Below are 57,398 nucleotides of genomic sequence, written 5' to 3'. Positions count from 1 at the left end.
TTGGCATAGCAATCGCTTTAGGTGGCTTCGTGGTGAATTGGTACTACAAGCGACTTGAGAACAAACGTGCTGATGAAATTCATGAATTAAAAGTAAAACAATGGCAGGGGAAATGTGATGTCGAACAGAACTAAAGTTATCGTAACAATGCTTACCGCTATCAGTTTGGGTGGCATTGCATACACTCAAAATAAAGAAGGCACCGAGCTTAAACCATATAAAGATTCTGTAGGCGTGGCTACAATTGGCACAGGCACCACAAAATATGAAGATGGCACCAAAGTCAAAATGACTGATCCACCAATCACACAAAAACGTGCAACCGAATTATTGAAAAACCATATGGCCAAGGATGCACGTATTTTCAATAAAACACTTTTAGGCGTTCCGCTTTCACAAACTGAATATGACCTGTATATGGATTTCACATACCAATTTGGTACAGGTGCGTGGTCATCATCTTCAATGCTTCGCAATTTAAAGCAGGGCAAATATAAACAGGCCTGTGATTCATTGCTGAAATGGAAATATGCAGCTAAGCGTGATTGTTCTGTGCGATCTAACAATTGCTATGGGGTTTGGACTAGACAAATTGAGCGACATCAAAAATGCATGGGGGCGCAATAATGGCTGAGTTTAAAAAAGTAAGTAATGTTTTGCTTGAATCAAATGGCATCTATTTCATTGAGTGCCCAGGATGCAAAACTTTACATCCCATCCATGTTGGTGAGCAACATCGCATTCGGTGGGGTTTTAATGGGAATTTAAATGCTCCAACATTCACACCGTCATTGATGGTAAATCAAGGCCATCCAAGCCAATGCCATTCATTTATCACTAATGGGAAGATTCAATTCTTATCTGATTGTAATCACAGCTTAGCTGGTCAAACCGTTGATTTACTGCCAGTGGAGGAATTCTAATGCCAATACTTTTACTGCTTTGGAACAACAAGCGTTGGACTTTGATCATCGTACTTTTGCTGTGCCTGTTTTTTCAAACATGGCAGGTCAATAGTTTAGGTGGTGATTTGCGCGATGCAGAAATTGCATGTAATGGTCGTGTAGAAGAGGCACTTAAACCTTATAAAGATGCTGAAAAAAAATCTCAAGAAAAAGCCAATGAAGTGAGTGAGGAATATGAAGAAACCAGAGAAGCCGAACGAGTCAGGACAGAATATATTACACGTGACGTGCAAAAGATCGTGGAGCGTCCTGTTTATCTCAACCATTGCATTGATGCTTCTGGGTTGCAGCAACTCAACTCACTTATCACCGGTGATTCCAGCGAACCTAATTCAGCCATGCCCTGATTTGCAAAAATTAGAGTCGGGGCAGGGTAAAGCTATAATGTTGTGGTCTATTGATACTGTAGCGAAATATAATGATTGTAAGGCGCGGCATGGTGCGATTGTGAAGGCCCTCAAGTGAGGGCTTTATATTTTTCGATGTTTGCTAAGCTATAATGTACATAGCAGATTTTTCAAAGTGTACAAATGTGTGTACATAAAAATTAAGTAAAAATTTTAAGTTAAATTAATTTTAATTAAAATAGTTACTTATGATTCAATCATTCCATATCAAAAATGATGGTCGGTTTTTCTGAGTAATTCGGCATATATAGGTAATCTATGTTCAAAATAACAACAGCACCACAAGATGCATTAATTTTACAGCTTGTACCTATTGTGACACAGGCATGTGAAATTTTGCGAGTGGAATATCAGGCCTATTGTGCAGGTGGGGATTTTGATGTCGAGAAAAAAAGTGACAATTCGCCTGTAACGCAAGCCGATTATCGGGTCAATGAATTTATCACCTTAGCATTAAAGAAAAAATTTCCTGAGACCCCTTTATTGTCAGAAGAAGGCGACAATACCGAGCATAAGCAATGGCAAAACTTCTGGTTGCTGGACCCACTAGATGGAACCAAAGAATTCCTGCATAAGCGACCTGAGTTTACCATTAACTTAAGTTTAGTGGAGGGAGCGCATACAGTCTTCGCTATATTGGCAATTCCGGCTGAACAGACGCTCTATATCTGTCCGAAGCAAGGTTTACCGTTGAAATTCGAGATTCAAACCGGGCAATGGCTGGAGTATATGAAAGATGAACCTTTAACAGCCATTCAAGTGGGTTTAAGTCAAAGTAGCCAAGGTAGATCTAAATACGCTGAATATCTGGACATCTTAAAACAGCAGGTTGAAGTTGTAGAGTTTAAAGCGGGCAGTGCCTATAAGTTCTGCATGATGCTTGAAGGAAAGGTAGATATTTATCCACGCTTTCATCCGACGAGCGAGTGGGATACCAGTGCAGGTCAATGTCTGATTGAGCGTATTGGTGGTGGGCTGGTCGATTTACAGGGCCGCCCTTTTTTATATAATCAACGAAGTAGTTTATTGAACGGTGGCTTTATTGCCTTTAAGAATATTGAAATGAAAAAATTAGCATTCCAGGCTCTAGGACTTATGGCGAACATCCATTGAGCTGATGTTTTAACATGCTATAGTGTGCCGAACCATGTTTAATTTTTGGCTGCATCATGGCGTTAGATCTACTCCCTACTAGTATGCTCAAGGCAATTGATTTACTGCCTGATGCAAAAACACCTGTGACTTTATTTACTCGTCATTCTATTCGTGAGATGGTGGCTGGGCAGGGTTTGGCTGGCTATGATTTACAGTTAACCTCGCAAGGTCGTGACTTGGCACAGGCGTGGGGCACATATTTAATTGAAAATACAGACCGGAGTATTCAACACTGTATTTCAAGCCCAATTCAACGCTGTGTCGATACAGCAGCTTTAATGATTCAGGGTGCTGATTCAAGTACGCTTGCACAAAATACCCATTATATCGAGATTGTCGAGCAAGGCTTATTGGTTGAACCGGGAAGTTTTGTACTGGATATCAAGCAGGCAGGTCCATATTTTAGAAAACAAGGTGCTTTGGGCTTTATCAATAGTTTTGTCAATAATGCCTTGCCCGGAATGAAACATCCGATTACCGGTGTGGTAGACGTGTTAGAGCTTATTTATAACACCCATCCTCAAGATCATTTTGGTCTAAGTTTGGCAGTGAGTCACGATACGATTTTAGCGGCAATCATTGCGGTGATTTCTGGGCGTAATACCGTTAGTCAGGAAGACTGGCCGAAAATGATGGAAGGGTTGTTTGTCTGGTTTGAAGGCGATGAGTTTTTAGAATCGAAACTTAAATGGATTTGGCGCGGTAAAGTCAGTGAACTTTCGATTCGAGAGTTTCAAAAACTAGAAAAATAAAAGAGTTACTTATAAGAAGAAAAATTTAACTTACATTAAAAATCTATCAATATGGTTTTCTATTCAAAAGTGATAAATCCCTTTGATCTTGCACAATTTTAACGATTTGAGCTGGACGAATAATCATTAAATTGAAGTTGGTGTTATATACACTAATTTTTTTAAAAGAATCATTCATAACTTCAAATATCTTATATATAAATATTCTAACGCGCTCACATTTTGCTGAAAAAACTAAACATAAACCCTGAAAATACAAGTATTTGGTGTGGTCATTTACATATTTTTTTATAGTGGGGTTAATTATTTTAATATATTATTAATCACCTTAAGTTATTGATTTAAATAATTTTAATATGGTCACATAGTTTTTCTTTTTGGAGAAATTATTGTGCGATTGGGGTGAAAATGTGATGCAACTACGATTTAAATATTTAACTGTATGTACCTTATCTATAATGCTTATGGCATGTGGTGGTTCTGAAGGAGATGGTTCGGATAAAGTTCCAAGCGGTGGAACAAATGAACTTCCAGGAGATGGAACAAATGAACTTCCAGGAGATGGAACAAATGAACTTCCAGGAGATGGAACAAATGAACTTCCAGGAGATGGAACAAATGAACTTCCCCCAAATGCAACACCAGAAACACCAGGCAGTATACCTGTAACCCCAATAGAACCTGATACAAGTATACCTTTAATCCCAATAGGATCGAGTACACCAGTAAAGTATCCTGAACCAAAAAAAGATATTATTGATAATTCAATTTTAGGTTTTTTTGATTTTAATAAATTTGGAGATACTCGCCAAATCAGAAATGACTTAATGGGTGGTTTTTCAGCTATGGTGCAATTTGCACAAAGTCATGTCGTCAATCCTAAAAATAATGAATCGCAATTTTTACCGCGATTAACCACCGAAAAAGATGCTTTGCTGCTAGTAACTCCAACTGCTGAAATGGGTAATCCTGAACAGTTAAATGCTGAAATCTATTTTAATAATCAGTTGATTAAGACACTTAGATTGAAAGAGCCCTCTCGTATTGCTTTAACTGATCAGTCTAACGCCGAGGATCGACCACGAGTACGATTTTCAAAACGTGCATGGTCCGCAGCATTAAAATGGAATGAAGTACGCCCGGGTTTATCTATCCGAATCGTTGATCCCATAAGCGGAAAAAATGGTGATTTACGCTCAGAAGACATTGATTTTGCAGCACCAGGAGAGTTGGTTGTTCAAAGTATCCGATTGGGTTTATTAACAGATCAACCTAAGTCAACGGGCCATTACATGTTACTCGAGCCTGAAAAAGCTGGAACGGATTATTTTCAGACTATTCCCGCAGCACGCATGATTGTCAGTAAATATGAAGATATGAAACTTGACAAGGTGATGGTTGCCAGTGGTGTCATTTATGACTCGATGAGTGCAACCAAAGGGGATGTATATAGTGGTGATATGCGTGAGAATACAGCGAAATCGACCTTTAGTGTAGGAATTAACCTTGCCAACTGGGGCATAACCAGTTCCTCTATGATGAGTCAGGAACAGCCACAATTAACCCAAAGCGTTGTTATTCATCATGCTCGCGGTAAATATACGAATGGCGACGTCAATCATGGGTTAAGCGGTGGTAATAGTATTTTGACTTTATATGATTCAGTGGGAAATGAATTTAGTCATGAAATTGGTCATCATTATGGTTTGGGCCATTACCCTGGTGCGGTCGGTGAAAATTTATTTTGGGCAGCTCATCACGCGGATAGTGGTTGGGGCTATATTGCCTTTAGAAATAAAATGCGCGGAAATTTGAATTGGGGCACGACCACTTTATGGGATGGTACAAATGGTATACCAAACTTCCAAGATAAATATGCATATGGTCGAGATGCAATGGCAGGAGGCTCATCAGCCAGTTCTATTTCACGCTATACGCATTACACTGGCTATAGTACGCAACAAAAAATTCAGCCTGCTTTTGATCGCCATATTTGGGCTGAAGACTCTGTTACAGGCTATAAAAAGTGGAATCCAACAACTCGAATAATGGAAGTGTCACAGCCTAAAGTACCTACGAAATCGAGCAATGTTTGGTATAACAGTACAGATGGAAATTATCTAAAGCCGCGTTTATTTAGTGTGCCTGTATATACCATTGTGGGTGGATATGATCCTGTCAATCAGTCGGGTTTAATTTATCCTGCGGCACGTGGTAACTGGGGGAATGTGTTTGATTTGCCGCAAGCCAATACGGGCGGTACAGCTGCGAGTTGCTGGTTAAAGGTGCAGTCTGCCAGTGGTGTGCAAAATATTGCATTGGCACCGCAGCGAATGAATCCTAACCTTGATCCCAACAATTTGGCTGTTGTGAATAAGTTTCATATTAATTTAGCACAAAGTGAGCAACCTCAAGCGGTTGATTTGTATTGTCAAAAATCCAATGAGCAAGCGGTTAAACTTTCCAGTATCAATATTCCTTTGGCTACTGACGTTATGTCACCGTATGTGAGTATTGGTCAGGAAGAAGGTTATTCCGCTTTAAAACGTATTGAAATGCCAGAACTGGAACAGGCATTTTTGCAAAATAAAGGTAAAGAAATAGTTAATTTGTCGCCTACATTTAGACTGTTTTATGATTCTTATCGTCGCTTTAAAGATGAGTTTTCTCCAGATGCTCAAACTGAAATGGTACGTTATACACAGCAGCAAATTAAAACTTATCGTTTGAATCGTTGGGTGAATGTTTATTATAACGACCTTAGTAATGGTAATACCGAAGCATTAGAAGCATTTCATAAATTTGTTGATAGCCTTGGCTTGAAGAATGATATTCCATTTGCTAATGCGCGCATGTTGGTCATGCCAAAAATGGGCAATAGCTGTCTTAAGGTAGAAAAACTTGATACTGGAATCTTGAATGTTTATATGAGTGGGAAAAATGGTTGTACAGGTGAAGCATCGACGTTATGGGTTCATGATGCAATTGGCAAAATTCACAGTCAACAATATCCAAACTTATGTTTAACCAACTCTAGAACACTTTCTGCATGTAGTAATGAGGTACAGGGGCAAGTGTGGGAAGTGACTGTCAATGTTGATACACAACAACTGCGCCAAGGCAATAGCTGTTTGGACTTAAAAGGTGGTTATACACCAAGTGCTGCTGGACGTGGTGAAATCACTATGTATGGTTGTGGAAATGGTAATAACCAAAAATGGAGTATTGTTCCGCAAAGTCACAGTCTAATTTTGGCACTATCGAATGGTAAAAATTTACCGTTGCTGTCGAAAATTTTAGCAAAATAGTAATATTGTGAGTTGTCGACTGAATGAAGCAAGCTCTCTAAAGAGCTTGTTTTATAAAGTTATGATATGAATATACGTAAAATGAGCCCTCAAGTGAGGACTCATTTATATCTATTTAAGACTCTTAAACTTGACCACAACTTTATCATTGCTATCGAGTAACTTTAATTCAGTACTAGATGCATCATAGCTCACAACTTGACTTAATGCTTGAGAGAACTTTTGAGGTAAATCAGTCACATCCAAACACGCATTGTTTTCTATGGATTTTAGATTCGCAAATTTAATCTGAGTTCCCATAACGGCATAACCACCCATGAATTGGTTACATCCATCGGTGCCACTTACTTCATGACTATCAAATATCATGGTTGGAACAGCAGATTGTCTTGGATCAGCCTTATAAATAACTTGATTGATTTCTGTTAGAACCCAATTTTTATTTTGTAATTTATCTAAATTTCTAACTGTGGAGGGGTTGGGCATGGATGTACAACCAGCCAAAGTTAAGGTGCTTGCTATACTTGTAACAAGAATAATTTTTCTAAACATGACTTTTCTCCAATTAATTTAATATTTAAAGCTAATTGTGAGGCAGTTAAGGCAAATTGTATTTTATAAATTTTTTTTTAAATTCAATTAATTATTAACTAATTATCTACAAGAGTTGTTCGCAAAATAAACATATATTGTTTTGAGTAAACAGGATATGTTAAATGATGTAAGTATTCATAAAATTAAATAGAGAAACTGAGTTTTAATTATTTGATAAATATATTTATATTAAAAAAATTCTAAAACTTTGTTTAATCATTAAAGTTTCACTTTATTACATTAAATTTGTTTCATAAATCCTTTTTATTTCTTCCTCTAAGAGAAAGATAGGAGGGGTATTAACAATTATGAAAGAAGTCTATTGTAATATAATAAGTTAAGGCATTTTAAGCACGGAATTTTTATCTTGTATGAATAAACTCAAGATGTAAAAAAAGCCCTTAACGGGCTTTTTTCAATGCAACAACTTAGTTAGCCAAAGCTTTAACTTGTGCATTCAAACGGCTCTTATGACGAGCAGCTTTGTTTTTATGGATGATGCCTTTATCAGCCATACGGTCAATTACAGGAACCGCAGTTTTATATGCTTCTGAAGCAGCAGCATAATCACCAGCAGCGATTGCAGCTACTGTACGTTTAAGATAAGTACGAACCATAGAACGTAAGCTAGCGTTGTGTTTGCGTGCTTTAACGTTTTGACGAGCACGTTTTTTAGCTTGAGCAGAGTTTGCCACTCGTGCACTCCTTGAATTAGATTGGTCTGGGCGGGCTGAAATTGCAACTGAAAACCTTCATCAGAAGAATTATCACCAGCCCGTAAACAAGTGCCATATTGTGATTAAACTATGCTGTTAAGTCAAGTCTTGACTTGCTTTGACAACATTTTAGATGCATAAAAATTCTAAAGAAACCGTTAGATTAGTAATAACTTATAGAGATTGCTTAAAAAATGACTAAATCAATTAAAAGTGCGATTGTAATTGGAGCAACAGGTTTAGTAGGACGAGAGCTACTGAAACAGCTCAATTGTATAGCCAGTTGCGAGAAAATTACCGCGGTAGTCCGCCGTGAAGATTCAGAACTCAAAAGCTTGGAAAAAGTACAACAATTCATTCTAGACGATTTTCTTTTGCTGAATGATGAAGACATTAATGGCTATAGCCACGCGTTTAGTTGTTTAGGCACTACGCTCAAAAAAGCAGGTTCAAAAGAAAATTTTTATAATATCGACTATGAAATAAATGCACATTTTGCCGATTTATTTGAATCGACTAATACGCACTACTTGCTAATCAGTGCGATGGGAGCGAATGCCCAGTCAAATTTTTTCTATAATAGAGTCAAAGGTGAATTAGAAAAGCATATCCAGGGTTTAAATCTTGAATATGTATCAATATTACGGCCCTCATTATTGTTAGGTGATCGTCCAGAACAACGCAGCCTGGAAGATCTGAGTCAAAAGCTCTATCAGAAATTCTCGCATTTAGTTCCTGATTCATTCAAATATAAGCCAGTGACAGTAGGGCAAGTGGCTCATACTATGGTTGAGGCAGCGCAAACGCAAACTGAAAAATTTGAAATTTATGATAATTTACGTATACAAAATTCCAAATGAAGGGGAAATAAAAAGTGTCTAATACAGCATTCGTAACGTGCGATTTACTTGATGATCATCCAGAGAAAGAGATTCAAGTGGTGACACCTTGCATGGATGGAAAATTCTTTAAAAGCTATGGTGCGCGTAAAAGTTTTGCTGGTCAGGTCGTGACAGTTAAATGCTTTGAAGATAATTCTCGGGTAAAAGAACTGCTCGCGACTGATGGTACCGGTAAAGTGCTGGTGGTAGATGGCGGTGCATCCATGCGATGTGCCTTGATGGGCGATATGATTGCAGAGTCAGCGGTTAAGAACCATTGGAGTGGTGTAGTGGTTTATGGCTGTATACGCGATGTGGATGCGATTGCTGAATTGGATCTGGGCGTACATGCATTGGCTGCAATTCCACAAAAAAGTAATCGCAAAGGCATTGGCGAGGTCGATTTAACTTTGTATTTTGGTGGTGTAAGCATCAGTTCTGGCGATTATATCTATGTCGATAACAATGGAATTGTGATTGCAAAAGAAAAATTAGTCGATTTATAACGATAATTGTATAAGGATAAAAATGGTGAATCATCAAATTAAAGTTGTACAGGCTTTAGCTTCTGCATTGACTGAAGGTGGACGCGGAGTCAGTGGTACTGCCTTTCCTCAACAGCCTGAAAAATCACTCAAACTTTATGAGTTTGAAGGTTCGCCATTTTGTCGCCGTGTACGTGAGGTTTTAACCTTATTAAATCTGGATTATGAGGTTTATCCTTGTCCTAAGGGTGGCCAGAAATACCGAAAAATTGTCAAAGAAAAAGGTGGAAAAAAACAATTTCCCTTTTTTATTGATGAAAACTCGGGTACTCAGATGTATGAATCCCAAGATATCATCCATTATTTATTTAAGCATTATGGTCGAACGGGGAAAACGCCGAAAAAATTTGCACAATATCCCAAAATTCCTGTGGCTGCCTTTCTAGGAACAATTATTAATGGCGCACGTGGGGTTTGGATTAATAAAAAAATTACTGATCGTGAAGCGCCCGCCCAACTTCTAGAATTGTGGGGTTTTGAGGCTAGTCCATTTACACGCGTTGTACGTGGTGTATTAACTGAACTGGAACTTCCTTTCATATTCCATAATGTGCCTAAAGAACGCTGGCAAGATATGGGGCCGGCTGTGTTGCGTTTAAAACCTGGGAAATACCAACCCTTAACCGGCGGCAAACGTGAGAAGATTGTTGAAATTATAGGGCGTGATATTCAGGTTCCTTATTTAGTCGACCCGAATACTGGTGTGAAAATGTTTGAGTCCGCTGATATTGTCAAATACTTAAACAAGCAATATGGTTAAATGATTCACTGCTCTACAGAAACAGCTTTATAAGCTGTTTTTTCTATTTAAAAGTAGGTATTTAAAACTTTAACTCAGAAGCGAGTGGAAACTGGATTTCAGATAAATAATTTAATTCATTGATCGGGAATCAATCATTGATTGAATCGTCAGCGTTTTTATTTTATCGTGTTAAATTGAGAAGATAACACTCAAACCACTGAACTAGAATTTTAATTATTAATATAAAATTCAATAAGTTGCTTGGTTTTTTTAGAGGTGTTTCTTTAACTTTTTCCGTTAAATTGAGCCAATGAAAAAGGGGTATTATAGGTCGGGATTAGAAACGATTTTACCTATACCCGTTATAATTGTTAAAGATGAAGATCTCATTCAAGAATGATTAAGAAAATTTTGGCTGATTTGGACTATGCCAATGATGTGCTCATTTTTGCCGCGAATCTAAAAAAAGCCTTCCTGCACATAGAACAACAACCTATTTCCTTAACTTTGGTCGATCTTGGACTTCCTGATAGAAATGGGGTGGAGCTGATAGAAAAGCTGCATAGTCTTGAGAGTAGTAACCTTAACTCTGGTAATTGCAGCATGGAGTACGCAAGCAAGCCTATGTTCTGCCATCAAAGTCGCTGCGACGTGCGACAGTTTATGTTTTAAAAGGATGCGATGATGTGGAGGTACGATTGACTATTCGCAGTATTTTGCGTGGTGGAGCAATTAGCGATTTTTTTATTGCACAGGAAATTTTAAGGCAGATTTAAGCTTCAGTGATTACAGCTTCGAAGGATGATAAATCGTTAAAGGCGGATAGGGCACCTTTGACCAATCGCGAAACAGAAATTTTAGACTTGGTTGCTCAAGAAAAGAGTAATAAAGAATTTACCTCCAGGAGAATTGACCGGTTTTAATCGACCGAGGTTTAGGAGACTGGAAACCCAAAGATATCAATTCAATGCTCATATCCGAAAATCACTTTTTAGTGATTAAGATGTTTTGATTATTAATCATAATTTATCGTCTAATCCAAATTGGATAAGACGCTATCATGATGAAATGGTACGAATAAATACAGATCTTTAGTTAGCGACTTCACATGATCGAATTGCTAAAAAATTAAAATTTGTGAGTTATTTTGATTTCTCTAAAAAATAAACTTTCATGCTTCTAAAATATAAAAAAGGGGAAAACTAATTTCCCCTTATTGTTTAATTTATTCTTGCTCTGCAGCAGGTAATAACATCAGAATCGATTCATTTAACAAGTTGACGATATCTTCCAGCATATCTGGATCATAAAGTTTTTCATCGAGCAATATTGGATGGCCATCAGCTAATTGTTTTAAAATCGGTGCAAATACATCTGAAATACAAATGCCTTCACCATTGGCCCAGAACAGCAACTCACCTTCGTCTTCGGTATAAAGTAGACGTGATGCAGGCTCGAGAATGAGGGAATAGCCTTGATCTAACGCTTCTTCCAAATCGCCTGTGCCAATGGCTTCTGCCTCTGGAATGTTTTCAGGATATTTCGGTTCCGACATCAGGCTCATGAGCGCATCTTCAAGCACAGTTGGATTTTGCAATTTCGCTAAAAGTTCTGTTTTTAAATACTCAAGTTCAGCCTGACTGATTTGACCAATCGGGCTGATTTTGTCGCGAATAATGTCGGTCAGCGGGTTTTTAAGTAATTGATCGCTAGCAAATTTATCACTGACGCGATCCATCATTTCTGCCACATTTGGCATGCGAAAACCAAATGAGTAAGTCAGACAGTCATCTTCCGCTACGCCGTAATGAGACAAGCCTGGTGGCACATAAAGCAAGTCACCCGGTGCTAAAACTTCATCAAAATGAAATTCCATCTCTGGCAGTAATTTTAACGGTTGACCTGCAACAAATTCGCTTTCGGCATCGCACATTTGCCCCAGCTGCCAACGGCGGTGGCCATGCCCCTGAACTAAAAAGACATCATAAAAATCGAAATGTTTACCGACTGAGCCGCCTTTTTGAGCATACGACACCATAATGTCATCACGACGCCACTGCGGAATAAAGGGAAATTTTTTCCAAAGTTCAGCAAGGTCAAAAGAGTAATGATCCACAGCTTGAACAAGCAGTGTCCAAAGTTTTGGCATCTTCTGAAAATCAGCTTTGGTTAAAGGTGATGATTTTACAGACCATTGATTTGGATCTTTATCTTTTTGTTTAATTAAACGGGCACTGACATTTTCATCTAGCGCAAGTTCCATAACATCGTTAGGTTCTAAAAGATTCGCAACTTCTGGAAGTGCATTACGTACCAGTAATGGTTTCTTTTGCCAATATTCGGCAAGGAATTGTTCAGCGGTAATTCCGCCTAATACATCTAAAGCTTGAGACATAAATACAGCCTAAAATTAAGGAACTAAAATATTCAATTGACGCAGGATATGACACAGCTGAATCATCGGCATGCCCATTAGCGTAGTTTGGTCTTGCCCAATCATTTGTTCAAACAGACTAATACCCAAACTTTCACATTTGAAACTACCTGCGCACATTAGAGGTTGTTCTACTTCAATATAGCGTTCAATTTCAGCAAAACCGAGTTTGCGGAATTTGACCTTGTAATGTTCAACCAGTGTATGTTCAAAGCCGGTAGAAAGCTGTTGTACGCTGAGTGCAGTACTGAAATAGACAATTTTGTCGGAATTGGCTTGCAGTTGTCTCACTGCTTTTTCAACAGTTAGCGGTTTGCCAATGAAAATATCCGGTGCACCTTCACGCCAAGCCACTTGGTCTGATCCAATCACAATCGCGTCTGGATATTGTTCTGAAATAAGTTTGGCTTTTTCAAATGCCAGTCTTTTGGCTAAATCATCCGCATGATTTTCACCACGTGGAGATTCATCAATATCAGGCACGATGCTTTGATAAGCGATGCGAAGGCGGTTCATTAAGTCTTTGCGGGTTTGGCTGCTTGAAGCCAAAATAATTTGGGGAGTACTCATTACACTGCATATTCCATAAGCACATCAAGCGGAACATACGAGAGCACAGCTTGATGGCAAGCTTGAATTTTAATGGGAGGGGCAATACCGGCTTGGTATGCTTCAACCCAACGGGTCACACAAATACACCAAAAATCACCTGGCTCTAAACCCGGGAAATCGACTTCTGGCAACGGTGTAATCAAGTCATTACCTACTTTTTGCGAAAAATTAAGAAACTCAGCGGTCATTTGTACACACATTGTATGCTGACCTAGATCTGTTGTAGCAGTATGACAAAAGCCGTTACGAAAATATCCGGTAATAGGGGCATAACAACAGCTAGCCATGGATTCGCCTAAAACGTTTAAACGATTGATATTTGGATCTGGGTGAATAGACATAAGCTCTGAATCATGATGTGGCTTTTGACTATCATAATCAAAACTTTGTCTTTCGACAGCTTTTATGCAAAAGAAGCTAACCTTTTTCTGCATAATCATTTAAAATCGGGCGGTTTTTATATCTATAAAGAGAGCTATACATGAATTTTCAGCGTATGACTGACCTCGATTTAACAGGTAAACGTGTTCTTATTCGTGAAGATTTAAACGTACCTGTAAAAAATGGTGAAATTACAAGTGATGCGCGTTTACGCGCTGCGCTTCCTACAATTAAAGCAGCGGTAGAAAAAGGCGCTGCGGTAATGGTTTGTTCTCACCTTGGTCGTCCCGTTGAAGGTGAACCTAAACCAGAACAGTCGTTAGCGCCTGTTGCTGCTTATTTGACTCAAGCTTTGGGTCAGAAGGTTAAATTGTTTAGCGACTACTTAGATGGTGTTGAGGTTGCAGCAGGTCAAGTGGTATTGCTTGAAAACGTGCGTTTCAACCTGGGTGAAAAGAAAAATAATCCTGAACTTGCACAAAAATATGCAGCACTGTGCGACGTATTTGTAATGGATGCATTTGGTACTGCGCACCGAGCAGAAGCCTCAACTGAAGGCGTAGCTCGTTTTGCCGCTGTTGCAGCGGCAGGTCCGTTACTTGCAGCTGAACTGGATGCTCTAGGCCGCGCACTTAAAACACCTGAAAAGCCAATGGTTGCCATTGTTGCAGGTTCTAAAGTGTCAACTAAGCTTGACGTGTTAACTTCACTTTCAGATATTTGCGATCAAATCATCGTCGGTGGTGGTATTGCCAATACATTCCTGGCTGCTGCTGGCTACAATGTGGGTAAATCATTGTGTGAAAATGATTTGATCGACACAGCCAAAGCCATTGCTGCAAAAGTTTCTGTTCCATTACCAACAGACGTTGTGGTTGCAGATGCGGCTGAAATCGATTTTGCTGATTTCTTGGGTTCATTGGCTAAAGCGAAAGCTGTTGTGAAAAATGTTGCTGATGTAACCGACAACGACATGATTTTAGATGTTGGCCCAGAAACGGCAAAAGCATTCGCTGAAATTATCAAAACTTCAAAAACGATTCTTTGGAATGGTCCAGTGGGTGTATTTGAAGTCGATCAATTCGGTGAAGGGACTAAAGCATTGTCTTTAGCGATTGCTGAATCAGCAGGTTTCTCTATCGCGGGTGGGGGGGATACTTTAGCTGCAATCGACAAATATGAAGTGGCTGAAAAAATTGGCTATATCTCTACGGGTGGCGGTGCATTCCTTGAGTTTGTAGAAGGTAAAACCCTTCCTGCAGTCGCTGTATTGCTTGAACGTGCTTAATCTTTAGATCAGAATCATCAGATTAAGTCTAAAGTAAATATGGCAGAAGGTTGGCTACAGTCGGCCTTTTGTCATTTTGGGATACATATTTTAGTCATTAAAATGAAATATATCTGTAATAAAATTAAGTCCATTAAATCTCCTGTCCTAGGAAACTCTGATGAACTTGAAATTAACACTTGCAGCACTTCTTATTGCACCTTTAGCTTTAACTGCTTGTTCCAAGAAAGATGAAGCTCCAAAAAATGACACAGCTGCAACAACAGCAGTAGAAGAGAAAATCACCCCAGAGCAACAAGCGGTAATTGATTCAATTGACAAACCGGTTCTGGATGAAAAAAATACAGATGTACCTGCGGAAATAGCCAATGCAAATGCAGATGAAGCAACTCCTGCAGCCGAAGCCGCAGCTTCTGAAGCCACTGCACCTTAAGTTTGTCATGTTTTATATAAAAGTCCCTGCATAAGCAGGGATTTTTTTTGAAATAGTGTTTTTTATTACTGAATTGAAAGCAATCAGCATGTAGAATATGGGGCATCAACTGGGAGGACATTATGGCACTTATCTCATTGCGCCAGCTCTTGGATCACGCCGGCGAACACAACTACGGCGTACCAGCGTTTAACGTAAACAACTTAGAACAAATGCGCGCAATTATGTTAGCCGCAGACGAAACGAATTCACCTGTTATTGTTCAAGCATCTGCGGGTGCTCGTAAATATGCAGGCGCTCCGTTCTTACGTCATTTAATTTTGGCAGCAATTGAAGAGTGGCCACATATTCCAGTGGTTATGCATCAAGATCATGGTACTGACCCTGATGTATGCCAACGCTCAATCCAGTTGGGCTTTTCATCGGTAATGATGGATGGTTCACTAGGTGCAGACGGCAAAACACCAACATCTTACGAATACAACGTTGATGTAACTCGTCGTACTGTTGCGATGGCGCATGCTTGTGGTGTGTCAGTTGAAGGTGAAATTGGTTGCCTGGGTAGCCTTGAAACCGGTATGGCTGGTGAAGAAGATGGCGTAGGCGCTGAAGGCGTTCTTGACCATTCTCAACTTTTAACTTCTGTTGAAGAAGCAACTCAGTTTGTAGCAGATACCAATGTCGATGCTTTGGCAATTGCAGTCGGTACTTCACACGGTGCATACAAATTTACCCGTCCACCTACAGGTGATATTTTAGCGATTGACCGCATTAAAGAAATTCATGCGGCATTGCCAAATACCCATCTTGTGATGCACGGTTCAAGCTCTGTGCCACAGGAATGGTTGGCTGTGATCAATGAATTCGGCGGCGACATCAAAGAGACTTATGGCGTGCCTGTTGAGCAATTGGTTGAAGCAATCAAACACGGTGTTCGTAAAATCAATATCGACACTGACTTACGTTTGGCTTCTACGGGTGCGATGCGTCGTATGATGGCTGAAAAACCAAGCGAATTCGATCCACGTAAATTCTTCTCTGCGACTGTAGATGCAATGAAACAAATCTGTGTAGATCGTTACACATCATTTGGTACTGCGGGTCATGCAGACAAGATTCGTCCAATTTCTTTAGAGAAAATGGTGAATCGTTATAAATAATCCTTAAAGATTATCTATAATCAAAAGCCCACATTTGTTGTGGGCTTTTCTATATTTTATAACTAAAAAATAAGGCAAAAGATGGAACTTATATTTGCAGCGGCATGTTGTAGTGTCATCATCTCAATTCTTTTAAAGTTATGTAAGAGCAAAGGTTTTGATGCATTACAAATGATTGTCTGGAACTACGCTTCTGCCAGTCTATTGTGTTTTCTATGGTTTAAGCCAGATCTGCAGCATATTTCAATGGTCAATACGCCGTGGTGGTTAATTATTGTCTTAGGTGTTTTGCTGCCGAGTATTTTTTTATGCTTGGCAAAATCATTGCAATATGCCGGCATTATTAAAACTGAAATTGCCCAGCGTTTATCTGTGGTTTTATCACTACTGGCAGCATTTTTCATTTTTCAGGAACAGTTTAATACCGTAAAAATCATCGGTATTGCTTTGGGAATTGCAGCGGTAATCAGTCTTTTATTTTCACATCAAAAAGCCGAAACAGGGCAAACATCTTCAAAGCAGGCAATAGTGTATCTTGCCCTAGTCTGGTTTGGTTATGCCTTAATTGATGTATTGCTCAAGTACACCACAGGATTAGGCGTACAGTTTGCTGTAGCCCTAAATTTAATGTTTATCTGTGCCTTTGTTTTGTCATTGGCTTATATTGCGATTACAACGAAAACTGTGGGTAGCAAAAAGAACATTCTGGCGGGTCTAGGTCTGGGAATTTTAAATTTTGCCAATATTGCACTGTATGTCAAAGCGCATATCTTATTGAAAGACACACCTGCAATTGTATTTGCAGGTATGAATATTCTTGTGGTTGTATTTGGTGCATTAAGTGGCTTAATTATCTTTAAAGAAAAATTAAAGCCCGCTACCGCGGTGGGTTTGGTTTTAGGTTTGGCTAGTGTGATTAGCTTAGCTTATGCGATATCTGTTTGAATAGGGTCTTTGCAAAAGTCTTAGGATGTTTAACGATGTCAATGGTGTCGGCAGTCCCTAGCAGTAAGCCAGCTTGATTGCAGTGCGGACATGTGGGGTAAAAAGAAGTCGCATTTGTGGAATATTGATGCATATAAATTTTATTGCAGTGTGTGCATTCAAATTTCATCGGCATTTTAGTTGTAGCAGGGATCATGATATGAACCACCTTTTATTTTTAGCGCAAATATACCTCAATATTGTTGCAAGAATAAGACCTGAAATGACATGAAAGGGGGTTATAACCCCCTTTTATTGTAATGAAACGTTAATTAAAGCTGAGTGAAAATCTGTTCTTTGTCTAGACGTGATTTTGGCAGTTGGGCATTGAAATCATTTTCACTACGATAACCAAGTGTCAGTAATACCGAAGGGACCAAGCCTTTTTCTGTTAACTGTAATTCATCATTGATGATTTGTTCATCAAACCCGCCAATTGGCGTTGCATCAATTCCTTCAATTCCGGCAGCTAACAAAATTTGACCTAAAGCAATAAAGGTTTGATTTTCGGCCCAGCGCTGAATATCACCTTTTTCATTGCGATAATAATTGACATAACCGCTACGGCTATCTTTTTGGCCTTGTTTGGCGGTTGAGTCTTTAAAACGACCACTGATGTCATCTTGAGCGAGCAAGTTATCTAAATGCTGTTCACTGATATCTGCTTTAGTACAGAACAAAATAGTATGTGAAGAATCTAGGACTTTGGGTGCGTTATAGGCATATTTCCCAACCAGTGCTTTGGCGATCCGTTCTTTAGCCGCTTGATTGTCAGCAATAAAAAAATGCCAAGGTTGAATATTGATAGAAGATGGAGTCAAACGTAAGATCTCTAATAAACGTGCAACCTGTTCCTTAGGGATTTTTCGAATAGGATCATAGGCTTTGGTGGTATAACGGGTTTTTGAGACGTTTAAAAGATCCATGAATGATTACTCCACTTATAAATTATGTCTGTCATTTTACCTGAAGCGTTATCCAAATGGTTTATAACACATGGATCTCGTTTTAGACTTTGGCATGGATAAGAAAGTATTCATAGCAAATACTATCCTTCACTCAATTTATTACACTTTATATAAGACAGTATTTGTATCTTGTTTAGCTTAAGTTTCAAGTGTGATCCATGATTTTATAAAATGAAGGATGAGTATTTTTCAATAAATTAAAAGTTTTAGCAGATCAAGACATACGTTTTCGATATTGGTACTTTTAGAAAAATGGCGTTTAATCAATATTAAATTCAATATATGACCATTCCGAGAGCAGGCGTATGGACTTTAGCAATCACTTTAAAAGAAAACTAAAAACTCAACAGCAAATTGGGTTATGGGTCGGTTTGGCAGATGCCTACGCTACTGAAATTTCAGCCAATGCAGGATACGACTGGTTGCTGATTGATGGGGAACATGCACCCAGTGATTTAAGAACCACGCTTTCGCAGTTACAAAGTATTGCAGCATATCCATCACAGGCAGTGGTACGCCCACCCATTGGCAGTGTGCAACTGATTAAGCAGTTATTAGATATTGGTGCACAAACCTTATTGATTCCGATGGTGGAAACGGTTGAGCAAGCAGAACTGATGGTCAAAGCAGTGCACTATCCACCTGAAGGGATTCGTGGTGTCGGGGCGGCTTTGGCACGTGCAACGCGTTGGAACAGTATTCCAAATTACTACGAAACAGCCCATGAAAATATTTGTTTACTGATTCAGATTGAATCGGTCACAGGCTTAGAAAATCTAGATGATATTTTAAAAGTTGACGGGATTGATGGTGTATTTATAGGTGCTGTCGATTTGTCTGCCACTATGGGCTATCAAGGCAATCCAAACCATCCGGAAGTGCAAAAAGCAGTAGTTAATGCAATTCAACGTATCCGCACAGCAGGTAAGGCCGCAGGGATTTTATCGACACAGCATGAAGCCACGCAGCAATATTTGGAACTGGGTACAGAGTTTGTGGCAGTGGGCGTGGATACCAGTGTATTAATGAATTCACTTCGTGAATTATTGGCCGAGTATAAAGGTGGTGAAGTGATGAAATCTGAGGGTGGGTATTAATTTAAATAGTGCAGAACAATTGATTGGACTGAAAAAAGCCCCTGACTTTTTATCGAGTAGGGGCTTTTGTATTAGTATGCGTATTTTAAATCAGTATATTCATTCAACGACATTGCCACATGCTTGTCAATGAATTCACGGATATCTTCCGTAGTCATAGGCTGGCCTTGCTTGGTAATCACGTGTTCCATAGGCGCTTGATCTACAGCAGTAATTTTATAAACGAAGTTACAAACCACTTTATAATTAGAATCAGCTTTCACCATGCAAGTCACGTAGCTATAAGCATGTTCAAAATTTAAATCGGCATGTGAGAAGATAAACTGGTCAAATAATTTAAGGGCTTTACCATCTTCCAGTGCTTTTAATTCATCGACAATATTACTTTCGAACTGTACAGCGTAGCGCTCGGAAACAGGTTTTCCATCGATCAAAAGTGAAACTTTACCGCCATCATGATGGGTCACGGTGATATTGCTAAAATCAGACATGCAGATCTCTAAAATTGAATGAAATGATAGAGGCTGATTATGTTTGAATTGGTTTACAAATCAAGAAATGATTAGGTAGGTTGATGATATTCAGGATAAATAAACAACAATTGTGAAGTTCTTAATACGCTGTAAATGAATTCGCTTTTATTCAGTCAAAATGGTCTGAGCAGTTAAAATTAATAAGTCCAAGTTTTTAATTTTAATGTTTGATGAACTTGTTCGGGATCAATTTCTAAAATCTGTGCTTCATGTTCACGCCAGTCGCCTAAAACAATCCGTGATTTATCATTTTCATTATGGATAGCAGGGCGGTGGGTATGTCCATGAATCAGTAAATCCACTGCTTGAAGTGATTGTTCAACTGCATGTTGATTCACATCCATTATCTTATAAGACTTCACTTGCTTGGTTGCGGTACTTTTTTTACGGAAACCATTCGCCAGTTTTTGGCGGAAACTTAATGGCATACTTTTAAGAAAACCTAAAAGTAGCGGATTGCGAATAATTTTACGGAATTTTTGGTAGGACACATCATCGGTACAAAGCAGGTCGCCATGTTCAAGACGGATTTGAATGTCATCAATCTTTAAGATATCTACCTCAGGCAATATAGAACCATTGAACTGCTTTAAAAAGCGTTGACCCAATGCAAAGTCACGGTTGCCGACCTGAAAATAAACATGATTACCGGCTTGAGTGAATTGCTGTAGAGCACTGACAATTTCATCTAGCCATGGGGCAGAGTAGTCATCACCAATCCATGCGTTAAACCAGTCGCCTAGAATATAAAGCTGAGTGTCTTTATTTTTATAGTGATCTAATAAATCCAAAAACCCCCGAACGAGTCGAGGGTATTCAGGTGACAAATGTAAATCAGCGATAAACAGATAGGTCACTTATTTTCCTTTTTTAATCCCACCTAACCTCCCTTTTAAAAAGGGAGGAAAAGTCCCTCTTTTATAAAGAGGGATTTAGGGAGATTTACTCAGCAATAATTTTAGCAGATTCGATTACAACGTTTTCTAAAGGAACGTCAGCGTGGTAACCACGGTTACCGGTACGAACACCTTTAATTGCTTCAACAACATCTAAGCCTTCAGTTACTTTACCAAAAACTGCATAACCCCAACCTTGCGCTGTTTTACCAGAATGGTTAAGGAAGCTGTTGTTGCTTACGTTGATGAAGAATTGAGCAGAAGCAGAATGAGGCGCTTGCGTACGAGCCATTGCAACTGTACCAATATCATTGCTTAAACCGTTATCAGCTTCATTTTCAATAGAATCGCGAGTTGCTTTTTCTTTGAAGTTTTCATCCATGCCGCCGCCCTGGATCATGAAGTTTTCAATTACACGGTGAAAAATCACGCCATCATAAAAACCGTCGCGAACATATTCTAAAAAGTTAGCAACAGTCTTAGGTGCTTTTTCAGAGTTTAATTCAAGAACAATACGTCCTTTATTGGTGTTTAATTCGACTTGAGGAAAACTCATTCTATAATCTCCTGATCATGGACAAAAAAAGCCATGGGTTTTTGGTTGAGAGAAGCATAAGCAAACTGTAAACTACAAGGCAAGCAAAAACGTTACTTTCTTTGTTAAAAATTTAGAAAAGCGTTTTAATTATCCTATTTTATCTTATAGAAGTGATTTATCAACTATGAAGCCGAATGATGTTGTTTCATCCCTGCCAAATAACCCGACAACTCAAAATCAATCTGTCGATGCTGCGCAGCAAGAACAACAGCCGGGCTTAGACTTTGTACGCCAAGTGATTACTGATGATCTAGCAGCAGGCCGTACACAACAAGTGGTGACACGTTTCCCGCCAGAACCAAATGGTTATTTACATATTGGTCACGTAAAAGCCATTTGTCTGAATTTTGGTATTGCCCAAGAATTTGATGGCGTATGTAACCTACGTTTTGACGATACCAATCCAGATGCAGAAGAACAAGAATATGTAGATGGTATTGCCAACGATGTAAAATGGTTAGGTTTTAACTGGAATGGTGAACCTCGCTATGCATCGAGTTATTTTGATCAATTGTATATTTGGGCAATTCAATTGATTAAACAGGGTGATGCTTATGTCGATTTGCAAACGCCTGAAGAAATTAAACTCAACCGCGGTAATTTCAAAGAACCCGGTAAAAATTCACCCTATCGTGATGCTTCAGTGGAAGAAAATCTGGCGCGTTTTGAACAAATGCGTAATGGTGAGCTTGGCGAAGGACAAGCGGTACTGCGTGCCAAAATTGATATGGCATCTCCAAACGTACATATGCGTGATCCTATTTTGTACCGTGTACTGCATTCTGAACATCATCAAACCGGTGATAAATGGAAAATGTATCCAATGTACGATTATGCGCATCCATTATCAGATGCGATTGAAGGGATTACCCATTCACTGTGTACTTTGGAATTCCAGGATCACCGTCCGTTCTATGACTGGGTGGTTGAAAAAGTTAAGTCGCCATCTGTTCCGCATCAGTACGAATCAAGCCGTTTAAACGTCGATTACACCATTACCTCTAAACGTAAATTACGTAAATTGGTTGAAGGCAATCATGTTAATGGCTGGGATGACCCACGTATGCCAACCGTAGTCGGTATGCGCCGTCGTGGTTTTACACCTGAAGGTTTACGCGATTTCTGTAAACGTGTAGGTGTTTCTAAAGTTGATGGCAGTATTGTTGATGTTGCAATGCTTGAATACTGTATCCGTCAGTCTTTGGAAAATACCGCTGCGCGTGGTATGGCGGTGTTAAATCCATTGAAAGTGACGTTAACCAACTTGCCTGAAGAAATGGACTTAACGCATGCGCGTCATCCGAACGTAGACATGGGCGATCGTATTATTCCTTTATCTAAAGAAATTTATATTGATCGTAAAGACTTTGAAGAAGTGCCGCCTAAAGGCTTTAAACGTTTAATTCCAGAAGGTGAAGTACGTTTGCGTCATGCCTATGTGATTAAATGCGACGAAGTGATTAAAGATGCCAATGGGGAAGTGGTTGAACTGAAATGTTCAATTGATCCTGAAACTTTAGGTAAAAATCCTGAAGGTCGTAAAGTCAAAGGCGTGGTGCATTGGGTGTCTGCAACCAAAGGTATTCCTGCAGAAGTTCGTATCTACGAGCGTTTATTTACTGAAGCTGCTCCTGATGCAGATGATGACTTCTTAGCGAACTTAAATCCAGAGTCTTTAACTGTGCTTCAAGCGATGATTGAACCTGCGTTAGCTGAAGCTCAAGCTGAAGATCGTTTCCAGTTTGAACGTGAAGGTTACTTCGTGGCAGATCAATATGATCATTCAAGCGATAAACCGGTGTTTAACCGTATTTTGGACTTAAAAGATAGTTTTAAGCCAGGTAAATAATTTACTTGTGGTTTAATTTAACAAAGCTCAACTTCGGTTGGGCTTTTTTGTAGCATCCAAGCAAGAATTAGTTTTAACTGTGTATAGTTTATTATGTAATCTTATAAAAACCATCCTTTTTTCTGCCCTAAAACCTCTCATCAATGCGAAAGTATAGATATTATCACTGCAAAAAGATGAGGCTAAGAAAAATGAATAATGTCGTTATCGAGACACAGATGTTAATTCGCAAACCGGTTGCTGAGGTATTCAATGCCTTTATTGATCCAGAAATCACCCGCAAGTTTTGGTTTACTTCCTCTACGGGACATTTAATGGAAAATAAAAACGTAGATTGGTATTGGGAAAAATATGAGGTAACGACCAGTGTTTTTGTGGAACAGTTGATTAATAATCAATTAATCCAGATCAAGTGGGGCGAGCCAAAGTCTACGGTAGATTTTATTTTTGAGAGAATATCCGAGAACGAAACTTATATTAGAATCCGTAACTACGAGATTCCTTTAGAGGGTTCGGAGTTAATTGCTTTTGTCATTAAACATACCAATGATTTCACCACACTTTTAGCTGGCGCTAAAGCCTACTTGGAATATGGCGCACAACTGAACTTGGTCAATGACCGACTTCCACCATTTGATTAAAGGTTTGGAGAAATCTTTTGAAGATAAGCATTTTATTAAATGACTATAATTAAAATGATCCTGATGCTTATTTTTAGACATTGTACGGTTGAATAACACGAGCTGAGCAGCACATCTCTTCAGTTCTTTTTCAAGCCCCATTCAAATGGGGCTTTTTATTTTTAATAATCATCAATGGGCTGAACTCAAAATTAAGGATTTTTCTGTTCAGGTTCTTTTAATAATAAAGAGGGCGGCAGACGTTTTTTTGCTTTATCGCGTAATTTTTTCTTGATGTACAACACCAAAGCAAAACAGGTGGTGGTGATGGTCAGCAACATGCTGTTCATATAACTCATGATAGAGCTGACATAACCAATCGTGGTCAGGCGGTTCATCATGTGAATGACTTGAGGGCTGCTCTCAACACCGGTAATGGCCCAGGTACATAAATGTTCGCAGTTGTTAATAATAAGATGATAGTTGTTTTCGTTCATGCGTGAACGCATGCGCCGTATGACTTTACGCCCAGTAAATTTGGGATTGCTGTAGTGTTGAACAATAATGGTTTTGCCGAAACTGAATTTTTGCAGCGAGGTGACCTCAATCGGACGTTTTTTGAATAAATGCGCGAAACCAGAATAATGAATCACCCGGCCACGCCCTACATAAATGCCATGATGGGAATAGCCTAAGTGTTTAACAATAAGATGTGTTCCTAAAGGAAATCGTATTTTCTGCGGCTGCATACCAGGCTTAATCAATAAAGTTGCAAATGTATTTTATTGACCTAGTTTACTGCCTCTCTATGAAAGAGTCGACCATTTCACTAAGCTTAAAGATCTTTTTATAAAAGCTTCATCATTGTATAAAATTTTCAGCCTCAACCTAGGTCGTCCGGGAAAGATAAAAGTGAAGAATCAATTTTTCTTAAAAGGCGCCGTAATTTTCGCTTTAAGTTTAGCTTCAATAAGCTATGCAGAAGTCTACTCAGAACACTGGCAAAGGGGGGCTTTTAATGTAGATGTTGTAAAAATTGGTCAGCCCCAAAACTTACGTTTATTTTTAAATGAGGCCAAAACAAGTCAGCCGCTGCATAAATTTGATGCCGTTCAGAAGCAATTAAAGTCTTGTGAAAAGCTATTATTTGCCATGAATGCCGGGATGTATCATTCAGATTATTCTGCAGTTGGTTTATATGTAGAAGCATCACAGCAAAAGCAGAAATTAAACAGATTAAAACAAGGATTTGGTAATTTTCATATTCAACCAAATGGTGTGCTGGCTTGGAATCAGAATAAAACCCTGATTACCACCACAGATGATTACTCAAAGCTAAAGTTTAATCCGGATTATGCGACGCAATCTGGGCCAATGCTGGTGATTAATGGAAAAATCAACCCGCATTTTTTAGAGCAGTCAAACTCATTTAAAATTCGTAATGGCGTGGGGATTAAAGATCAAACCCTGTATTTTGTAATTAGTCGTACGGCGGTAAGTTTTTATCAATTTGCACAATTTTTTAAACAAGAATTAAAAGTAGAGAATGCATTATATTTGGATGGCTCAATTTCAAGCGCATATATCCCTCAATTAAAACGAAAAGATTCATATTTTAATCTTGGACCTATGCTTGCTTATATCGATGAGCAGAACTGTCAAAAAGACTAAGGGCTAAAGTCTTAAAACTATCTGTCTATGTAGCTTATTATTTTAACTATTTTCATCATAATTCATTTTAAGCATGATTTTTATTTTGTAAATTTTTGCCTAAGATAAATTGCAGAAGTCAAAAAATATTTAATATTAGATTTTTTAAAATCAGCACGGCCTCATTTGATTGATTCAATTTTTATACCTTTGCGTAGGCATTACCTCTACTTTTTGAAAGGTCAAAATGAGGATCTCAAAATATATTTTGAGTCCGCAAGAAAAACCTTTTGTTTCCCATCACGACATCCTTGTCCTGATGGGAAACGTGTGGCATCCATGTCACCCACATGACTCCAATACCTGCTGAAATCTATTTTTAATTTTGGCTTTAAGAACGACTTGTAGTAATTGAAAAATGATTTATGAAAGAATTCTCTAGAATTAGGTGTAAACAAATTTTGTACTTTGAATTGAATTATTCGTTAAAAATGATATCCAATTTTTAAACCATAGCCTATGGCATGATTGTCATCGAATTCACCTACTTTTGAGGTTGCTGAAACGCCTGGAAGCGGTAAATAATACGTTCCATCCTCTGCGGTTACATTCCCCAACCAAAAATATTTAACTCCGCCTGAAATAAAATAATTGGGTTCGGGATGGTATTGCATTGCTAAACCAATTCCCCAATAGCCTTTGGTTGGATTAAGGATGGATGCCGGATCGCCTGTACCGGAATCCCAGCCGATATCAAAAGCGCTAGACCATTGGGGAGTCCATTGTTTTGCCACACCCACAGTCGCACTCCACTGATTCTTTTGATAATCATCCAGATTGAATCCAGCGGTATAAGTTCCACTACTGATTGTAGTCGTTGCCAGTTGGGATAGTGCACCGAATTGGGTAGGACGGATCACAAAATCTTTCCAGTTGACCCAACGAATATTGGAATAAAGCAAAGTGCTGACCGTAATACCGGTTTGAAAATCGAGATTGACAGACTGCGGTGTGGAAATTTTAGTTTTAGTTTCATCAACCAAAAGCAGGGGTGTCCCTAACACATTTTCGGAGACATTGATTTTGTGATCAATTTTGGAGTGATAAGTCAATGCGGCTTTTAATGCCATATCAGGCACTTGATAAGCGAAACCAGCCAGCCAGCCGACAGCCGCATCTTCCTTGAAAATAGCGTTATAGCCATTAAATTCTGCATAAACCAATCCGCGTAGAGAAACATGACCTTTAATGGTTTGAAAGGCGGGTCCTGCATATAGATTAAAGTTTTTGAAGGGCTGATAACCTAAAATTAAACTGAGATTTTGGGTATCCACATTGATCTGTGTACCTTGTTGACTCAGTGCTGGATCGGAAAAACTGGCATTGCGCTTTACCGGATATTGTAAATCTGATCCAAAAGGCTGATCGTAAAGGATACCGAAAGAGAGTTCTGGTTTTAATTGGAGTTTAAGCGCCGCACTATAATATTGAAAACTTTGGCTAATGTTATCTGTTGAATAGTCGTTAACACCGGAATCAACAAGGTCGGATCGTGTACTTAAAGTCCGCCCTGATACTTCGGGATCAGCGGCGGTAATGGACGCTTCAAAATAATGCCCTGCTTCGAGAAAAGGCAACAAGGATTGTCCTGATCGGTCCATTGCGGCTGCCATGCCGTGACTTGAGATCAGGCTGCATAATATTGCCAGTCTAGGATAATACCGTTCCATATATTTTCCTTTTTATTAGACTAATTTTTATTTTTAAGACATTCTTATTTTACTTTTTATAATTTTTCACCTATGAGTAAAGCACTTTTAAATACAGGGGAACAGAGATTTCTAGATGAAAAGGGAGAAGTATGTTTCTAAGTATTAAAATCGAAGCATATACGTTTTGCACAGGCAAATAAAAAGGCATTTAGTGAACTAAATGCCTTTGAATTAGACTCTACTATTGGAGGGGTAGGTGCTGTAATTCGTTTAACTCTTTACGGCTATAACCTCGTGAAGCTAGAACCTTTTTAATTCCAATGATGACATCTTCATCTGTTGCCTTTGCTAAAGCTTGGATCAGTTGTTCATTCGATTTACAAGAGTAATCATTTTCGACACAAGAGATTTGATTCTTGTGTTCGTTTTGCTGTTGATTAGCAGAAAACAGCTTTTGCCAAAAACTCATAGAGCCTTCATACACAACTTAACATAGTTCGAAATATATCCAATTTCCTGAATAATACAAGCCTAGGTCAGTGACAAAAACAGCATTTGGACTTGAAATTTTCCGATGATAAGCACTACCTTTAACGATATTATGAGATTTACTATTCAGAATTATTTATAAACGATTAATTTTTAATGAAATAAAAATGAAGCTCATTGGAGCTTCATTAAAATAAAAATACTTACAAACTTAACAATGAAATAAATTGTTTAAATCTTTTCCAGTAATACACCTGATTCCACATGATGGGTATAGGGGAACTGGTCAAACATCGCAAATTTGGTCACTTTATGTGTGGTTGACAGGGTCTTTAAATTGTCCTGTAATGTGTCAGGATTACATGAAATATAAATGATACGCTCAAAACATTGAATCAGTTTTAAAGTTTCATCATCAATACCCGCACGCGGTGGATCTACAAACACGGTATCGAAATCATAGCTTGAGATATCAATCTTAGCTTCCTGTAACCGGCGGAATTCACGTTCACCATTATAGGCTTGGGTGAAATCTTCAGCTGACAAACGTGCAACCTGAATATTGTCAATCTGGTTTTGTTCAATATTCCACTGTGCAGCATAAACAGATGATTTAGCCAGTTCAGTTGCAAGCACACGATTGAACTTGGTTGAAAGCGGCAGAGTGAAGTTACCATTACCACAGTACAATTCAAGTAAGTCTTTATCTGACTGTTCAGCTGCATTGCATGCCCATTCCAGCATCTTTTGGCAGACTTGAGCATTCGGCTGGGTAAAGCTACTTTCGATTTGCTGGTATTGATAAGTACGATCGAATACTTGCAGTTCTTCAACCACAAATTCATCGCTTAATACCACTTTTTGACCGCGGCTACGACCAATCAATTTGATATTCAGTTTTTCAGCCAGTTGTTTGGCCAAGGTTTCCCATTCGGCATCCAGCGGGCAACGATAAATCATTGAAACCAGCATTTCGCCTTTTAAAGTCGCCAGAAAATGAATTTCAAACAAGCGTTTAGACAATACCGGACTGCTTTTCAGTTCCTGCAGCAAAATCGGCATCAATTGATTAATACTTTTATCTGCAATCGGGAATTCGTCAATGCGAATGACTTGTTTCTGGTTGTCTTCACTGCGTTCAAACATCGCATAAAACATATCGTCGTCAGTATGCCAAATACGGAATTCTGCGCGCATACGGAAGTTTTGTTCAGGCGACGGAAATACTTCTAAAGAAGGAGGATTAAATTCGGCAAATTGAGCAGAAATACGTGCAATCTTGGCATCAAGTTGTAACTGATAAGCTGAAGTCATATGCAGTAAAAATCACGAACACATTGAAAACAGGGATGGTAACAAAGTTTGAATCAGATGACTAAACTTATTGCCCATTCAGCGGCAGAAATATCGTTTCAACCAAAATTTGGCTAGATATAAAGAGTACTTATTAAGTATAGAAATTTTAAGCTTGCTTTATAAATTCAATAAAGAATCACTGAATGAGGGGATTAAATATAAAAAGAAACCAAGTCAACCTGACCAGGGAGTAGTTGACTTGGTAAAGAGGAAAAATATTAGAGTTATAGGATTAAGCGCTGAAATTCAGCTTTTAGATTTAGCCTTAAGTTAAGGTCATCAGGCTGGCATTCCCTCCTGCGGCTGCGGTATTGACACTGATCGCGCGCTCAATGACGAATCTTTCTAATGGAATATCGTGGTCAAGCGGCTGCAAATGGGTGATGCCAATAATCGCACCTGAGCGGACAGCAATTTTATTTTGCAACTTTTGCAGTTGGGCTTGGGTGCCGTGATGTAGCACGGCATCAAAATCATCGGTTTCAATGTTTTGAATCACCATAAAACGCTCGGCAATTTCTATTGGCATTTTAGAAAGATACTTGAGTACAAAAGTATTTTCAGACAGAACCACAGGCTGACTGCCGACCGCAAAAATTGCAGCCCATTGCTGAAGCTGATCCTGTTCCTGATCCGCCAAAGACAGCACACGTTTTCTTGGCAACACCACATATTGATTACTTTCACCGGTCGGTCCTTGTAATTCATAATGATGACCTGAGCAGAAAGCTGGGTAGGGTTTTAATTGATATTGAGGGAAGGTCTTTTCTGCCCAAGTGTAAAACAGCTCATATAAAGGCTGATGCGCTGGCTGTGTTTCAAGAGATTGAGTTGCAAAAGGTTGAGCCAGCTTTTTAGCAGAGCAGTGCTGCATTAAACGATACAGATAAATCGGACCGCCCGCTTTAGGACCTGTACCCGACAAACCTTCACCACCAAACGGCTGAACGCCGACCACAGCACCAACAATATTGCGATTAATATATAGGTTGCCGACTTCTGCATGTGCAATCACGGTTTGAATGGTCTCATCAATACGGGTATGCAGCCCCATAGTGAGTCCATAACCTTTGGCATTGATCTGTTCAAGTAGCTGTTCTAATTGCCCGTATTTATAACGAATCACATGCAAGACCGGACCAAAAACTTCACGCTGCAAATCATTCAGATTCGGTAATTCAATTAAAGTTGGCGGAATAAAAGTACCTAGGGTTAAAGATGGATCTTGTACCGCATTCAACATGAGCTGATGGACGGGATGACCTTTACTGCGCATCTGATCAATATGTTCTTGAATATTGCTTTGCGCTTCAGTATCAATCACAGGGCCGATATCGGTCTTTAATAAAAACGGATTGCCGACGCGCAGTTGTTGCATCGCGCCTTTCAACATATGAATGACGCTATCGGCATTGTCTTCTTGCACACAGAGCACACGTAAGGCAGAACAACGTTGGCCAGCACTGTCATAAGCCGAACTCACCACATCAAGAATCACTTGTTCGGTGAGTGCAGATGAATCGACAATCATGGCATTTTGACCGCCCGTTTCCGCAATTAGTGGAATGGGCTGGCCAGATTGACTCAGTCTTTGCGCAAGGGTTTTTTGCAAGATTTTGGCCACATCGGTTGAACCGGTAAACATGATGCCCTGAACACGAGCATCTCCACTTAATTGCGCACCTACAGTTTCACCTTGTCCGGGAAGCAGTTGCAAAACATCTTGAGGAATACCGGCTTGCCATAAAATTTGAATCGCTTGAGCAGCAATCAGCGGTGTTTGCTCAGCCGGTTTTGCAAGTACGGTATTACCGGCAACTAGCGCCGCTGAAATTTGTCCTGTGAAAATAGCCAATGGGAAATTCCATGGGCTGATACATAACACGGGGCCGAGTGGTTGAATCAATGCATCCTGATCCAGATCAATCATTTGCGCAGCGTAATAATGTAAAAAGTCGATTGCTTCACGAACTTCTGCAATGGCATTGGCATAGGTTTTGCCGCTCTCACGACACAGTAGAATCATCAGTTCTGGCAAACGCAATTGCATGATATCTGCAGCGCGTTGCAAACAAGCCGCACGTATATTTTTCGGGGTATTGCTCCATTCAGCTTGGGCATTGACTGCATTATCTAATGCCAGATTCACTTGTATAGCAGTTGCTTCTTGCACATAGCCAACGACATCGGAGTGATTTGCAGGATTTAAAATGGTGATGAGTTCTGAATTATCATCAGTCAGATTATGTTCGTTACTCAGGTTTTTACCCAAAGCCTGCGCTTGCCATTGCTGCTGACTGAAATCTTGTGCAGTTTGATTCAGCAGCATTAAGTCATGGTCATTGGCTAAATCCAAACCGGCCGAGTTTGGACGAGTATCGCCGTATAAATCGGGTGCTAGGGGAATAGCCGGATGCTTTTGACCAATCTGTGATTCTTTGGCTGCATTTTTAAAAATTTCTGAATGTGGGTTTTCAATCAGATCTTCAATTTTTAAGGTTTTATCTGCAATACGGTTGACGAAAGAAGTATTGGCGCCATTTTCCAGTAAACGGCGTACCAGATACGCCAGTAGCGTTTCATGATTGCCGACCGGTGCGTAAATACGGCAAGGCACGCCCAGTTTGTTATCTGTTTTATCGCCAACCACTTGCTCGTAGAGTGGTTCACCCATGCCATGCAGACACTGGAATTCATATTGACCGCTGTAATATTGGTTTGGATCGGCCAGATGGTAAATCGTGGCAAGGGTTTGGGCATTGTGCGTCGCAAACTGCGGATAAATCTGTTGTGGGGCAGCCAGGAGTTTTTTGGCACAGGCAATATAAGATAGATCAGTATGTACTTTACGGGTAAATACCGGATAGTCAGTCATGCCATCAATTTGAGCTTTCTTGATTTCGCTATCCCAGTAAGCACCTTTAACCAGACGAATCATCAAACGTTTTTGACTGCGTTTTGCTAAATCCACCACGTAATCAACTACGTTAAAGCAACGTTTTTGATAGGCCTGAATCACAAATCCAATGCCTTTCCAGTCGGCAAGGCTAGGCTCAAAACACAGACGCTCTAATAATTCTAAAGAAATTTCCAGACGCTCAGATTCTTCGGCATCAATGTTTAAACCAATATTGTAGTGTTTCGCCAGTTCCGCCAATTGCAGCACTTTAGGATACAGCTCGTCATGTACACGGCTGATTTGTGCACGCTGATAGCGCGGATGCAGGGCAGAAAGCTTGATCGAAATACCAGGACCGTCATACACATCTTTGTCTTGTGAAGCTTGACCGATGGCATGAATCGCATTGCTATAATCTTGATAATAACGTTCTGCATCATGTTCTGTGAGTGCCGCTTCACCGAGCATGTCATAGGAATATCGGAAGCCTTTATCTTCTAAAGGTTCTGCATGTTCTAGCGCTTCTTGAATGGTTTCACCAGTAACAAACTGTTCACCCATCATCCGCATTGCCACATCTACCGCTTTACGGATAATGCCGCGACCACTACGTGCCAAAAGCCCGGTCAGTACACTGGATAGACTTTTTTGTTTTGGTGTTTCCATCAGTTTGCCGGTCAGCATGAGACCCCAAGCCGCGGCGTTGACAAACATCAGGCTACTTTGTCCGACATGTTCTTTCCAGTTGCCCTGATTAATTTTGTCGCGAATCAGCAGGTCACGGGTAGCACTGTCCGGAATACGAAGCAAGGCTTCGGCCAGACACATCAAGGCAATGCCTTCCTGAGAGGATAATGAAAATTCTTGCAATAAACCCTGAACGATTCCCGCTTTACCATTAGAGCTTTTGCGCTCCCGTAATGTATGAGCCAGGTTAAAAGCCAGGTCGTAAATACGCTGGTTCAGTTGTTCAGAAATTTGGCTATGTTCAAGCAGGTTTTCAACACACTCAGGTTCCGCACGGCGCCACGCGGTATTAACCTCAACTTCATAATCATTCTTTTCTTTGAATTCAGTAATATATTCAAAGTGAGGTTTTGCCAGATTGAGGCGGGTTTCTGTATCCATCATATTCATGCCAACGTCCTGTGACTGCCAATTTTTTTGTTGAGTCAAATACCTTATATAATTTATGATTACAGAAAGGATGCCGAATAACTCACTATAATTTTTATTCATTTTAGAGAATAATTCAGATGACAAGCCCGATTTTTACATTGGACAGAACAGATATCAAAATTTTAGATATTCTGCAAAATAATGGACGAATTTCAAATATCAAACTCGCTGAAGCGGTGAATTTATCAGCCACTGCAGCGCTGGCACGGGTACAGAAGTTAGCCAAAGATGGTTTTATTTTAGGCTATGAAGCCAAGTTGAATCCTGACATGCTGAATGCCAGTTTTGTGGTGTTTGTGGAAATTTTACTGGATAAAACCACACCTAATGTATTGGAGGAATTTTCCGATGCGATCATGCAATATCCTGAAATTGTGGAATGCCATATGATCAGCGGCGGTTTCGATTTCGTGGTGAAAATTCGCTGTGCCAATATGGAAGAGTTCCGCAGAATTTCGGGACAAGTGCTCTGGCAATTGCCTGGAGTAAAAGAAACACGAAGCTATCCGGTGATGGAAGTGATTAAAGAAAGCTCGAAAATTCATCTTAAAAGTAAAGGGCAAAAATAGAAGCAGCAAAAAGGGGCTTACGCCCCTTATCTTTCAATAAAACTCAAGTGAAAATCATCTGAGTTTTATTAGGGATTTTCAGTTTGAGTCGGTATTCCATTTTTTAACTCAGCCATTTCTTTTTTATACAAATCATCTGCCTGTTCAAAACGTTGCAGTACTTCTCGAGAAGGCATTTTTTCAAGCAAGCTCACCACAACAATGCTCACAAATGACAGAATAAAGCCCGGAATAATCTCATACAGTCCTGTACTGGCCAGGGTGTTCTTCCACAAAATAACTGTTAAAGCACCGATAATAATTCCAGCAATCGCTCCGTTTAAGGTCATACGTTTCCAGAACAAAGACAAAATAATTAATGGACCAAATGCTGCACCAAAACCTGCCCAGGCATAAGCCACCAAACCCAAAACTTTACTGTTCGGGTTGCTTGCAAGTGCAATGGCAAGAACGGCAATAGCTAAAACCATCAGGCGTCCCACCCAGACCAATTCCTTTTGCGAAGCATTCTTGCGTAGAAATGATTTATATAAATCTTCAGTCAAGGTACTTGAACAGACCAAGAGTTGGCAACTTAAAGTACTCATCACTGCTGCTAAAATCGCGGCTAAAATAACGCCTGCAATCCAGGGATTAAACAGAATTTTGGTCAGTTCCATAAAGATCGTTTCAGGATTTTGTGAAACGACCGAAGATAATTCTGGATGTTGCTGGAAATAGGCAATCCCGATATAACCTGCACCAATCGCACCCGCTAGGCACATAATCATCCAGCTCATGCCAATACGACGTGCAGCAGGAATCGTCTTCACAGAATCGGCTGCCATAAAACGCACCAGAATATGGGGTTGGCCAAAATAGCCTAAGCCCCAAGCCAGGGAAGATAAAATGGCGACGGTACTTAAACCTGAAAGCATATTGCTGGCATGCGGACGAGCTGTTTCAATTGCGGTTGCAAAATGTTGACTGTGATCACCCAGTGCGAGGTAAGCCATAATCGGGGTTAAAATTAAGGCGAAAATCATCAATCCAGCTTGAAAAGTATCGGTCCAGCTAATTGCAAGAAAGCCACCGATACACACATAGCTAATGGTCGCAATGGCACTGATCCAAAGGGCAGTGGTGTAAGACATACCAAAAATACTTTCAAATAATCGAGCACCTGCAACCATGCCAGAAGCACAATAAATCGAGAAAAAGACCAGAATCACGAGGGCTGAAATAATCCGTAGCACACGTTTACGATCCGCAAAACGACTTGTGAAGTAATCCGGCAGGGTTAACGCATTATTTTGAACTTCGGTATGCACACGTAAGCGACCTGCAACCAGCAGCCAATTCAGCCATGCACCGATAATCAGTCCAATGGCAATCCACGCTTCCGATAAGCCTGACAGATAAATTGCTCCGGGTAGACCCATCAACAACCAGCCACTCATATCAGATGCACCTGCTGAAAGTGCAGTAACAACACTCCCCAGACTACGTCCACCCAAAATATAATCTGAAAAGTTGGTGGTCGCCTTATAGGCATATAGCCCAATACCGACCATAGCGATGATATAAAAAATAAATGTGATTAATGTGGGGTTCAGTTGACTCATGTGCTCATCCTTTTGTCCTTATGCATTCATCTATCCGAGATGAATTTTTATACCGGTTCTGTAAGGCGCTGATTCAAGCATAAAATTGAAATTACGTTCTGTTACATTTCGAGGGGATTTACTAGCATGTTGTGTAGCGGAATGTATTTTTAGATACAATTGATAAAAAATGAAAAAATTAATCAATTATAAGTATGGCGCTTAATATCATTTATAAGGTCAATCTAAAGGCTTAATGTGAATTGAAATCAGCATTAAAGATTTTTAAGCTTAATTTTTTTGATGAGAAAAATTGGAAGTGGAAAAGGTAGTTGGAAGTACTTACACTAGCTACAAAGCTGCTGTAATTCGTTATAGAACATTGCCAAATAAATATCTTTTTACAATATTTAAAGTACAGTAAAGGTTTAATATTTTTTCAATTGCACAATTGTGGTGCATAAATGTGAGTATATTTAAAGTGTCTATGGTTCAACTCGATAATACAAGAATAGAACGTGATTTACTGGGAGCAAAGGAAGTTCCAGCAGCATGTTATTACGGCATTCATACTGTCCGTGCTTTAGAGAATTTTCAAATCTCTAATCAGAAAGTCGGCAATCATCATCATTTTATTCGTGCTTTGGCTCAAGTCAAAAAAGCTTCGGCACAAACCAATTTAAAATTTAGCAAGATTTCTGAACAAGTCAGTCAGGCGATTCAGCTTGCCTGTAATGAATTGATTGAATTTCCCGAAAAATGGAGTACAGCTTTTCCTTTAGATGTTTATCAGGGCGGAGCAGGTACGTCTATTAATATGAATACCAATGAAGTATTGGCTAATATTGCCCTGGAGCATTTAGGTTTTCATAAGGGACAATATGAACATATTCACCCCAATGATCATGTCAATAAATCCCAATCGACCAATGATGTGTATCCAACCGCGTTACGCTTGGCGACCTATTATAGTTTGGATGATCTTTTAATCCAGATTCAAGAGCTCATTGATACTCTACATATAAAGGTTGCAGAGTTTCAGTTTGTTTTAAAAATGGGCCGCACCCAATTACAGGATGCAGTTCCGATGACTTTGGGACAAGAGTTTCGTGCTTTTGCAACGTTATTAAAAGAAGATATCCGTTTAATTCAACGTACCCGTGAACTTTTACTAGAAGTAAATTTGGGTGCCACAGCTATTGGGACAGGGGTAAATACACCTAAAGGCTATGCGCATGAAGTCATCCAATCTTTGAATAAAATTACCGGACTAAACTTAATTGGGGCAGAAGACTATGTGGAAGCCACCAGTGATTGTGGCGTCTTTATTATTTTATCGAGTACGCTTAAACGACTTGCAGTGAAACTTTCAAAAATCTGTAACGACTTGCGTTTATTGAGTTCGGGTCCACGTACCGGTCTAGCCGAAATTCGCTTACCTGAATTGCAAGCCGGCTCATCAATTATGCCTGCCAAAATTAATCCGGTGATTCCTGAATTGGTCAATCAAATTGCTTATAGAGTGATTGGTAATGATCTAACCGTGACCATGGCTGCGGAAGCGGGACAGTTACAGTTAAATGTAATGGAACCAGTCATAGCGATTTCCATTAATGAATCAATTGAATTACTCACCCAAGCCATTTCGAGTTTGGACCATAAATGTATTCAGGGCATTCAAGCCAATGAGCAGGTGTGTTATGACGCTGTAATGCGAAGTGTGGGTATTGTCACTTTACTCGATCCAATTTTAGGACATGCTAAATGTGATGAAATTGGCAAGCAATGTATTGCGGAAAACAAGACCATTCAGCAGGTCGTCTTAGAGCAGAAATTACTTACACAAGAACAGTTAGATGAAATCTTTGCCTTTAGCAATCTGGTTTCAGAAGTGACCGCACAACATGAGCTTTTCGCACAAGTGAGTTAATTCGCTCTGTGCAAAAATTTAATCGCTATATGAGCAAAAAGGTAGCAGTTTTAAACTGTTGCCTTTTTTTATGAAAATAATGCTGAAGATAAGGCCGCTCAGGGTTAAAATAGTCAGGGTTTTTAATCATTGTAATGCTTATGTTGAATAAACTTGCTGGACTATTTCCCAGTTCAAGACTGTTTAAAAGTTCCAAGCCATCTCTTGAACAAGTGTTTCTCGAAGAAAATAATATCCAATTCAATCAAGAACAGGGCTATATCGTCGATGGTATTGTAGTTAATGAACTATCCGAAAGGTTGTCGTATTTCTCCAATCGAAAATTAACCAAGTTTGATGATTTAAAAGCATTGTATTTCACTTCTATGATTATCAATGAAAAAATTGATCTGGAAATTGCCAACCAACGCTTTGTAGTGCGTTTAGGTAATACCGAAGAAAACCTGCTGCATTTAAAGCAAATTATTCAAAAGCTAAATAGCTATTATCGCAATTTCTTACGCGAAAAATAATTGGAAAACAGGCTTTGAAGACATGCTATTTAAAAGGATTTAGAAGAAAAAATCGGTTGCATATAAAAATAACTCAACCGGGAAAAAACCCATGCTAATATACTGCTCATGTCATTTAGACCAAAAGCTATATACATGTTCCAACAAGAAATTTCCCAATTAAATCTGCAGCAATTAAAAGCAGGCGAAAAACGCTGGGTCGGTAATTTACAAGGCTCGTCTGCATCTTTATTATTCAAAGAAATTGCCACGCAAAATAAGCAATTGTTCATTATTGTTGCCAAAAATAATCAGCACTTGGGTCAGTTGGAAAGTGAATTAGAATTTTACGGCATAAAACCGACCATTTTCCCGGATTGGGAAATTTTACCTTATGACCGTTTATCTCCGCATCAAGATATCGTGTCAGAACGTCTTTCAATTTTATCAAATATGCCAAAGCAGGGCGTATTGCTTCTATCTGCCTCTACTCTTGTACAACGAGTTGCGCCAACTTCTTGGGTGTTGGGTGAACATTTCGATATTAAAGTGGGTCAAAAGTTTGAACTGGAACAACAAAAACTGCGCTTGATTCAGGCGGGTTATCATCTGGTCGATACAGTTTACGATCATGGTGAGTTTGCGGTACGCGGCAGCATTATGGATATTTATGCATCCGGACAAAATTCACCAATCCGCATCGATTTATTTGATGATGAAATTGAAAGCTTAAAATTCTTTGATCCTGAAACGCAAAGAACCACGCAAAATTTGCAACAGTTCTCGGTATTGCCTGCCAAAGAATTTCCACTCAAAGAAGGGCGTGCGACTTTCCGTGACCGTTATGCAGAGAGTTTTCCGAACGCAAATCCTAAGAGAAATCCAGTTTATCAGGATGTCCTAGAAGGAATTGCTTCTCCAGGGCTTGAGTTTTATTTCCCTTTATTCTTTAGCAAAGAAGCGATGGAAACACAAAGTACCCTGATGGCGTACTTACCACGGAATGGCATTGTCATTACAGATAAGCATCTGGATGAAGGCTTAACCAGTTTTTGGAAAGATGTGGTTCGACGCTATGAAGACCGTCGCCATAATGTCGATCATCCCATTTTGCCGCCAGAAGAAATATTCCTGCAACCGAATCAGGTTTTAGAACAACTGAATCACTTTGCCAGAATCATTGCATCTTCAGAAGAGTTTGTAGATAAAACCGGGGTACTTAATCTTAATACCGAATTGCCCCCACGTTTACCGGTCGATCCAAAACAGGAAAAGCCTTTCTCGGCGGTTAAAAAATATATTGATGCTGCAAATCATCCGGTACTGTTAGTCGCTGAAAGTGCAGGTCGCCGTGAAACCTTAAAAGATGCTTTGCGTGCCGCTTTGGGTGATATTCCCAATGTCGAAAATTTTGCAGAGTTTAGAAAATCACTCTATGCCATCGCTATTACCAGCGCGCCACTTGATCGTGGTTTGGTGATTCCTGATCACCTTACAGTGATTTCTGAAAATCAGCTTTATGAACATCGGGTAGTCCAGCGCCGTCGTAAACGCCAGCAGGAGGTTTCGGAAGAATTTTTAATCCGGAGTTTAACGGAGCTGAGTATTGGCGCGCCTGTGGTGCATATCGATTATGGCGTGGGGCGTTATGCAGGTTTAGTCACTTTAAGTATTGATGATCAAGATCATGAATTTTTACAGCTGGATTATGCAGATGCTGCCAAAGTCTATGTTCCGGTAACCAATTTACACCTCATTAGCCGCTATAGTGGTGGTGATCCCGATTTAGCGCCATTACATAAATTAGGTACCGATGCCTGGAATAAAGCCAAGCGTAAGGCCTTGGAACAGATTCACGATGTGGCTGCTGAACTGTTACATATCCAGGCGCGTCGTCAGGCAAAACCGGGGTTTAGTTTTGAACTTGAACAAAGTCCATATATGCAATTTGCCAGTGGTTTTGCGTATGAGGAAACTCTTGATCAAGCGAATGCGATTGAAGCGACCTTGCATGATATGCAACTTGCAAAACCGATGGATCGTCTGGTCTGTGGTGATGTTGGTTTTGGTAAGACTGAAGTGGCGATGCGAGCCGCATTTTTAGCAGTACAAAACAATAAGCAAGTCGCGGTGTTGGTACCGACAACCTTGCTGGCACAGCAGCATTATGAATCTTTTAAAGACCGTTTTGCCGATTGGCCGATTCGGATTGAAGTGCTTTCGCGTTTTGGTTCTAATAAAACCCATTTGAAAATTACCGAAGATTTGGCCAATGGCAAAGTCGATATTGTGATTGGAACGCATAAAATTTTGCAGGAAAGTATCCAGTTTAAAAATCTAGGTTTGATGATTGTTGATGAAGAGCATCGCTTTGGAGTACGGGATAAAGAACGTATTAAAGCCATGCGTGCCGATGTAGATATGTTGACCCTGACTGCAACCCCAATCCCGCGTACCTTGAATATGGCATTTAGCGGTATGCGTGATTTATCTATTATTGCCACGCCACCGGCACGTCGTTTGGCAGTCAAAACCTTTGTGCAAGAACAAACCAGTGAATCCATTAAAGAGGCCATTCTGCGTGAATTACTGCGTGGTGGGCAGGTTTACTTTTTACATAATGAAGTCGATAGCATTGAACGTGCCGCAGCCAGTGTTCGCGAGCTAGTTCCTGAAGCACGTGTCGCGGTTGCACATGGGCAAATGCGCGAGCGTGAACTGGAGCAGGTGATGCAGCAGTTCTATCATAAAGAATACAATGTCTTGGTCTGTTCAACCATCATTGAAACTGGAATTGATGTGCCAAATGCCAATACCATTTTGATTGAACGTGCAGACAAACTGGGACTCGCGCAATTACATCAATTACGTGGTCGTGTCGGGCGTTCACACCATCAAGCTTATGCATATTTATTAGTGCCTTCAATTAAAGGTTTGAAGGGAGATGCTGAAAAACGTCTGGATGCCATTCAGCGTGCATCGAATTTAGGTGCAGGTTTTATGCTTGCCACTGAGGATTTGGAAATTCGTGGCGCGGGTGAACTTTTGGGTGAGCAACAAAGTGGTTCAATGCATGCAATCGGTTATAGCCTGTATATGGAAATGCTTGAAAAAGCGACTAAAGCTATTCAAAAAGGTAAGACACCGAATTTTGATGCACCGTTATCGTTAACGGCCGAAATTAATCTGCATATGCCAGCATTGATTCCGGATGAGTATTTAGGCGATGTGCACCAACGTCTGATGTTCTATAAACGTATCAGTAATACTGACAGTCAAGAAAAACTCGATAATATCCGTATGGAATTGATTGACCGTTTTGGTGTGCCTCCACAACCTGTGAAGCAGTTATTTGCTGTGCATCAATTACGGTTAAAAGCAGAACAGTTGGGGATTACCAAGGTTGATATCAGTTCACACGGCGGTCACATTGAGTTTTCACCCGATACCCCGGTACAGGCAGTCAGCATTATTCAAATGATGCAAAAACATCCGACTTTTTTCCGTATGGAGGGTGGTCAACGTTTAAAAATCATGGTAATGCTGGAAGATTATCAAAAAAGAATTCAGTTTATTTCCGATTTACTGGCGAGTTTGTTAAAAGAAATTCACTGATGAGAAAATGAGTGCATAAATATTATGCACTCATTTGTTAATTCACCCATAATTTAAGATTTACTGAAAAGAAATGCTTGAATTTTTAGGGAAATTTATTAAATTTGTCTACGCTTGAGTGTTCAAAGCAAATAGTGGTTTATTTGTAATGAAACACATTGCATAGAATATTCACGTCCCATTGGATGTGATAGTATTAGCCATCATTCTAATTTTGCATAATTTATAAAGATATGTTTAGTTTGCATCCACAACTTGCTCAAGATACTTTTTTTGTAGGCGACTTTCCACTGTCAACATGTCGTTTAATGAATGATATGCAATTTCCGTGGCTTATATTAATTCCGCGTGTACCTGGTATTAGCGAATTATATGAATTAAGTCAGGCTGACCAAGAACAATTCCTACGTGAATCTAGCTGGTTATCAAGCCAATTGGCACGTGTATTCCGTGCAGACAAAATGAATGTTGCTGCTTTAGGAAATATGGTTCCACAATTACATTTTCATCATGTCGTGCGTTACCAAAATGATGTCGCTTGGCCGAAACCAGTTTGGGGCACACCCGCTGTTCCATATAGCAATGAAGTACTTTCACATATGCGTCAAACTTTAATGCTTGCGCTACGTGGTCAAGGCGATATGCCATTTGATTGGCGTATGGACTAATTCAAAGCAATTTAAAAAACCAGATAGGGAGTGTTTGGGGTGAATACTGGGACCAGGAGTGATTGAGTGCCATTAGACGACTGGATTAAAAAAGAGCCGAGACAATTTGAATATTTTCATCGTTTGATGGGATATATCATGTTGTCTTTACTCATCATCGTTTATCATTACACTTCTTCTGATACGAAATATCAGATCTATGTTCCGGTATTTTTGTTCTTTGTGTTACTGATTATCCCTAAGTTATCGAATGGGTTACTGTACCGTTATAATTCAAGAATAAAACGCAGTCTATTATTTCTTATTGATGTTGTTGTTATTTCAGTTATTTTATCTGCCATTCATTTAAACCTTGTGCTGACTTTTATTTCATTTTTTGCAATTCTTTATACTGCAATCAGTAATAAAATTTCATTTCTCATGGTGTCAGTGGCGAGTCTTATTGGAATCGCAAATTTTTATCTGTGTAATATCTTTATTTTTGGATTTGGTGAGTATTTTGAACAAACTACAGGAGAATTAACTGTCCTGGGTTTTATTTGTCTCATCACTTATTTTGGCGTGGGAAGTTTTTATCAGCGTAGTCAAATCCAGCATATTACCGATCGTAAAGCTTATTATTATGAGCAAATGAATCGTTATATGGAGTTTGCCAACCAGCTTAGCCGTTACGCACCAGTACAGTTATGGCAATCGATCATGAAAGGTGAGTCGGAAGCTAAAATTGAATACAAGCGTAAGAAAATGACCATTTTCTTTTCAGATATTCAAGGTTTTACCGAGCTCTCTGAAACCCTTATCCCGGATGACTTGGCATTCTTGCTGAATGACTATCTAAGTCATATGACAGAAATTGCGAAACAGTATGAAGCGACTGTCGATAAGTTTATGGGGGATGCAATTTTAATATTCTTTGGCGATCCTATTTCTCAAGGTGTTGAACAAGATGCAAAAACTTGTTTAGACATGGCCATAGATATGCGTCAGCAAATGAAATTATTAAGAGAGCGCTGGATCAAGATGGGCTATCCTGCTTTACATATTCGTATGGGGATCAGTACGGGATATTGTCACGTGGGGAACTATGGTGCGGCACATCGTATGGCGTATACCATTGTTGGACGTGATGCAAATTTGGCAGCACGTTTACAAAGTGCGGCAGAAGTCGATGAAATTTTAATTTCTGATGATACTTATAATTTAATTAAAAATGATTATTTGTGTGCACCTAAAGCACCGATTAGGCTAAAAGGTATTCAAGGGCCGGTAAACACCTGGCAAGTGATGGAAAAATATACCTCACGTAAATCGGATTATCAGCGCTGGTTTGATTATGAATATAAAGGCTTCCATTTATTGCTGAATCTGGATGAAGTTCAAAATTATGAATATCCAGAGCTAATCAATGTTTTGGAAAAAATGATTAAGCGCATACAAAAACAGCAAAAAATGACCAATTCTCAAGGCATTGTAAAACTGAATTTAGAAGATGAAATAATTGAAGATCAGAAAGATGAACAATATCATTAATATAAACAGTATCACTCAGCATGGTTGCGATTGAATTAAATAAAAAACCACGCTAAACGTGGTTTTTTTATGAATCTTTAAATCAATTAATGATTTTCAGAAGCGTGGTTAATGGTGTATTTCGGAATTTCAACTTCCAGATCTTCATCCACAATTTTAACCTGACATGAAAGACGTGAGTCAGGTTCAAGCCCCCAGGCACGATCAAGTAAATCGGCTTCAACATCAGTCATTTCTTCCAGGTTGTCAAAACCTTTGCGAACCACAACATGACAAGTGGTACATGCACAAGACATGTCGCAGGCATGCTCAATCTTGATGCCATTTTTTAATAAGCTTTCACAAAGATTAGCATTCTGTTCGACTTCAAACTCAGCACCATTAGGGCAAATTTGCGCATGTGGAAGAACTTTAATACGTGGCATAATTTTTACCTATTTATTTGGGTGAGTTTGACCAATCATCAAGTTGAGTACCTTTAAGCGCAGAGTCAATATGTTGATTCATACGTGCTGCAGCAAAGGCATCACTATATATTTTAAGCTGTTGCACTGCATCTTCAATCGCCTTGATATCAGTGGTTGATAATTGGCTTTCAAGTTGAACTTTAGCTTGTTCTAAAGCAACAAGTTGTTCAGCGCCAAGCAGGTTTGAATCAACTTTTAATGCTTGGGTCAGTGCTTCAAGTTCACGTTGTGCTTCAACTTTGGTTTCTTGCAGGTGACGAAGATTTTTATCCTCTTCAGCAAATTTAAAACCTTCAATCAATAAGCGTTCAGTATCAGAATCCGACAAACCATAAGAAGGCTTGATATCGATTTGAGCATGCACGCCGGAGGTGGTTTCTTTTGCTGAAACGGTTAATAACCCATCTGCATCCACCTGGAAAGTCACTTCAATACGTGCTTGACCTGCAGTCATGGGTGGAATGCCGTGTAAAACAAAACGGCCTAAACTACGACAGTGTTCAACCAGATCACGCTCACCTTGTACCACATGAATCAGCATCGCAGTTTGACCATCTTGATAGGTGGTAAACTCTTGGCGACGTGCAACCGGGATTGCGGTATTACGTGAGATCAAACGCTCAACCAGGCCACCCATAGTCTCTAAACCTAAAGAGAGTGGGGTAACATCAAGCAGCAATGAACCATCTGTATTGTTACCAATCAACTGATCTGCAGTAATGGCTGCACCAATCGCCACCACTTCATCTGGGTTAATTGTGCATAAAGGTTCTTGATTGAACACATCGCGAACAGCTTTTTGTACAGCATAAGAACGGGTTGATCCACCGACCAGAACAACGTTTTGAATGTCATTAAGCTCAAGTTTGGCATCACGCATCACGCGTTTGCATACGCTAATGGTTTTATCTAAAGCAATTTTAATGATGTCTTCAAAGGTTGCACGTTCTAAAGTTAAAACCTGATTTAGCGCCTGAAGTTCAACTGATTCCAACTCTGTTAATGCTTCTTTTGCGTTACGTGCAGCAACCATCAGATGTGCATGTTCTGCATCATCCAAGGTTTCAATATTAAGCTGTTTCTTTGCCCATTTCACAATTAAGCGATCTAAATCGTCACCACCAAGAGCAGTATGACCACCAGTGGCTAAAACTTCGAATACACCTTGGGTAAAACGCAAGATAGAAACGTCAAAAGTACCGCCACCCAGGTCGTAAATTACATAGTTGCGGTCAGAAGCTAAATTGCTTGCTTGATCTAGACCGTACGCTACCGCAGCAGCCGTCGGTTCATTCAGCAAGCGCAGAACATTTAAACCTGCCATTTGAGCGGCATCGCGAGTGGCCTGACGTTGCGCTTCATCAAAATAGGCAGGAACAGTAATCACTGCACCATTAATTGGATTTTTTAAACTTGCTTCAGCACGTTCTTTTAGTTGTTTTAAAATTTCAGCCGAAATTTCAACAGGGGTTTTACGCCCCTGATTTGTTTCAAAAGCAGGCATTTGGTGATCTTCACCCACCAGTGTATATGGATGCTGGAATTTAATATCCGCCTTTGAACGACCCATAAAACGCTTAACAGAAACAATGGTATTTTTAGGGTCACTGGTCATGAATGCTTTAGCTTCATCACCATATTGTGTAGCCTGATCTGCATAATGCACAATCGATGGAAGTAACACGCGACCTTGTTCATCGTTAAGAACTTTGGCTTTGCCTGAGAGAACCGTAGCGACTAAAGAGTGGGTGGTACCTAAATCGATACCAATCGCGATACGGTGTTCGTGGGGCGCACTTGATTGACCAGGTTCTGCAATTTGCAAGAGAGCCATTGTGTTACATCCTTTGAACGTCTAAAAAGTAAAATAAATTAAAAATCATCGTCAAGATCGAAAGAATCATCATCTAAAAAACGATCTTCAGCTTTGTCGATATCTGCCATAACTTTCTGGAAAAAGCGTAATTTACGCACTGTATCGCGCGCTTCAGCCCAGTCTTCTTCAGTATAGTCAATTTTAAATTCACGTACTAAACTGTCAATCCATTGTTGAACTTCGTGTTTAAGTGAAATCAAATCATCGGCAGTATGAGCTTCATCCAGCTGTTCACGAATTTCTAGCGCAGATTGTAAAAAATCAAAATCACTGATCGATTGATCAAGCAGATGATCCTGTTTTTTTAACGCAAGCAGATATCCCGCACGACTATCAACTTGAGACAAGACTTTAAAAGCCTGATTAATCTCGCTTGACTTAATCAATGCCTGATCTTTGTCTTCAGCTTTATCGGGATGATATTGTTGCTGCAATTTTAAAAATTCATTTTTTAAAGCTGCTAAATCAATATCGAGTGCTACAGGAAGATTGAACAACTCAAAATGATTCATGGGAGATTTGATCCGCGAAAATTCTATAAAAATTACTGTACATATAAATGCAATTAAAACAGTGTATTGTACACTGTTTTAATGCTTTAAAAGAGAATGGAAGGGCTGGTTAAACAGTGAAAGATTCACCACACCCACATTCACCCTTTTTATTGGGGTTATTAAATTCGAAGCCTTCGTTTAAGCCATTTTTCACATAGTCCATTTCTAAACCTTCTAAATAGACACTGCTTTTAGGGTCAACAAAGACCTTAACGCCAAACTGTTCAAAAGTTTGATCATGTTCGTCAATTTCATCAACAAATTCGAGTACATAGGCCAAACCAGAACAGCCTGAAGTTTTCACGCCAACGCGAATGCCTTCACCCTTACCGCGATTTTTCAAGTAATTGCTGATATGAGTTGCAGCATTTTCAGTTAAATGAATCATGAAAACTCCGTTATTCCTTATTCAAAACTTAAGGCGATTAAGCTTTAGCTTTTTTGCTGCGGTAGTCTTCAACAGCAGCTTTAATTGCATCTTCAGCCAGTACAGAACAGTGTACTTTTACTGGCGGAAGCGCGAGTTCAGTTGCAATATCAATGTTTTTGATTGCTTGCGCCTGGTCTAAAGTTTTACCTTTAAGCCATTCAGTGACAAGTGAACTTGAAGCAATAGCAGATCCGCAACCATAAGTTTTGAAACGTGCCTGTTCAATGATACCGTTGTCATCTACTTGAATTTGAAGGCGCATAACATCACCACAAGCGGGTGCACCGACCATACCTGTACCAACATTTTCAGCGTTTTTATCTAAAACACCAACATTACGAGGGTTTTCGTAATGATCAATTACTTTTTCACTATAAGCCATGATGCGTCTCCAAACCTCGGGGTCAGCCTTGATAAGATTTAATATGGGGGCATCTCAAGCAAATTCTATAAGATGCCAAGAATAAATTAGTGTTCAGCCCATTCGACTGTAGACAGATCAATACCGTCTTTGTACATATCCCAAAGAGGAGAAAGATCACGTAGTTTTTGTACCGCAGCTTTGGTTATTTCAAGTACATGGTCGATATCTTCTTCAGTGGTATATTTACCGAAGCTGAAGCGAATAGAACTGTGAGCAAGCTCATCAGACAAACCTAATGCACGAAGTACATAAGAAGGTTCAAGTGTTGCAGAAGTACATGCAGAACCAGAAGATACAGCGGCATCTTTTAATGCCATCATCAATGATTCACCTTCAACAAAGTTGAAGCTTACATTTAGATAGTTTGCAACATTGTATTCAGGGTGACCATTTAAGAACACTTGTTCTAAACCTTGTAAACCATTCCAAAGTTTGTCACGTAATACACGTAGACGTTTTTGTTCAGATTCTAGGTTTTTGCCTGCAAGTTCAAATGCTTCACCCATACCTACGATTTGGTGGGTCGGAAGGGTGCCTGAACGCATACCACGTTCATGACCGCCACCATGCATTTGAGCTTTAAGACGAACACGCGGGCTACGACGCACGAACAGTGCACCCATACCTTTAGGGCCATAAATTTTATGAGCAGAGAAACTCATTAAATCTATTTTCATGGTTGAAAGATCAATTTCAACTTTACCCGCAGCCTGAGCAGCATCGACATGGAAATAGCTTTTATTTGCGCGAGTGATTTCACCAATTGCAGCAACATCAGTCACGGTACCAATTTCGTTGTTCACCATCATCAGGGAAACAAGAATCGTATCTGGACGAATAGCAGCTTTAACCATATCCGGCGTAATTAAACCGGTTTTTGGTTCTGGCTCAAGATAGGTGATTTCAAAACCTTCTTCTTCGAGTTCACGGCAAGTATCTAAAATTGCTTTATGTTCGATTTTACTGGTAATGATGTGTTTGCCTTTAGAGGCATAGAATTGTGCAACACCTTTTAATGCAAGGTTATCCGATTCAGTCGCACCAGATGTCCACACGATTTCACGTGGATCTGCTTTAATCAAATTAGCAACTTGTTCGCGTGCATATTCTACTTTTTCTTCTGCCTGCCACCCGTAAGCATGAGAACGAGATGCAGCATTACCGAAAGTACCATCGAATGTTAAGCATTCCATCATACGTTCTGCAACTTGAGGATCTACAGGAGTGGTTGCTGCATAATCAAGATAAATCGGACGTTTCATGTCAAATACCTGTAACCGATAAAAGGGCTGAATCAAAACTTGGTGAATTTTGGCGAATTGCAACGGTTTGGACGTTGTCTCGTGCTACAAGATCAGCAAGTGTAATTTTCGCTAAATAATCGGCAATGTGGTGGGAGAGTTCTTGCCATAAATCATGAGTTAAGCACATTGCACCATTTTGGCAGTTGCTTTTATGGTCGCAACGAGTCGCGTCAACTGTTTCGTTTACAGCTTCAATAATTTCTAACACAGTGATTTCTTCAGCGCGACGAGCAAGATGGTAGCCACCATTGGCACCACGTACACTAGACACTAGGCCGTGACGCTTTAATTTCGCAAATAACTGCTCAAGATAAGCCACAGAAATAGTTTGACGGGCTGCAATTTCAGCAAGCGTGATCGTTTGTTCAGTTGGCTGCAAAGCTAAATCAAGTAGAGCAGTCACTGCGTAGCGACCGCGAGTAGTAAGACGCATGATTCGATACACATGTTAAGACTAGATGTGTCGATTTTAAGAATCCTGACTAAAATAGTCAAGTTTTTTATGAGGCTTTAAATTATTTTGTTTTATAAGAAAAATTATATATTTATCCAAGCCATAGATTATACACTAATAAGGCAATTAAAAGCACTGTCGTTACAATAAACGAGATATTAATTCTTTTCTGTTTTTGTTGGATGCGACGAATACGATTTTTATATTGTTTAACTTCAACTTCTAAGCTATTGATTTTTGAACGTTGCCGGTCAATTTTTTCTAAAAGAGGCGCAATGCGCTTTTTTGAAGCAACAATGTCTTGCTCATTAGTGGGTTCATTTAACCATTGCTTCCAATCTGATAAAATTTTTGGAAAGCTAAAGAGTAGAGCCAGATCGCGAAACTCATCTTTTAAAGCAAGGTCACCATCGATACGCATTTTTTTAAGACTGTAACGATTGGCAAATACAAAGACTTTAATTAAATCTATGAGGGTAGTACGGATATCCAGATCAACCGCTTGCTCTGGCGCTTTGGTTTCAAATAAAATTCCATGTTCGGTAAACTGAACGTAAAAATCAAAATAAGGCAAATAACTGTTAATTTTAATCACAACTTTTTGATCTACAAATTTTTTAGCCTGCAAACCAATAACGCGATCATGCTTCAAAATAAGGGTAAAAATTGTTTCAAGAACAATCATAGCCATTGTGAGCAACAAATGCGGTTGATTTTGACTTTGCTGCGATTCACTCATAAAACTTAATCCTTACCTGAAATAGAGCATCCTAGCTCGTAAAATATGCTTCAGGACTTTAAACCAAATACATAATAATCTTGCTTTGTAGAACAGTTTAGCAAATCTATCAAGTATTTAATTTGCTATTATCAGTGTATTTTATGGATAAATATGTTTAGCCGTACATAAAACAATCGGGAGATAAAGAACAATGGACAAGCAAATAAAAGATCAGGAAGATGAACAAAAAAAACTGGAAGATATTGATAAGAAGAAGAATAAATCTCGTGAAGGACGAAAATCAGGGTTGGATTTCCGTAAATACACCCAACAAATTTGGCTTGCGGGTTTAGGTGCTTTTTCACGTGCAGAAGAAGAGGGAAACAAATTATTTGACTCTTTGGTTAAAGTGGGAGAAGAGCTAGAATCTAAAACCACGGAAATTGCTGATCAAACTGTAGAAAAGGTGTCGGAGAAAGCCAAAGAGTCAGTTACGGATACTAAAGATAAAGTTGAGAAGCTGATTGACCATAGTGTGAACCATTCTTTAAACAGAATTGGTTTAGTGACGGTAAAAGATATTCAGCATTTAGAAAGTCTCATATTACAACTACATAGCAAGGTCGATTTTTTAGTTGAAGAAAATAAGTTTTTAAAAGAGCAAATTGTAAAAAAATGAAACATTTTTGGTTTTTCTGCATTTTTCAACAATTTTTTTCGCATTTATTTTGCAGAAATCGATATCCAGAGTATTGCGTTTTGCCCTAAAGCATTGCTATAAAGGTGCTATGGAATCCTTAGACCTTAAATAAACGATATTAAGAGGACGTAATCTTCATGAATAAATCAGAATTAATCGATGCAATTGCAGAGAAAGGGGGATTGTCTAAGACTGATGCAGGTAAAGCCTTAGATGCGACAATTGCTTCAATTACTGAAGCACTTAAATCTGGTGATACTGTAACACTTGTTGGTTTTGGTACATTCAACGTAAAAGAACGGGCAGCACGTACTGGTCGTAACCCACAGACTGGTGCAGCTTTAGAAATTAAAGCAAGCAAAGTACCTAGCTTTAAAGCTGGTAAAGGTTTAAAAGATTCTGTTGCTTAATCTTTTTTAAAGCCGATAAACGCGCCGCATTAGGCGCGTTTTTTTATTAATAGTGGCGATTTTCAGTTTGAACGCATTCATTCATTGTGGGTTTTCGGTTAAAATCGCTCACAAATAAAATATTGGAATACTTATGGAATCTTTTCGTAAAGTTATTAAGGGTTGGTTAGGCAAAGTTCTGCTTATATTGTTTTTGACCCCTTTAGCACTTGTAGGTATTGAAGGATATTTTAGTGGTGGAAAATCAGAAGACACAGCAAAATTAGTGAATGGCCAAGAGATTTCTAAAAAAGAGCTAGAAACACTGACAAAATCATTTAAAGACCAGTACCTGGCTTATGCCAATGGTGACGAAACTTTATTGAATCAATCGTTTATTCAAAATAAAGCGATGGATACCTTGGTGGCTCGTACCTTGTTATTACAACAGGCAGAAGAGTTGGGGATCTCTTTAAGTGATGCGCAGATTGAGCAAATGGTTGCCCAACAACCAAACTTCCAAGAAAACGGTAAATTTTCTGAAAGCTTGTATGCAAACTATTTGCGTTCAGTCGGCATGACCAGCCAAGCTTTAATTGCAAATTTACGTCAAGACCATGCCTTAAAAATGTTGACTTCAACATTTATAGATTATGCTTTGGTCAGTAAATTAGATATTGAACAAATTGCGAACTTGCAAACTGAACAACGTACATTGCATCTTTCAAGCATTAAACTGGATGAATACAAAAAAAATGTAAAAGTAACAGCTCAGGAAGTTGCTGCTTATTACAACAAACATCAAAACTCATTTAAACAAGTTGCAAGTGTAGATGTGGATTATGTGGTATTAACTCCAGCGAATGTTGCACCTGCCAATACGCAAGTCACAGAGGCTGAATTACAGCAAGCTTATGCAACATTTGTGGATGCGCAAAAGAAAGATGCTAAACCATTAGTGAAGCATATTTTAATTGCAGCAGATACTCGTTCAGATGCAGAAGCGAAGAAATTAGCTACTGATGTCGCTGCGAAAATTAAAGCAGGGATGACCTTTGCTCAAGCTGCTGCGCAATATTCAGATGATACTGAGTCTAAAGCCAAAGGCGGCGTGGTAGAGGCATATGCCAAAGGTGTATTTGGCGATGCATTTGATCAAGCGGTGGCTTCGTTAAAGTCAGCGCAAGTATCAGCTCCGATTAAAACCCAGTATGGTTATCATTTAATTGAAACAGAAGCGGCAGCCGTTAAGCTTCCATCATTTGAAACTGAAAAACCACGCTTGATGGCGGAATTGCAAAAGAACAAATCTGCAAATGCTTTTTCAGATACTGTAAATGGTCTGAATGAAATGGTCGTCGGTAGTGATGCGCTTGATGTTGTTGCTCAGGAAGTGAAAGGTGTAACCGTTCAATCAATCAAGGGGATGACTTTAGCGACTCAACATCCGGTACTGAGTGATGCGAATGTAAAAGTTAAGTTATTTAATGATGATGTGAAAAATGGTGACCGTAATGCGTCAAGCAGTATCCAGCTAGCGAATGGTGATACAGTTTGGGTGAAAGTACGTAATTATCATGCTGCTGGTGTGCAAACCCTTGCAGAGGCAACACCTCGTGTTAAAGCTAAACTGATTGAACAAAAAGCAGTTGATGCAGCTAAAGCGAAAATTCAAACGGCATTGAATGGCTTCAAGTCACAACCTGCTGCGACTGTAGTAGCACAAAGTAATATCGCATTCGAAAGTGCAGGTGTATTTACGCGTTCACAAGGTCTGAAACGTGAGATTGAACGTGCCGCATTTAGTGTTCCGGCACCAAAAGCAGGCATGTGGTCAGTAACCACAGCTTCCTTGCCAAATGAGTTGGTGGTTGTAGCCGTGTCGAATGTAAATAAGACGACAGCTAATGCTTTAACGGATGATCAATTAAATGAATTGTCTAAGTTGTACCAGCAACTTCGTGGTCAACAAGAACTGGATGATTACACTCAATATCTCAAATCGCATGCAAAAATTAAATAATTTTCTATGAAACAAAAAACCTGCGTTAACGCAGGTTTTTTTATGGGCTAAATAAAGTTTTATTCAGCACGTAGCTTAAGTTCATAGCCTGAGTATTTGCGAATATTAATCACACCTGTATCCAAGATCAGGTATTGACCTTTAATCCCGAATAATTTGCCACGAATAATCGGGGTTTTATCTAAATTATGTGATTTGATTTTCTCAGGATATTGCTCTACCGGATAGACAAACTCACGTGGAAGTTCGCTTTCCATGATTTCAACAGTTTCATTAAATTCAAGATTCTGACTAAATTCATCACGAATAGTCTGAATTTTTGGCGCAAACTCTTCAATCAACTGTTCACGCACTTCAATCAAGTCCAATGGCTCAGCTTCACCTTTGAGCAGTTTTCGCCAATCGGTTTTATCCGCCACCTGTGTTCCAAACATGATTTCCAGTTGACCTGATAGCCGACGTGAACCGACTTTCATAATCGGAAGGGCTTGGGTTGCACCTTGATCGAGCCAGCGGGTCGGCATTTGTCCCTGACGGGTGATGCCTACTTTTAATGCACTTGAATTGGCCAGATAAACAATATGCGGCTGAAAACAGACTTCTTGAGCAAAACTGTCTTGACGGCAAGTACCCAAATGATAGTGACAGGTTTCAGGCTTCATAATGCACATATCGCATGAAGCTTGAGTTTTAAAGCATTTAAAACAGTGACCTTGAGCATAAGATTTGGGCGTTTTATTGCCACAGGAAACACAGTAAATATTACCTGTCCATTCGATTTCGACTTCTTGTCCCAGAGTAAATGGAAGATCAATTTCAGCGCGATCCAGTACAAATTTATATTCTACATTTGCCTTACAGGTCTGGTGATCAGTTACAATAGGGTCCTTTAGACCTGCGTGCATTTTATGGCAAATGCCTTGTAGTTCCATGAAGAATACTCTCTCAAATAATAAGGATGCAGTTATGGCTGAACAAAATGTCATTGCTTCAATGCTAGACGATTTATCTAAAGAACAGCCTATTCAAACTGCATTATGTATTGGCCAGAATCTTGCACAATACGACATCAATCAATCAATTCAATGGCACTATTTTACCGTAACTGAGTTTTTAAATCTGCCTTTTACACGGCGCTATGACTTAGGTTTGGTATTGCTTGATTCACAAGAATTAATTCATGTTTCTAATATTGAGAAATCACAATTATTGGTCAAGCTGCGCGATTTAATGGCGAAGCGAATTGTGGTGGTCAGTCAGTTGCAGGATGAAAAACTATTACGTGCTTTAGGTTTTACCCAGCTGATTGATAAAACCCGGCATGAGGGTGATTTTGCTTTATGGCAATTCAATATTCTGACTTATAAGCATGTGCCGGACTGGTTTAATTCTAAATTTTGGGCAAACCCTGAAAACTGGAATAAATTCCGCTGGTAAACCAAGTTGTTTATGTCTTTGCTAAATCTTGCAAAACTTAACAATTTGCCTTCATTGCTGGTTTTGAAAGCATCGTATGCTTTTATAGAGCTTCGATAAGGATAATATGATGACAAACCTGAGTAATATTGTGGAAATATTGGCGAAACAAGCTTTGGGTAATAATCAGCAAAATCAATCACAAAACCAATCGCAACAAGGTGGTTTAGGTGGAATTTTGGGTTCTGTACTGGGACAAATAAGTGGTAACAGTACGCAACAGCAATCTCAACCCAACCAGCAATCCCAACAACATCAACAAGGTGGTTTAGGCGGGATTTTGGGATCAGTATTGGGACATTTAGGCGGTACGCAACAAAGTCGGCCAAGACCGCAAACGGGTGGTTTAGGGGGTGGCGGTACAAAAACTTTATTGATTGCAGTTTTGCCCTTAGTTCTGGCATGGATTCAAAAGCAAGGTGGAATACAAGGCGCTCTGGATAAATTGAAAGGTCTGGGCTTAAATAAGCAGGTAGATGACTGGGTTTCAACTGGGCCGGGTGAAAATGCCAGTGTAGATCAGCAACAGGTTCAAGGACTGTTTGATGATCAAGATGTAGAGCAGGTTGCACAGGAAGCACAAGTACCAAAACAGGATATTTATGGTGCAATTTCAAAAGTTTTACCGCAAATTATTGATTCTTTGACACCTCAAGGTGAGCAAACCAATAAACAGGAAGCCAATGATGATATTCAACAAGTGATGAACTTGGTTTCTGGCTTTCTTAAGCGTTAATATTTTTCTTTTTAAGACCAGTTAGGTTGCTAACTTAACTGGTTTTTTATGCTCTAAAATTAATTTTTATTGTTTGCTACCTGCATATTAATGGTGATTTCCCATGGTAAAAAGGGAATTGGATTTAGATATTTTTTTAGCAATATAGTGTGACTTTTTTAATCGAATTAAAATAATTTGCGATTGAAATTCGAGTTCACCAAATTCTGGCTCGACTTGAACATAATGCAGTTGACCAAAGCTATCTCTAACCCGTGCTTGTGCAGAAAAGCCAGGGCGGGCATTGCCACTTGATATGGTTGCCAGGCGCCCAAGCAGACTGACTTGTTGTCTGGTAAATGTCGGCTTGATGACTTGATCAAGACAATGAATCATAAACACAGTGAAGAAAATCGCAATGATGAGCGCAGGGATTACTAAGTAAAAAGCGGGTAGAAATTCCTGTTGCTGGGTATACACACAAAGTTGAAGAAAATAGCCTGAAAAACTGAAGTTCATCAGTAAGAACACCACAATCAGTGTTTTGGAAAAATTAACATTCAGCAAGGGAGATTCAGAGAGCTTTTTTGGAGACAGTTTCTTTAGATATTGAGTAGGACGAATATTAAAATAATAGCCAATGGTTTCTGCCATGCTGAGTAAAACTAAGGCAAATAAACTTAAATGAAACGGGATTAAGTCATGGTTCTGTAAAAACTCAAGCATGGCAAGATTCCAATAGGCTGTATTCTATTTATTCTTCGTTTAGGTAAATTCCACCATCAGAATGCACATTGATTGCTACTTTTTCAAGTGATTGTCCTTGGCAAGGCCCGGAAATACATTCACCCGTTTCAACCAGAAACAGTGCACCATGAGTGGAACATTCAATAAATTCCTGATCGCGGTCTAAAAACTGGTTTTCTAGAAACTCCAGTTCAACCTGTAAGTGCGGGCAGAGATTCTGGTAAGCATAAAATGAACCATCACGCTGGGTAATGAAAATGGTATCACCAGTCGACGTTTCATAAGAACGTGCTTCACGTTCAGGAATATCTTCCGTCATGGCAATTTTAATCATTATGCACATTCCTTTTGGAAGTTGTTTAATAATTCCGCATAATTTTCAACACTTAGGCGCGGCCCAAATTGTGAAACCACCTCACTTGAAATCAGGATGGCCAATTCAGCAGCAACTTTAAGGCTTAAACCTGCGTTTAATGCATACAGGAAAGCACCTGCAAAGGCATCACCGGCACCATTGGCATCAACCGCTGTAACCGCACGACCTGGAACTTTAAGGGTTTGCTCTGAATCGGAAATTAAAGCGCCTTCTGCAGATAATGTAATGACAGTGTATTTACTCTTTTGCTGTAATTTAGCCAAGGCAGCTTCAATGGAATCAGTTTCTGTATACATTAAGGCTTCATGATAATTACAAAGCAATAAATCTACACCATCATCAAGCAATTCATCCAAACCTTGACGTGCATATTGCACCATTGCTGGATCGGAAAGTGTAAGTGCAATTTTTACACCATGTGCTTTTGCAATTTCACGCGCGTGTTTAACCGCTTGGCGTGCAGTATCGCTGGTCGATAAATAACCTTCAATATATAGCCATTTTGCAGTTTTTAAGGGTTCAAAATTGATTTGTTCTGCGCTAAGTTCTGCAGTAATACCTAAAAAAGTGTGCATGGTGCGTTCCGAGTCAGGGCTCACCAGAACCATACAAGTACCTGTTACACCTTCACTCACTGACTTTTCAGTGGTGTGAATACCCGCTTCATTTAAACCTTTTAGGTAAATGCGACCGAGTTCATCATTACCGACACGGCATCCATAAAAGGCTTTACTTCCTAAAGCACTAAAGGCAAAGGTGGTATTTGCAGCAGATCCACCTGATGCTTGACCTTTATATACTTGCGTTTCTTTTAAATTATTATATAAATTTGCTTGTGTTTCACCATCAGTCAACTGCATAGTGCCTTTTTGCAAATTTTGTTGAATAAGGAAATCGTCAGAGACTTTAAATTCTTGGTCGATTAATGCATTACCAATTGCAAAAAGATCAACAGTTGCCATGTCTTTCATTCACATTTCAAATTAAAGCACTAAGTTTACACCAATGCTTATGATTGCTGTAGATTGATGAATAAAATTCAATATATGACTGATTTATTCGTACAAAATGCACAATAGGCAAGGATTAGGAAGATTAGATGAATATCACGATTGCTAAAGCTGAACAATTACCTGCACAAATCACAGAATTA

59 protein-coding genes (2 of these 59 cut by a window edge) are annotated in these 57,398 nt (G+C 39.4%); 32 read left to right on the top strand and 27 right to left on the bottom strand.

The window, feature by feature from the left end; translation table 11 throughout:
- The 7 genes from ACP69Y_RS05265 to ACP69Y_RS05235 all read left to right on the top strand — a co-directional run.
- Positions 1-134: the 3' portion of a holin gene (locus ACP69Y_RS05265; protein WP_425916782.1), read on the top strand. The gene continues 130 nt to the left of window position 1, outside the view; only the last 134 of its 264 coding nucleotides appear in the window; its start codon lies off the left edge, out of view; its stop codon occupies positions 132-134.
- Positions 118-627 carry a lysozyme gene (locus ACP69Y_RS05260; protein ID WP_425916780.1) on the top strand — a complete coding sequence of 170 codons (510 nt, stop codon included), beginning with the start codon at positions 118-120 and terminating at the stop codon, positions 625-627. Before ACP69Y_RS05265 ends, ACP69Y_RS05260 begins: the two co-directional genes overlap by 17 nt.
- Positions 627-923 (top strand): DUF6527 family protein, encoded by a 297-nt coding sequence (locus tag ACP69Y_RS05255; RefSeq protein ID WP_425916778.1) that lies wholly within the window; start codon positions 627-629, stop codon positions 921-923. Before ACP69Y_RS05260 ends, ACP69Y_RS05255 begins: the two co-directional genes overlap by 1 nt.
- On the top strand, positions 923-1,312 hold the full coding sequence (locus ACP69Y_RS05250; protein WP_425916776.1) for a hypothetical protein: 390 nt from the start codon (positions 923-925) through the stop codon (positions 1,310-1,312). The genes ACP69Y_RS05255 and ACP69Y_RS05250 overlap by 1 nt, the downstream gene beginning before the upstream one ends.
- Before the next feature lie 318 nt (positions 1,313-1,630).
- Positions 1,631-2,485: a 3'(2'),5'-bisphosphate nucleotidase CysQ family protein gene (locus ACP69Y_RS05245; protein ID WP_425916774.1), complete on the top strand. Its 855-nt coding sequence runs from the start codon at positions 1,631-1,633 to the stop codon at positions 2,483-2,485.
- 56 nt (positions 2,486-2,541) lie between these two features.
- Positions 2,542-3,279, top strand: coding sequence for a histidine phosphatase family protein (locus ACP69Y_RS05240; protein WP_425916772.1), 738 nt, complete (start codon positions 2,542-2,544; stop codon positions 3,277-3,279).
- A gap of 413 nt (positions 3,280-3,692) precedes the next feature.
- A complete protein-coding gene (locus tag ACP69Y_RS05235) occupies positions 3,693-6,587 on the top strand; it encodes a M66 family metalloprotease (protein WP_425916770.1) in 2,895 nt (964 codons plus the stop codon).
- 111 nt (positions 6,588-6,698) lie between these two features.
- Here ACP69Y_RS05235 and ACP69Y_RS05230 read toward each other — a convergent pair whose 3' ends face one another.
- Positions 6,699-7,139 (bottom strand): META domain-containing protein, encoded by a 441-nt coding sequence (locus tag ACP69Y_RS05230; RefSeq protein ID WP_425916768.1) that lies wholly within the window; start codon positions 7,137-7,139, stop codon positions 6,699-6,701.
- A 470-nt stretch (positions 7,140-7,609) separates the two neighbouring features.
- Positions 7,610-7,876 (bottom strand): 30S ribosomal protein S20, encoded by a 267-nt coding sequence (rpsT, locus tag ACP69Y_RS05225; protein WP_005010321.1) that lies wholly within the window; start codon positions 7,874-7,876, stop codon positions 7,610-7,612.
- Positions 7,877-8,091: 215 nt separating this feature from the next.
- Between rpsT and ACP69Y_RS05220 the strand changes: the two genes are divergently transcribed.
- From ACP69Y_RS05220 to ACP69Y_RS05205, 4 genes are all read left to right on the top strand, one after another.
- Positions 8,092-8,757: a nucleoside-diphosphate sugar epimerase gene (locus ACP69Y_RS05220; RefSeq protein ID WP_425916766.1), complete on the top strand. Its 666-nt coding sequence runs from the start codon at positions 8,092-8,094 to the stop codon at positions 8,755-8,757.
- A gap of 14 nt (positions 8,758-8,771) precedes the next feature.
- Positions 8,772-9,284 (top strand): ribonuclease E activity regulator RraA, encoded by a 513-nt coding sequence (gene rraA / locus ACP69Y_RS05215; RefSeq protein WP_425916764.1) that lies wholly within the window; start codon positions 8,772-8,774, stop codon positions 9,282-9,284.
- A 22-nt stretch (positions 9,285-9,306) separates the two neighbouring features.
- Positions 9,307-10,083, top strand: a complete 777-nt coding sequence (locus ACP69Y_RS05210) for a glutathione S-transferase N-terminal domain-containing protein (RefSeq protein ID WP_425916762.1) — start codon at positions 9,307-9,309, stop codon at positions 10,081-10,083.
- Between the two features lie 378 nt (positions 10,084-10,461).
- Positions 10,462-10,737, top strand: a complete 276-nt coding sequence (locus ACP69Y_RS05205; protein ID WP_425916760.1) for a hypothetical protein — start codon at positions 10,462-10,464, stop codon at positions 10,735-10,737.
- Between the two features lie 553 nt (positions 10,738-11,290).
- Here the strand turns inward: ACP69Y_RS05205 and ACP69Y_RS05200 are convergent.
- Genes ACP69Y_RS05200 through ACP69Y_RS05190 form a run of 3 tightly spaced genes read right to left on the bottom strand, consistent with a single transcriptional unit; the run spans position 11,291 to position 13,452 of the window.
- On the bottom strand, positions 11,291-12,460 hold the full coding sequence (locus tag ACP69Y_RS05200; RefSeq protein WP_425916758.1) for a JmjC domain-containing protein: 1,170 nt from the start codon (positions 12,458-12,460) through the stop codon (positions 11,291-11,293).
- A gap of 15 nt (positions 12,461-12,475) precedes the next feature.
- A complete protein-coding gene (locus ACP69Y_RS05195; protein ID WP_425916756.1) occupies positions 12,476-13,069 on the bottom strand; it encodes a Maf family protein in 594 nt (197 codons plus the stop codon).
- On the bottom strand, positions 13,069-13,452 hold the full coding sequence (locus tag ACP69Y_RS05190) for a DUF2237 family protein (protein ID WP_131266470.1): 384 nt from the start codon (positions 13,450-13,452) through the stop codon (positions 13,069-13,071). Before ACP69Y_RS05190 ends, ACP69Y_RS05195 begins: the two co-directional genes overlap by 1 nt.
- A 140-nt stretch (positions 13,453-13,592) precedes the next feature.
- Here ACP69Y_RS05190 and ACP69Y_RS05185 point away from each other — a divergent pair, with 140 nt between their 5' ends.
- The 4 genes from ACP69Y_RS05185 (at position 13,593) to ACP69Y_RS05170 (ending at position 17,318) form a co-directional block, all read left to right on the top strand.
- On the top strand, positions 13,593-14,780 hold the full coding sequence (locus ACP69Y_RS05185) for a phosphoglycerate kinase (protein WP_425916754.1): 1,188 nt from the start codon (positions 13,593-13,595) through the stop codon (positions 14,778-14,780).
- A gap of 160 nt (positions 14,781-14,940) precedes the next feature.
- A complete protein-coding gene (locus ACP69Y_RS05180; RefSeq protein ID WP_425916752.1) occupies positions 14,941-15,213 on the top strand; it encodes a hypothetical protein in 273 nt (90 codons plus the stop codon).
- A gap of 122 nt (positions 15,214-15,335) precedes the next feature.
- Complete coding sequence (gene fba, locus ACP69Y_RS05175) at positions 15,336-16,373, top strand: class II fructose-bisphosphate aldolase (protein ID WP_425916750.1); 1,038 nt, start codon at positions 15,336-15,338, stop codon at positions 16,371-16,373.
- Between the two features lie 81 nt (positions 16,374-16,454).
- Complete coding sequence (locus ACP69Y_RS05170) at positions 16,455-17,318, top strand: EamA family transporter (RefSeq protein ID WP_425916749.1); 864 nt, start codon at positions 16,455-16,457, stop codon at positions 17,316-17,318.
- 311 nt (positions 17,319-17,629) lie between these two features.
- Here ACP69Y_RS05170 and nfsB read toward each other — a convergent pair whose 3' ends face one another.
- Complete coding sequence (gene nfsB, locus ACP69Y_RS05165) at positions 17,630-18,283, bottom strand: oxygen-insensitive NAD(P)H nitroreductase (protein WP_425916747.1); 654 nt, start codon at positions 18,281-18,283, stop codon at positions 17,630-17,632.
- Between the two features lie 347 nt (positions 18,284-18,630).
- Between nfsB and hpaI the strand changes: the two genes are divergently transcribed.
- On the top strand, positions 18,631-19,422 hold the full coding sequence (gene hpaI, locus ACP69Y_RS05160) for a 4-hydroxy-2-oxoheptanedioate aldolase (RefSeq protein ID WP_425916745.1): 792 nt from the start codon (positions 18,631-18,633) through the stop codon (positions 19,420-19,422).
- 71 nt (positions 19,423-19,493) lie between these two features.
- Here hpaI and ACP69Y_RS05155 read toward each other — a convergent pair whose 3' ends face one another.
- The 3 genes from ACP69Y_RS05155 to ACP69Y_RS05145 all read right to left on the bottom strand — a co-directional run bounded on the left by ACP69Y_RS05155 (position 19,494) and on the right by ACP69Y_RS05145 (position 21,407).
- The gene (locus tag ACP69Y_RS05155) at positions 19,494-19,913 is read right to left on the bottom strand and encodes a hypothetical protein (RefSeq protein ID WP_425916744.1); all 420 of its coding nucleotides are present in this window, start codon (positions 19,911-19,913) and stop codon (positions 19,494-19,496) included.
- A 179-nt stretch (positions 19,914-20,092) separates the two neighbouring features.
- Complete coding sequence (locus ACP69Y_RS05150; protein WP_425916742.1) at positions 20,093-20,812, bottom strand: UDP-2,3-diacylglucosamine diphosphatase; 720 nt, start codon at positions 20,810-20,812, stop codon at positions 20,093-20,095.
- Between the two features lie 85 nt (positions 20,813-20,897).
- Positions 20,898-21,407, bottom strand: coding sequence for a peptidylprolyl isomerase (locus ACP69Y_RS05145; protein WP_425916740.1), 510 nt, complete (start codon positions 21,405-21,407; stop codon positions 20,898-20,900).
- 166 nt (positions 21,408-21,573) lie between these two features.
- Between ACP69Y_RS05145 and ACP69Y_RS05140 the strand changes: the two genes are divergently transcribed.
- Together ACP69Y_RS05140 and ACP69Y_RS05135 are read left to right on the top strand one after the other, a co-directional pair.
- Entirely contained in the window at positions 21,574-23,298 is a 1,725-nt protein-coding gene (locus ACP69Y_RS05140) for a glutamine--tRNA ligase/YqeY domain fusion protein (protein ID WP_425916738.1), read from the top strand.
- Between the two features lie 191 nt (positions 23,299-23,489).
- Positions 23,490-23,939, top strand: coding sequence for an SRPBCC domain-containing protein (locus ACP69Y_RS05135; RefSeq protein WP_425916736.1), 450 nt, complete (start codon positions 23,490-23,492; stop codon positions 23,937-23,939).
- Between the two features lie 191 nt (positions 23,940-24,130).
- Here ACP69Y_RS05135 and ACP69Y_RS05130 read toward each other — a convergent pair whose 3' ends face one another.
- Positions 24,131-24,667 (bottom strand): lecithin retinol acyltransferase family protein, encoded by a 537-nt coding sequence (locus ACP69Y_RS05130; RefSeq protein WP_425916735.1) that lies wholly within the window; start codon positions 24,665-24,667, stop codon positions 24,131-24,133.
- Positions 24,668-24,830: 163 nt separating this feature from the next.
- On the opposite strand from ACP69Y_RS05130, the gene ACP69Y_RS05125 reads away from it, so the two are divergent.
- Complete coding sequence (locus tag ACP69Y_RS05125; RefSeq protein WP_425916734.1) at positions 24,831-25,589, top strand: phosphodiester glycosidase family protein; 759 nt, start codon at positions 24,831-24,833, stop codon at positions 25,587-25,589.
- 464 nt (positions 25,590-26,053) lie between these two features.
- Here ACP69Y_RS05125 and ACP69Y_RS05120 read toward each other — a convergent pair whose 3' ends face one another.
- From ACP69Y_RS05120 to trmA, 3 genes are all read right to left on the bottom strand, one after another.
- Positions 26,054-27,298 (bottom strand): outer membrane protein transport protein, encoded by a 1,245-nt coding sequence (locus ACP69Y_RS05120; RefSeq protein WP_425916732.1) that lies wholly within the window; start codon positions 27,296-27,298, stop codon positions 26,054-26,056.
- Between the two features lie 223 nt (positions 27,299-27,521).
- Entirely contained in the window at positions 27,522-27,749 is a 228-nt protein-coding gene (locus ACP69Y_RS05115) for a hypothetical protein (RefSeq protein WP_067865671.1), read from the bottom strand.
- 251 nt (positions 27,750-28,000) lie between these two features.
- The gene (trmA, locus tag ACP69Y_RS05110; RefSeq protein WP_425916730.1) at positions 28,001-29,083 is read right to left on the bottom strand and encodes a tRNA (uridine(54)-C5)-methyltransferase TrmA; all 1,083 of its coding nucleotides are present in this window, start codon (positions 29,081-29,083) and stop codon (positions 28,001-28,003) included.
- Positions 29,084-29,153: 70 nt separating this feature from the next.
- On the opposite strand from trmA, the gene ACP69Y_RS05105 reads away from it, so the two are divergent.
- Complete coding sequence (locus ACP69Y_RS05105) at positions 29,154-29,399, top strand: hypothetical protein (RefSeq protein ID WP_425916728.1); 246 nt, start codon at positions 29,154-29,156, stop codon at positions 29,397-29,399.
- Here ACP69Y_RS05105 and putA read toward each other — a convergent pair.
- Positions 29,391-33,161: a trifunctional transcriptional regulator/proline dehydrogenase/L-glutamate gamma-semialdehyde dehydrogenase gene (gene putA, locus ACP69Y_RS05100; protein WP_425916727.1), complete on the bottom strand. Its 3,771-nt coding sequence runs from the start codon at positions 33,159-33,161 to the stop codon at positions 29,391-29,393. The two genes, ACP69Y_RS05105 and putA, sit on opposite strands and share 9 nt — an antisense overlap.
- Before the next feature lie 119 nt (positions 33,162-33,280).
- Between putA and ACP69Y_RS05095 the strand changes: the two genes are divergently transcribed.
- A complete protein-coding gene (locus tag ACP69Y_RS05095; protein WP_425916725.1) occupies positions 33,281-33,772 on the top strand; it encodes an Lrp/AsnC ligand binding domain-containing protein in 492 nt (163 codons plus the stop codon).
- Between the two features lie 68 nt (positions 33,773-33,840).
- Here ACP69Y_RS05095 and putP read toward each other — a convergent pair whose 3' ends face one another.
- On the bottom strand, positions 33,841-35,376 hold the full coding sequence (putP, locus tag ACP69Y_RS05090; RefSeq protein ID WP_425916723.1) for a sodium/proline symporter PutP: 1,536 nt from the start codon (positions 35,374-35,376) through the stop codon (positions 33,841-33,843).
- A gap of 466 nt (positions 35,377-35,842) precedes the next feature.
- On the opposite strand from putP, the gene aspA reads away from it, so the two are divergent.
- From aspA to ACP69Y_RS05065, 5 genes are all read left to right on the top strand, one after another.
- Positions 35,843-37,285 (top strand): aspartate ammonia-lyase, encoded by a 1,443-nt coding sequence (gene aspA, locus ACP69Y_RS05085; RefSeq protein WP_425916940.1) that lies wholly within the window; start codon positions 35,843-35,845, stop codon positions 37,283-37,285.
- Positions 37,286-37,425: 140 nt separating this feature from the next.
- Positions 37,426-37,797 (top strand): hypothetical protein, encoded by a 372-nt coding sequence (locus tag ACP69Y_RS05080; RefSeq protein WP_425916721.1) that lies wholly within the window; start codon positions 37,426-37,428, stop codon positions 37,795-37,797.
- 135 nt (positions 37,798-37,932) lie between these two features.
- Positions 37,933-41,391: a transcription-repair coupling factor gene (gene mfd, locus ACP69Y_RS05075; protein ID WP_425916719.1), complete on the top strand. Its 3,459-nt coding sequence runs from the start codon at positions 37,933-37,935 to the stop codon at positions 41,389-41,391.
- A gap of 233 nt (positions 41,392-41,624) precedes the next feature.
- Positions 41,625-42,059, top strand: a complete 435-nt coding sequence (locus tag ACP69Y_RS05070; protein ID WP_131214401.1) for an HIT domain-containing protein — start codon at positions 41,625-41,627, stop codon at positions 42,057-42,059.
- Positions 42,060-42,125: 66 nt separating this feature from the next.
- Positions 42,126-43,589, top strand: a complete 1,464-nt coding sequence (locus ACP69Y_RS05065; protein WP_425916717.1) for an adenylate/guanylate cyclase domain-containing protein — start codon at positions 42,126-42,128, stop codon at positions 43,587-43,589.
- Between the two features lie 86 nt (positions 43,590-43,675).
- Here ACP69Y_RS05065 and fdx read toward each other — a convergent pair whose 3' ends face one another.
- From fdx to ACP69Y_RS05025, 8 genes are all read right to left on the bottom strand, one after another.
- The gene (gene fdx / locus ACP69Y_RS05060; protein WP_425916715.1) at positions 43,676-44,014 is read right to left on the bottom strand and encodes an ISC system 2Fe-2S type ferredoxin; all 339 of its coding nucleotides are present in this window, start codon (positions 44,012-44,014) and stop codon (positions 43,676-43,678) included.
- 13 nt (positions 44,015-44,027) lie between these two features.
- Positions 44,028-45,890 (bottom strand): Fe-S protein assembly chaperone HscA, encoded by a 1,863-nt coding sequence (gene hscA, locus ACP69Y_RS05055; RefSeq protein ID WP_425916713.1) that lies wholly within the window; start codon positions 45,888-45,890, stop codon positions 44,028-44,030.
- Between the two features lie 38 nt (positions 45,891-45,928).
- The gene (gene hscB, locus ACP69Y_RS05050) at positions 45,929-46,444 is read right to left on the bottom strand and encodes a Fe-S protein assembly co-chaperone HscB (RefSeq protein ID WP_425916711.1); all 516 of its coding nucleotides are present in this window, start codon (positions 46,442-46,444) and stop codon (positions 45,929-45,931) included.
- Positions 46,445-46,553: 109 nt separating this feature from the next.
- On the bottom strand, positions 46,554-46,874 hold the full coding sequence (gene iscA, locus ACP69Y_RS05045) for an iron-sulfur cluster assembly protein IscA (protein WP_425916709.1): 321 nt from the start codon (positions 46,872-46,874) through the stop codon (positions 46,554-46,556).
- A 37-nt stretch (positions 46,875-46,911) separates the two neighbouring features.
- Entirely contained in the window at positions 46,912-47,298 is a 387-nt protein-coding gene (gene iscU / locus ACP69Y_RS05040; protein ID WP_086188738.1) for a Fe-S cluster assembly scaffold IscU, read from the bottom strand.
- 86 nt (positions 47,299-47,384) lie between these two features.
- Positions 47,385-48,602, bottom strand: coding sequence for an IscS subfamily cysteine desulfurase (locus ACP69Y_RS05035; RefSeq protein ID WP_425916707.1), 1,218 nt, complete (start codon positions 48,600-48,602; stop codon positions 47,385-47,387).
- Position 48,603: 1 nt separating this feature from the next.
- Positions 48,604-49,077: an Rrf2 family transcriptional regulator gene (locus ACP69Y_RS05030; protein ID WP_425916706.1), complete on the bottom strand. Its 474-nt coding sequence runs from the start codon at positions 49,075-49,077 to the stop codon at positions 48,604-48,606.
- Positions 49,078-49,189: 112 nt separating this feature from the next.
- A complete protein-coding gene (locus ACP69Y_RS05025; protein ID WP_425916704.1) occupies positions 49,190-49,837 on the bottom strand; it encodes a hypothetical protein in 648 nt (215 codons plus the stop codon).
- Positions 49,838-50,030: 193 nt separating this feature from the next.
- On the opposite strand from ACP69Y_RS05025, the gene ACP69Y_RS05020 reads away from it, so the two are divergent.
- The 3 genes from ACP69Y_RS05020 to ACP69Y_RS05010 all read left to right on the top strand — a co-directional run bounded on the left by ACP69Y_RS05020 (position 50,031) and on the right by ACP69Y_RS05010 (position 52,931).
- Positions 50,031-50,498: a phasin family protein gene (locus ACP69Y_RS05020; protein ID WP_425916702.1), complete on the top strand. Its 468-nt coding sequence runs from the start codon at positions 50,031-50,033 to the stop codon at positions 50,496-50,498.
- A gap of 158 nt (positions 50,499-50,656) precedes the next feature.
- Positions 50,657-50,929: an HU family DNA-binding protein gene (locus ACP69Y_RS05015; RefSeq protein WP_004651791.1), complete on the top strand. Its 273-nt coding sequence runs from the start codon at positions 50,657-50,659 to the stop codon at positions 50,927-50,929.
- Between the two features lie 133 nt (positions 50,930-51,062).
- A complete protein-coding gene (locus tag ACP69Y_RS05010) occupies positions 51,063-52,931 on the top strand; it encodes a SurA N-terminal domain-containing protein (RefSeq protein WP_425916700.1) in 1,869 nt (622 codons plus the stop codon).
- 59 nt (positions 52,932-52,990) lie between these two features.
- Here ACP69Y_RS05010 and ACP69Y_RS05005 read toward each other — a convergent pair whose 3' ends face one another.
- Positions 52,991-53,863 carry a DUF2797 domain-containing protein gene (locus tag ACP69Y_RS05005; protein ID WP_425916698.1) on the bottom strand — a complete coding sequence of 291 codons (873 nt, stop codon included), beginning with the start codon at positions 53,861-53,863 and terminating at the stop codon, positions 52,991-52,993.
- Positions 53,864-53,897: 34 nt separating this feature from the next.
- Between ACP69Y_RS05005 and ACP69Y_RS05000 the strand changes: the two genes are divergently transcribed.
- The gene (locus ACP69Y_RS05000) at positions 53,898-54,368 is read left to right on the top strand and encodes a DUF6231 family protein (RefSeq protein ID WP_425916696.1); all 471 of its coding nucleotides are present in this window, start codon (positions 53,898-53,900) and stop codon (positions 54,366-54,368) included.
- 109 nt (positions 54,369-54,477) lie between these two features.
- Positions 54,478-55,143 (top strand): YidB family protein, encoded by a 666-nt coding sequence (locus ACP69Y_RS04995; RefSeq protein WP_425916694.1) that lies wholly within the window; start codon positions 54,478-54,480, stop codon positions 55,141-55,143.
- 87 nt (positions 55,144-55,230) lie between these two features.
- Here ACP69Y_RS04995 and ACP69Y_RS04990 read toward each other — a convergent pair whose 3' ends face one another.
- From ACP69Y_RS04990 to ACP69Y_RS04980, 3 genes are read right to left on the bottom strand one after another with little or no spacing between them, the layout of a single operon-like run.
- Complete coding sequence (locus ACP69Y_RS04990; RefSeq protein WP_425916692.1) at positions 55,231-55,848, bottom strand: OB-fold-containig protein; 618 nt, start codon at positions 55,846-55,848, stop codon at positions 55,231-55,233.
- A gap of 28 nt (positions 55,849-55,876) precedes the next feature.
- A complete protein-coding gene (locus ACP69Y_RS04985; protein WP_425916938.1) occupies positions 55,877-56,188 on the bottom strand; it encodes a Rieske (2Fe-2S) protein in 312 nt (103 codons plus the stop codon).
- A gap of 14 nt (positions 56,189-56,202) precedes the next feature.
- Positions 56,203-57,207 carry an adenosine kinase gene (locus ACP69Y_RS04980; RefSeq protein ID WP_425916936.1) on the bottom strand — a complete coding sequence of 335 codons (1,005 nt, stop codon included), beginning with the start codon at positions 57,205-57,207 and terminating at the stop codon, positions 56,203-56,205.
- Between the two features lie 137 nt (positions 57,208-57,344).
- On the opposite strand from ACP69Y_RS04980, the gene ACP69Y_RS04975 reads away from it, so the two are divergent.
- Positions 57,345-57,398 carry the beginning of a GNAT family N-acetyltransferase gene (locus ACP69Y_RS04975; protein WP_425916690.1) on the top strand. The gene runs 396 nt beyond the window's last position, so the window shows 54 of its 450 coding nt (coding positions 1-54); its start codon is at positions 57,345-57,347; its stop codon lies beyond the right edge, outside the window.

It is taken from the genome of Acinetobacter sp. TSRC1-2, from assembly GCF_049895885.1.
Lineage (GTDB): Bacteria > Pseudomonadota > Gammaproteobacteria > Pseudomonadales > Moraxellaceae > Acinetobacter.
The sequence above is the reverse complement of the archived record's forward strand: the minus strand, read 5'-3'. Positions and strand labels throughout refer to the sequence as shown.

What these genes read in the sequence shown, in the direction of transcription:
- ACP69Y_RS05205 (WP_425916760.1), top strand. Translation starts at nt 10,462, where the DNA reads ATGATTAAGAAAATTTTGGCTGATTTGGACTATGCCAATGATGTGCTC.
- ACP69Y_RS05220 (WP_425916766.1), top strand. Translation starts at nt 8,092, where the DNA reads ATGACTAAATCAATTAAAAGTGCGATTGTAATTGGAGCAACAGGTTTA.
- ACP69Y_RS05180 (WP_425916752.1), top strand. Translation starts at nt 14,941, where the DNA reads ATGAACTTGAAATTAACACTTGCAGCACTTCTTATTGCACCTTTAGCT.
- ACP69Y_RS05240 (WP_425916772.1), top strand. Translation starts at nt 2,542, where the DNA reads ATGGCGTTAGATCTACTCCCTACTAGTATGCTCAAGGCAATTGATTTA.
- ACP69Y_RS05230 (WP_425916768.1), bottom strand. Translation starts at nt 7,139, where the DNA reads ATGTTTAGAAAAATTATTCTTGTTACAAGTATAGCAAGCACCTTAACT.
- mfd (WP_425916719.1), top strand. Translation starts at nt 37,933, where the DNA reads ATGTTCCAACAAGAAATTTCCCAATTAAATCTGCAGCAATTAAAAGCA.
- ACP69Y_RS05245 (WP_425916774.1), top strand. Translation starts at nt 1,631, where the DNA reads ATGTTCAAAATAACAACAGCACCACAAGATGCATTAATTTTACAGCTT.
- ACP69Y_RS05070 (WP_131214401.1), top strand. Translation starts at nt 41,625, where the DNA reads ATGTTTAGTTTGCATCCACAACTTGCTCAAGATACTTTTTTTGTAGGC.
- ACP69Y_RS05115 (WP_067865671.1), bottom strand. Translation starts at nt 27,749, where the DNA reads ATGAGTTTTTGGCAAAAGCTGTTTTCTGCTAATCAACAGCAAAACGAA.
- ACP69Y_RS05170 (WP_425916749.1), top strand. Translation starts at nt 16,455, where the DNA reads ATGGAACTTATATTTGCAGCGGCATGTTGTAGTGTCATCATCTCAATT.
- ACP69Y_RS05015 (WP_004651791.1), top strand. Translation starts at nt 50,657, where the DNA reads ATGAATAAATCAGAATTAATCGATGCAATTGCAGAGAAAGGGGGATTG.
- ACP69Y_RS05120 (WP_425916732.1), bottom strand. Translation starts at nt 27,298, where the DNA reads ATGGAACGGTATTATCCTAGACTGGCAATATTATGCAGCCTGATCTCA.
- ACP69Y_RS04985 (WP_425916938.1), bottom strand. Translation starts at nt 56,188, where the DNA reads ATGACGGAAGATATTCCTGAACGTGAAGCACGTTCTTATGAAACGTCG.
- nfsB (WP_425916747.1), bottom strand. Translation starts at nt 18,283, where the DNA reads ATGGATCTTTTAAACGTCTCAAAAACCCGTTATACCACCAAAGCCTAT.
- ACP69Y_RS05185 (WP_425916754.1), top strand. Translation starts at nt 13,593, where the DNA reads ATGAATTTTCAGCGTATGACTGACCTCGATTTAACAGGTAAACGTGTT.
- ACP69Y_RS04995 (WP_425916694.1), top strand. Translation starts at nt 54,478, where the DNA reads ATGACAAACCTGAGTAATATTGTGGAAATATTGGCGAAACAAGCTTTG.
- ACP69Y_RS05080 (WP_425916721.1), top strand. Translation starts at nt 37,426, where the DNA reads ATGTTGAATAAACTTGCTGGACTATTTCCCAGTTCAAGACTGTTTAAA.
- ACP69Y_RS05130 (WP_425916735.1), bottom strand. Translation starts at nt 24,667, where the DNA reads ATGCAGCCGCAGAAAATACGATTTCCTTTAGGAACACATCTTATTGTT.
- ACP69Y_RS05255 (WP_425916778.1), top strand. Translation starts at nt 627, where the DNA reads ATGGCTGAGTTTAAAAAAGTAAGTAATGTTTTGCTTGAATCAAATGGC.
- ACP69Y_RS05200 (WP_425916758.1), bottom strand. Translation starts at nt 12,460, where the DNA reads ATGTCTCAAGCTTTAGATGTATTAGGCGGAATTACCGCTGAACAATTC.
- ACP69Y_RS05145 (WP_425916740.1), bottom strand. Translation starts at nt 21,407, where the DNA reads ATGAGTTTTCCTCAAGTCGAATTAAACACCAATAAAGGACGTATTGTT.
- ACP69Y_RS05020 (WP_425916702.1), top strand. Translation starts at nt 50,031, where the DNA reads ATGGACAAGCAAATAAAAGATCAGGAAGATGAACAAAAAAAACTGGAA.
- ACP69Y_RS05035 (WP_425916707.1), bottom strand. Translation starts at nt 48,602, where the DNA reads ATGAAACGTCCGATTTATCTTGATTATGCAGCAACCACTCCTGTAGAT.
- hpaI (WP_425916745.1), top strand. Translation starts at nt 18,631, where the DNA reads ATGGACTTTAGCAATCACTTTAAAAGAAAACTAAAAACTCAACAGCAA.
- iscA (WP_425916709.1), bottom strand. Translation starts at nt 46,874, where the DNA reads ATGATTCATTTAACTGAAAATGCTGCAACTCATATCAGCAATTACTTG.
- ACP69Y_RS05000 (WP_425916696.1), top strand. Translation starts at nt 53,898, where the DNA reads ATGGCTGAACAAAATGTCATTGCTTCAATGCTAGACGATTTATCTAAA.
- ACP69Y_RS05195 (WP_425916756.1), bottom strand. Translation starts at nt 13,069, where the DNA reads ATGAGTACTCCCCAAATTATTTTGGCTTCAAGCAGCCAAACCCGCAAA.
- ACP69Y_RS05260 (WP_425916780.1), top strand. Translation starts at nt 118, where the DNA reads ATGTCGAACAGAACTAAAGTTATCGTAACAATGCTTACCGCTATCAGT.
- ACP69Y_RS05010 (WP_425916700.1), top strand. Translation starts at nt 51,063, where the DNA reads ATGGAATCTTTTCGTAAAGTTATTAAGGGTTGGTTAGGCAAAGTTCTG.
- ACP69Y_RS05140 (WP_425916738.1), top strand. Translation starts at nt 21,574, where the DNA reads ATGAAGCCGAATGATGTTGTTTCATCCCTGCCAAATAACCCGACAACT.
- ACP69Y_RS05250 (WP_425916776.1), top strand. Translation starts at nt 923, where the DNA reads ATGCCAATACTTTTACTGCTTTGGAACAACAAGCGTTGGACTTTGATC.
- putA (WP_425916727.1), bottom strand. Translation starts at nt 33,161, where the DNA reads ATGAATATGATGGATACAGAAACCCGCCTCAATCTGGCAAAACCTCAC.
- ACP69Y_RS05190 (WP_131266470.1), bottom strand. Translation starts at nt 13,452, where the DNA reads ATGTCTATTCACCCAGATCCAAATATCAATCGTTTAAACGTTTTAGGC.
- ACP69Y_RS05025 (WP_425916704.1), bottom strand. Translation starts at nt 49,837, where the DNA reads ATGAGTGAATCGCAGCAAAGTCAAAATCAACCGCATTTGTTGCTCACA.
- fba (WP_425916750.1), top strand. Translation starts at nt 15,336, where the DNA reads ATGGCACTTATCTCATTGCGCCAGCTCTTGGATCACGCCGGCGAACAC.
- ACP69Y_RS05135 (WP_425916736.1), top strand. Translation starts at nt 23,490, where the DNA reads ATGAATAATGTCGTTATCGAGACACAGATGTTAATTCGCAAACCGGTT.
- ACP69Y_RS05030 (WP_425916706.1), bottom strand. Translation starts at nt 49,077, where the DNA reads ATGCGTCTTACTACTCGCGGTCGCTACGCAGTGACTGCTCTACTTGAT.
- ACP69Y_RS04990 (WP_425916692.1), bottom strand. Translation starts at nt 55,848, where the DNA reads ATGCTTGAGTTTTTACAGAACCATGACTTAATCCCGTTTCATTTAAGT.
- ACP69Y_RS04980 (WP_425916936.1), bottom strand. Translation starts at nt 57,207, where the DNA reads ATGGCAACTGTTGATCTTTTTGCAATTGGTAATGCATTAATCGACCAA.
- hscB (WP_425916711.1), bottom strand. Translation starts at nt 46,444, where the DNA reads ATGAATCATTTTGAGTTGTTCAATCTTCCTGTAGCACTCGATATTGAT.
- fdx (WP_425916715.1), bottom strand. Translation starts at nt 44,014, where the DNA reads ATGCCACGTATTAAAGTTCTTCCACATGCGCAAATTTGCCCTAATGGT.
- putP (WP_425916723.1), bottom strand. Translation starts at nt 35,376, where the DNA reads ATGAGTCAACTGAACCCCACATTAATCACATTTATTTTTTATATCATC.
- aspA (WP_425916940.1), top strand. Translation starts at nt 35,843, where the DNA reads ATGGTTCAACTCGATAATACAAGAATAGAACGTGATTTACTGGGAGCA.
- ACP69Y_RS05155 (WP_425916744.1), bottom strand. Translation starts at nt 19,913, where the DNA reads ATGTCTGATTTTAGCAATATCACCGTGACCCATCATGATGGCGGTAAA.
- trmA (WP_425916730.1), bottom strand. Translation starts at nt 29,083, where the DNA reads ATGACTTCAGCTTATCAGTTACAACTTGATGCCAAGATTGCACGTATT.
- ACP69Y_RS05095 (WP_425916725.1), top strand. Translation starts at nt 33,281, where the DNA reads ATGACAAGCCCGATTTTTACATTGGACAGAACAGATATCAAAATTTTA.
- hscA (WP_425916713.1), bottom strand. Translation starts at nt 45,890, where the DNA reads ATGGCTCTCTTGCAAATTGCAGAACCTGGTCAATCAAGTGCGCCCCAC.
- ACP69Y_RS05235 (WP_425916770.1), top strand. Translation starts at nt 3,693, where the DNA reads ATGCAACTACGATTTAAATATTTAACTGTATGTACCTTATCTATAATG.
- ACP69Y_RS05005 (WP_425916698.1), bottom strand. Translation starts at nt 53,863, where the DNA reads ATGGAACTACAAGGCATTTGCCATAAAATGCACGCAGGTCTAAAGGAC.
- iscU (WP_086188738.1), bottom strand. Translation starts at nt 47,298, where the DNA reads ATGGCTTATAGTGAAAAAGTAATTGATCATTACGAAAACCCTCGTAAT.
- ACP69Y_RS05210 (WP_425916762.1), top strand. Translation starts at nt 9,307, where the DNA reads ATGGTGAATCATCAAATTAAAGTTGTACAGGCTTTAGCTTCTGCATTG.